We start from the raw sequence: 55,158 nt of genomic DNA, 5'->3' as shown, positions 1-55,158 counted from the left end.
GGTCAACCCCGCGACGGTCGAGTACTTCCTGGTCGTGGGGATGGCCGGCCTGCTCGCGCAGATCCTGCGGGCGCTCGACGCCGTCGCGCACGGCGGGAGCCGCGGCGTCATGGCGACCTACCTGGTCAACGCAGTCACCCACCAGTACGGCCTCTACCTCGACGTCTGCCGGCGGGCAGCGGCGTGATCGGCCGGCCGACCACCGAGCAGCTGCTGCGGGACTGCTGCCGCGTGCTGGAGACCGACGTCCTCCCGGCCGTCGCCGACGAGACCACGCAGGTCCGGCTGGTCATGCTGGCCAAGGTGCTCGGCAACGCCGCGGTGCGGGCCGCCCACGAGATCGCCTGGATGCGCGAGGAGACCGTCGCCGTCGAGGGGTACGGCGCGGCGGTGCTGGCCGCGACCGGCGACCCGGCGCTGCGCGCCGCCCTCGCCGCGCTGGCGGACGGGCCGGCGGGCAGCCTGCACCTCGCCGACGTCACCGAGGTCTACGGCCGGGCGGGCGAGGCCCTGTCGACGGCGCTGGAGGCGGCGCTGGCGAGCGGGCGGGAGGACCTGGTCCGGGACGGCGAGTCGCTGCTGGCCGCCCGGCTGGCGCACGAGGACGAGATCGTCGGCGGCTGGGACTCCGCCGGCCGCTGAGGAGGTGCGCGCGTGCCGCCGCTGACCGTCGGCCTGCCCAGCTACGACTCCTACCTCGGGGAGCACGGCTGGCGCACGCTGCTCGACCTCGCCGCCGCCGCGGAGGAGGCGGGGCTGCACGGCGTCTCGGTGGTCGACCACGTCGTCATGGGGTCGCGGGTGGAGCGCTACCCCTACGGCCGCTTCCCCGGCGGGCCCGAGGCGCCGTGGCTGGAACCGCTGACCGTGCTGGCCGCGCTGGCCGCGGTGACCGAGCGGGTCGAGCTGGCCACCGCGGTGCTGATCGCGCCGCTGCGGCCGGCGGCGCTGCTGGCCAAGACCGCCGCCACCGTCGACGTCCTCTCCGGTGGCCGGCTGGTGCTCGGCGTCGGCACCGGGTGGCAGGAGGAGGAGTACCGGGCGCTCGGCGCCGACTGGGAGCGCCGGCACCAGGTGCTCGACGACCAGCTCGCCGCCTGCGCCGCCCTGTGGGCCGGCGGACCGGTCGACCTGGACACGGGGACCGTGCGCCTCGAGGGCATCCACTGCCACCCGCGGCCGGTCGCGGGCGAGGTCCCGGTCTGGATCGGCGGGGCCATGACGGAGCGGAACCTCGCCCGCATCGTGCGGTGGGGCAGCGGCTGGATCCCGGCGCCGGTCGACGGCCCGGCCGCGGTCGCCGACGGAGTCCGGCGGCTGCGGACGGCGTTGACCGGGGCGGGGCGCGACCCCGCCGCCGTCCGGGTGCGGGTCACCCCGCCGGCCGTGCGCGACGCCGGCGGTGCCGTGGACGTCGCCGCCTCGCTGGCCGGGGCCGCGGAGCTGGTCGAGGCCGGCGGCACCGACCTGTTCGTGTCGCTGCTCGGCTGGTGCCCCGATCCCGCACGGGCCCCGGCCTTCCTCCGCGAGCTCGCCGCGGCCGCGGGCTGAGCCGGGCTCAGACACCGTCGGGCCGGGCGGCGAAGCCGGCCACCCGTCCGTCGCCGTCGAAGCGGAACCAGCTGAGGCCCCGTTCGTCCAGCGGCAGCCGCTCGGGGCCGTCGGTGCCGAGGGCCACGTGCACCTTCTGCGTGCTCCACTTCGACACGTCCAGGCACAGCTCCGCCAGCTCCTCGGAGGAGAGCAGCCCCCGGACCTCGGCGACCACCGGCGGCGTCAACGCGGCCGGAGAGGTGATCAGCGCGTCGGTGACCCGCAGGGCGGCCTTGGTGCGCTCGGGGAGGTCGCTGGTCTCGTAGCGGTCGACGGCGGCGGTCAGCGCGTCGTCGGCCCCGGCGGCACGGGCATCGGCCAGCCGCAGCGTGCGGCAGATCCGGCAGTCGTGCGTCCGGGCGCAGCGCAGCCGGACCAGCTCGGTGAGCACGGGGTCGAGCGCTCGGCCGCGGACGACGGCGGCCGCGTAGTCGTCCAGCGCCGCGCGCAGGCCACCCGACGGGGCGAGGGCTGCCCCCGCGACAGCCGGGCCGCCGAACAGCGCCACCGACACCAGCTCCAGCCGCAGCGCGTACTCGACGACGAACAGCGCCCGGACGACGTCGGTCGTCCGCTCGCCCAGGTGGCGGTGCAGCACGGCGCGCTCGCCGTCGCCGATGCCCGAGACGTCGAGGACGAACTGCTCGGCGAACTCCACGCTGTCGCGCACGCTCGCGTCGGCGGGCTCGACGCGCCGGCCGTCGGGGTGGCCGAGCAGCAGGGCCACCCGCTCGCGCAGCGCCCCGAGCAGGTCCGGGTCGACCGTCGCCCAGGCCTGCGTGACGACGCCGTCGAGCAGGTCGGTCGCCTCCGGTCGCAGCGCCCGGAGCTGCGGCGACAGGCCGACGGGCACCGGGGTTCCGGCTCCCACGGCGACTCAGCCCCCGGCCAGCGTGGTCTGCAGGTGCGGCGCGGCGCCGCGGCGGGTGAACGCCCAGCGGCCCGCGCGTCGCTCGTACGTGTCCGTGTAGGTGAAGACCATCTCGGCCCACGCCCCGTCGGGGGACTGGACGAAGGCGACGACCTGCGCGGACCCGGTGGCCGAGTCCCCGTCGAGATCGACGACGTGGTTCGAGGTCAGGTGCCGGGTCGCGGGCAGGGAGGCCCACGCGCCCTCGGTCGCCGAACGGATGCCTTCGTGGCCCTCCAGGACGGTGCCGGGCAGCATCTCCCAGGTGGCGTCGTCGTGCCACAGCTCGAGGAACCGGTCCAGCAGGCGCTCGTCGAACGCCTGGCAGTAGTCGTGGGCGAGCCGGGTGAGCGCGGCCAGGCTCTCCAGCCGATCCAGGCGGGCAGCGACGTCGTCCGGTGCAGTGGTCACGATGAGCTCCTGGGTGAAGGGGGCGGGCAGGCGATCACGGGACGGCCACGTCGAGGATCCGGTGGACGACGTCGTCGCGGGAGCGCAGCCCGCGGACGTACCCCTCGCCGAAGCCGCCCTCGCAGCTCGAGGTCGTCGCTCATCGCCGCGGGTCCACGAGCACCTTGACGTCGGCCGAGGGGCCGGCGGCCAGGGAGCGCAGCGTCGCCTCGAGGTCGTCGAGAGCGACCGTGCGGCTGTGCAGCGGCAGGGCCCGCACCCGGCCGTCGGCGAGGAAGGCCATGCTGCGGCGGAGGTCGTCGTGGGTGAAGGCGTTCGACGCCACCAGGCTGAGCTCCCCGGCCAGCCACCGGGCGCCCTGGATCGTCGCCGGCTGCGCGAGGAAGCTGAGCAGGCCGACGGTGCCGCCGGAGCGGGCCAGGTCGGCGGCGGTCTGCAGCAGGCCGGGCACGCCCGCGCACTCCAGGACGACGTCGGCGCCGAGGCCGCGGGTGCGCTCGGCGACCGCGTCGGCGGCCTCCTCCGGGCTCAGCGCCGCCGTGGCGCCGAGCTCCACCGCCAGCGCCCGGCGGGCCCCGGTCGGCTCGACGACGAGCACCTCGCCGGCGCCGGCCGCCCGGGCGAACTGGGCGGCCAGCAGCCCGATCGGCCCGGCGCCCTGCACCACCACGGTGTCCCCGGGGCGCATCCCGGAGCGGCGCACGCCGTGGAAGGCCACCGTGGCCGGCTCGACCTGCGCCGCCTCCTCGTCGGAGAGTCCGGGGTGGGCGGCCAGGACGCGGCCGGCCTCGACGGTGATGCTGCGGGCGAAGGCCCCGTGCGGCGGGGCCAGCTCGCTGCGCCCCCGCGCCACCATCGACGCCGTCCGGCAGTGCTCGGTCAGCCCGCCCCGGCACTCCGGGCAGCGGCCGCAGGGCGGCGGCACCGCGACGACGACGCGCTCGCCCTCGCCGACGCCGTCCACCCCGCGACCGACCTCGCGCACGGTGCCGACCCACTCGTGGCCGCAGACGGCGGGGCTGTGCAGGTGCCCCGTCCGGTAGGAGGCGATGTCGGTGCCGCAGATGCCGCACAGGCGGACGTCCACGGTCACGCAGCCGGGCCCGGGCGGCACCTCGGGGAAGCTCCGGAACTCGACCGACTCCGGGCCGGTGATCAGGGCCGCGGTGACCGTGCCCATCAGAGCACCCCGCCCGCCGCCGAGGCCCCGGCGACCCGGCCGAAGACCACGCAGTTGGCGTAGGAGTTGCCGCTGCCGACGTACGCCGGGCCGATCACGCCGCCGGTGCACTCGCCGGCGGCGAGCAGGCCGGGCACCGGCCGGCCGGTGGTGCCGAGCACCCGGGCGTCACGGTCGATCCGCGGCCCGCAGGCGGTGAAGCAGACCGTGGCCGGGCGCAGCCGCGCGCCGTAGAACGGCGGCGTGGCGATCGGCTCGAGGAACGCGGCGGCCTTGAGGTGGTCGGCGTCCTCACCCGCGGCGACGTGCGCGTTGTACCGCGCGACCGTGCCCTCCAGCGCCGCCGGCGGCAGCCCGAGCCCCTCGGCCAGCGCCGCCACGCTGTCGGCCCGGCACACCTTGCCGGCGGCGACCATCTGCTCCACCACGTCGGTCGTCCAGTGCGGGCTCTGCTTCTTCGTCGACCCGGGGACCTGCTGCTTGTAGCGGGCCACCCCGGCCGCGGTGGCCGCGGCCAGGGTCGCGCCGTCGAACACCGCCCACGCGACGTCGCCCTGGGCGCGCAGCAGCCCGTCGGTGATGCCGTAGGGCGCGGTCTCGTCCATGAACCGGCGACCCTCCCGGTTGACGACGACCAGCCAGCCGGGCAGGTACGCCTCGTAGATCGGCGCGAAGCCGGCGTGCAGCAGCCGCAGCCCGCGGTCGTGGCCGCTCACCTGCGCGCCCACCTGCCCCGCCAGCGCGAGGGCGTCCCCGCGTGACCCGGGGGCGCCGATGTACCAGGCCTCCCCGGTCGCCGCGGCCGAGGGGAACCGGGCGGCGAGCCGGTCGGGATCGGCGCCGAAGCCGCCGGAGGCCAGCACGACGGCGCCGGCGGTGATCTCGTCGCTCCCGACGGCCGCGCCGCGCACGACGCCGTCCTCGACCAGCAACCGGTCGACCCGCTGCCCGAGCGCGACCTCGACACCGGCCTGCCGGGCGGTGCGGTGCAGCACGTCGACCACGGCCTGCCCGCGGCCGACCGGGACGTGCACCCGCGGGACGAGCTCGTCGCCGCCGTAGACCAGCCGGTCGGCGTACTCGACGCCGAGGTCGCCGAGCCACTCGACGGTCGGCCCGGCCAGGTCGGCCAGCCGGCGCACGACGCCGGCCCCGATGTCCCAGTGGTTGAGCGTCAGGTAGTGGTGGAACAGCGCGGCGGCGTCGTCGTCGATGCCGAGCGCCCGCTGGTACCGGGTCCCGGCGCCCATGGTGAGCCCGCCCGAGAGCCGGGACGAGCCGCCGACCACGCCCTCCGCCTCGGCGACGAGCACGCTGCCGGCACCGTGCTCGCGCGCCGAGACCGCCGCGGCCAGGCCGGCCGCGCCCGAGCCCACGACGAGGACGTCGACGTCGCTCACGCCGGCACCTGCGCCACCCGGGTGCGGACCCCGGCGACCAGCGCGCGCACCCGGTCGCCGGCCAGCCGCGCGGCCTCGACCGGGGGCATCGCCTCGAGGGCGGGGGAGATGACCTCCGGGCCGACCCAGCGCAGGGCGCCGATGCGGTCCAGTGCGGCCACCGCGCGGGGCAGGTCGAAGGAACCGTCGCCGGGCAGCTGCCGGTTCACCGTCTCGTCGCGCAGGCTGCCCCGCAGGCGGGCCGAGCTGTCGCAGATCTGCACCGCCAGGATGCGCTCGCCGGGCACCCGGCCGAGCAGGTCGAAGTCGGGGTCGCCGCGGAAGAAGTGCAGCGTGTCGAAGAGGATCCCGCCGTTGCCCCGGTTCGCGCCCTGCACGACCGCCCAGGCGGCGGCGAGGTCCCCGATCGCGGTCATCGGGATGAACTCCAGGTGCACCTGCGCGCCGAGGTCGCCCGCCCGGTCGCAGAACGCGCCGAACGCCGCGGCGACCCCCTCGACCGGCAGCTCACCCGGCGCCTGCCCGATCGCGGTGATCGAGACGACCTGGAGCTCCTCGCACATGCGCAGCGCCTCGTCGGCGGTGAACCGGGCGAACCGCGACTCGGGCCGCGGGGTGCCGCCGGGGTACCAGCCGCCGACCGGGTCCATCACGATCCCCAGCCCGGCGTCGCGGACCATCCGGCCGAGCTCCGCGGCCGGCGTGCCCCGCTCGGCCGCCCGGGCGACGTCCAGCGGGCTCACCGACAGCCGGGTGAACCCGGCCGCGCGGGCCGCCTCGATGCGGTCGGGGATCCGGCTCTCCAGGCCCACGGTGCCCGACCACAGCACCCAGCCGATGCCGGCGAAGACGTCGTCGGATGGCGTCATGCCGGCAGTCTGCCCCAGTTACTGGAGGCCGTCTACAGAATCTTCGTCACGTCCCGCGGCCAGGCCCGGTCAGAACCCGACCCGCTTGGTGTAGCCGCCGTCGACGACGACGTTCTCGCCGTTGACCCAGCTGGCGACCGGGCTGGCCAGCACGGCGACGACGTCCGCCACCTCCTCGGCGGTCCCCATCCGCTTGAGCGGGTGGGCGTCGCGGTCGCGCGCGTAGATCTCCGGACGCCGCTCGCGCAGGCTTGCCCACTTCCGGCCCTCGACCAGGATCGGCCCTGGGGAGACGGTGTTGGCGCGGATGCCGAGCGGCCCCCACCGCTGGGCGAGCTGGGCCATGTAGTTGATGGTCGCCGCCTTCAACGCCCCGTAGCTGGGGTTGATCGGGACGTCGTGGTGCTCGATCGCGGTGATGGTGCCGATCTGGACGATCGCGGCGGCGTCGGATGCCTCGCGGTGGGGCCGGGCCGCCTCGCACAGGGCGACGCAGCCCAGGACGTCGACCCTGAAGTTGACCTCCCACGGCCCGGGGCCGCCGCCGTGCTGCCCGCTGGCGCTGGCGTTGCTCACGACGACGTCGATGCCACCGAGGGCCTCGGCGGCGCCCTCGACCCAGCGCCGCACGGCCTCTCCGTCGCCGGCGTCGCAGACCGAGCCCACCACCGTCCCCAGCTGCGCCAGCTCCTCCACCGCGCTGCGGACCCCCTGCTCGTCCCGCGCGCAGATCGCGACGTCGGCGCCCTCCCGGAGCAGCCGGGCCGCGACCGCGCGCCCGATACCGTGGCTGCCGCCGGTGACGACCGCGCGCCGACCCGCCAGGCCCAGGTCCATGTCGTGATCTCCCCTCAGGCCGGCGGCAGCTCGCTGGCGGACGGCGCGCGGCCCGGCCAGCGCTTGCGCTCCGGCCAGGCCAGGCCGCCGGCCGTCAGCTCCCGCAGCGGCATCGCGTACAGGGTCAGGACGTCGCGGCGGCGGAACCGCCACCGCCCGCCGTCGCGCGCGTACTCGTCCTCGTAGCGGAAGACGGTCACCACGGTGTCGTCGGCGGTGGCGAGCTCGGCGCGGGCGACGACGGTGCCGCGGGCGCGGTCCCCGGTCAGCTCGTGCAGCACCTGGAAGTGCGGCACGTGCAGCGTGGCGCCGTACCGGTCGAACCGGACGCGGAAGAAGTCGACGACGGCGTCCCGCCCGACGCTCGGGGGGCTGTTCGGCGAGGCGAACACCGCGTCGTCCGTGAAGCACTCGGCGAGCGCGTCGGCGTCGTGGTCGTCGACGGCGAGGGCGTACCGGCCGAGCAGCTCCTGCAGTTCCAGCCGCGCCTCGACCCGGGCCAGCCGCGCCCCGCCGTCGTCCTCCATGACGGGACCGTAGTCATCTAGATGTCTGTGGACAAGCGTGGGCTCGGCGGCCGCTACCCTGCCGGCATGGCACCGCCGCGCCGGGGGGAGGCCCCGCTCTACCAGCGGGTGCGCACCGTGCTGCTCGACCGGATCGGCTCGGGGGAGTACGCCCCCGGCGACCGGTTGCCCAGCGAGGGCGTGCTGGCCGAGGACCTCGGCGTGCACCGGCTGACCGTCCGCCGCGCCCTCGACGAGCTGTCCAGGGAGGGGCTCCTGCGGGCCCGGCAGGGGTCGGGGACGTTCGTCTCCCCGCGACCCGAGCCGATGGCGATCGGCATCCCGCTGACCCCGGACGAGTTCGCCGGCAGCCTGCAGGCCGCGCTGCGCGGCCAGGGCCAGTCCTACCGCGACGTGCTGCTGCACACCGCCGTGGACGACGACCCGGCGGTGCGGCGGGACCTGCAGGTGCCGCGCGCCCGGCTGCGCCGGGTGGACAGCGCGCTCGAGGTGGACGGCGAGCGGTGGGTCGTCTCGACGTCGTGGGCGCCCGACGCCCGGCTGCGGGACGTCGCCGCCCGGTGGCGGGAGACCGACGGGCTGTATGGGCTGCTGCTGCAGCCGGCGGGCCGGCCGCTGCGCTACGTCTGGCGCACCTTCTCCGCCGAGGCGGCCTCGGTGGAGGACGCCGCCCGGCTGGGCATCCGCCCCGGCGCGCCGGTCCTGGTGCGCGAGGGGCTCACCGCCGAGGACGACGGCCGGCCGGTGCTGCGGGTGCGCCGCCGGGCGCGGGCCGACCGCGTGCGCTACCGGATCGACTACCAGGCCGGCTGAGCGCGCCACCGCCGCGCCGGCACCCCGGGCACGTCGACGCGGTACCGCAGGACGGCGCCGGCCAGCTCCTCCACCTCCGCCGGGACGTCGCGGATGCTGCGGCGGGCCGTGGTGACGAACAGGTCGCGCCGGTCGGGACCGCCCAGGCAGCAGCTGGTGGTGCGCGCCACGGGAACCGGGATCTCCTGGAGGAGCCGGCCGTCGGCCGCGAACCGGCGCACGGCGCCGCCGCGCCAGAACGCCACCCACAGGCAGTCCTCGGCGTCGATCGCCAGCCCGTCCGGCAGCCCGGTGAAGCCGCTGGTGTCGAACGCCGTCCGCCGTCCGGTCACCGTGCCGGTGGCGACGTCGTAGTCGAGCCGGTCGACGCGGCGCAGGGGGGTGTCGACGTGGAACAGCGTCGTGCCCGCGGCATCCCACGCCAGGCCGTTGCTCACGGTGAGGCCGTCCAGGACGGGCACGGCCGTGGCCGGCGGGTCGTAGCGGTACAGGGCCGCCCGGCCGGGCTCGACGTCGCGGGTCGTGGTGCCGGCCAGGAACCGCCCGGCCGGGTCGCAGGCGCCGTCGTTCATCAGCCCGGTGGCCACCGGCGCGAGCAGGCCGGAGCGCCCGGTGGCCGGGTCGAGGGAGCGGAAGCCGCCTTCTGCGGCGACGAGCAGCCCGTCGCCGTCCTCCCGGAGGACCAGGCTGCCCACGTGCCGCCCGACGTCGGTGCGGGTCTGGGCGCCGGTGGCGACGTCGACCGCGAGCACCGCGCCCGCCGTCGCGTCGACGCGCCAGAGCACCCCGGCGCGCTCGTCCCAGACCGGGCACTCGCCGAGCTGGTCGCCGGCGGCGACCAGGACGTCCACGCGTCAGCGCTCGGCGGGCATGTCCATGAGGCGGCTGATCCGGTGGTGGCCGGCCGGCCGCGGCGCGGAGACCCACAGGCACAGCTCGGGGTCGGCCTCGAACAGCGGGCCCTCGAGCCACAGCCCGTCCTTGCGGAACCGGCCCCAGCGCTCGCCCATGGTCACCCGCACGGTGCCGCCCTCGTCGGGGGTGTAGAGCGCGCGCGGGTTGAGGGGGTGGCGGATCCCGCCCTGGGGCTGCATCACCCGGCCGCCTCGGCGGCGGCCTTCTCCACCCAGTCGGTGAGCATGTCGTGCCGCCAGCTGATCACGTCCTCCTGGAAGTCCGACGTGATCACGTGCGACTTCCGGGTGGTGTTCAGCCCGCGCTGGACGGCCTCCATGTTGAAGCTGTCCTGCTCCATGACCAGCGCCAGGGTCTGCAGCTCGGTGGCCAGCGTCCAGGAGTCCTCGATCTCCAGCCAGCGGATCTCCGCCGGCGGCGGCCGCTCGCCGCGGAACGGCGTCAGGAACATGACCTCGAAGATGCTCTCGTCGTGCCGGTCGCCGTTGGGGCGGAACCGGTAGACGATCCGGTTGAACGCCCCCCAGGGGTGCAGGTTCGGGAAGATCGCGTAGTTCCAGTGGTCGACGAACTCGGCGTCGGAGATCTGGTCGACGACGTCGCCGAGCACCTCCCGCCAGCGCTCGCGCGCGGCCGCGGCCATGCTGTCGCGCGCCGTCGTCCGCTGCTCGAACGGGATCGGCAGCTCCTCGCCCTCGCGGACGTCGAGCATGCGCGCGAGGATGTCGCGCTCGCTGGGGTCGACCGGGATGTCCTCGATCGGCGTGCCCGACGGGCTGATCTGCCGCGAGTAGTTGCCGTAGACGTCGACGGCGCTGTTCGCGTCCCCGACGTAGGGCGCCGACTGGGGGTGCGTCGCGCCGAGGTGCAGGCCCTCGTCGAAGGCCTCCTGGGCGACCTTCCAGTTGCAGCGCAGCTTCTTGGCCACGTGCGCCTGCACGTAGCGGTTCTCGAAGTCCCAGATGCCGAAGTGCTCGGGCAGCGTGCCCAGGAACTCCTCGAGCGGCTCGGCCTCCGGGTCGGGGTTGATGAACACGAACCCGCCCCAGGTGCCGACCTTCGCCTCGGGCAGCCGCCAGGCCTCGCGGTCGGCCTCGATCTCGGGGAACTCGCGCTCACCGGGCATGTAGCGCAGCGTGCCGTCGAGCTTCCAGGTGAACCCGTGGAAGGAGCAGCGGAACTCGCTGCACCGGCCGTCGAAGTCCTTGAGCGCGCGCCCGCGGTGCAGGCAGGCGTTCACGTAGGCCCTGATCGAGCCGTCGCGGGTGCGCACCACGAGGTAGGAGTCGCCGGCGATGTCGTAGACGACGTAGCTGCCGACCTCCGGCAGGTGCTCCTCCCGGCAGGCCATCTGCCACACCCGCCGCCACAGGTGCGTGCGCTCCAGCTCGTGCCACGCGCGGCTGGTGTAGCGCTCCACCGGGACGTGCTGGGTGCGCGCGGAGTACGGGTGGCGACGGCGCAGGTGCTCGGCCGGCGGGCGGTCGTCCTCGAGGACGAGCTCGTACCAGCTCAGACCCGGCGTCCGCTGCTTGCCCGGCACCTCGGAGATCGTCACGGACCCCGACTCCCTCCGCACGAGGTAGTAACTTGAGGCTCACTGTACAAAGTAGGCCGATCGATGTCGACAACCCCTGTCGGGACGCCCGCTCTGTCCTCATACTGTGCACCGGCAGCAGTAAGTCGCGCTGCAGGAGCGCCGTCCGGGCGCTCGCCGGAGTCGCTGCCGCCCCCTGGAGGGTCGATGCGCAAGATCCAGCACGCGCTCAGCCGCGCGGTCTACGAATGGGCCCCCGACGACCACGGGCCGGTGCTCGTCACCGAGCGCGACGGGCGCTCGGGCCGCTTCGACCGGGACGGCAACTGGGTCGCCGGCGACGTCCGGCGGGCCGATCCCGAGCTGTGCCGCTGGATCGTCAGCGGCGGCAAGCACCCGGGCGGCCCGGGCAGCCGCAGCCGCCGGTTCGAGACCGAGGAGACGTTCTCGTGACAGCGGAGCCCGACACCCGGCCGCGGACCGGCTTCCGCGGCAAGGGGCCGACGTACCAGGACCTGCTCGACCGCGACAGCAAGCCGGTCCCGCCGCTGCTGCGCCGCGACGAGCCGGGGTACTTCGGCGACGACGACATCCCGATCGACCGCTACCTCGACCGGGAGTGGCACGAGCGGGAGAAGCGGGACCTCTGGTCGCGGGTCTGGCAGTTCGCGTGCCGCGAGGAGGTCCTCGCCGAGGTCGGCGACACCTACGTCTACGACATCGTCGACAAGAGCTACCTGCTCGTCCGGGCGGCCCCCGGGCCCGACGGGATCAAGGCGTTCGTCAACGCCTGCCTGCACCGCGGCCGGGCCCTGCGCGACGGCCCCGGCCGGGTGGGTGAGTTCGAGTGCGCCTTCCACGGCTTCTGCTGGTCGCTGAACGGGAAGCTCAAGCGGGTGCCCAGCGCCTGGGACTTCCCGCAGGTGCGACCGGAGGCCTTCACGCTGCCCGAGATCCGGGTCGGCACCTGGGGCGGCTTCGTCTTCGTCAACCCCGACCCCGACTGCGCCCCGCTCGAGGACTACCTCGGCGACCTGGACTCGCTCTTCGAGCGCTGGCCGCTGGCCGAGCGCTACACCCGGGTGCACGTGTCCAAGGTGCTCCGCACGAACTGGAAGGTCGCGCAGGAGGCCTTCATGGAGTCCTACCACGTGATCACCACCCACCCGCAGCTCCTGCCGGGCTTCGGCGACGCCAACTCGCAGTACGACGTGTTCGGCAACGTCTCCCGGGCCATCTCGCCCCGCGGCGTCCCGAGCCCCTACCTGCCGTGGGACCCCACCGAGCAGGAGCGGCTCAACTCCCAGATCGACCAGCGCATCGACGACCCGCCCAACCTCGAGGTCCCCGACGGGTGGACGGCGCGCCAGACGCTGGCCGAGTCGGCCCGCCGCTCGCTGCGCCCGGTGATCGGGGAGCAGGCCGACGAGCTCTCCGACGCCGAGCTGGTCGACAGCCACTACCTGAGCGTCTTCCCGAACATGCACCCGTGGGGCGGCTTCAACCAGATCACCTACCGCTGGCGGCCCCACGGCGACGACCACGAGAGCTGCATCATGGAGGTCCTGCTGCTCTCGCCGTTCAGCGGCGAGCGGCCGCCGCCGGCGCCGGAGCGCCGGCTCGGGCCGGACGAGCCCTGGCGCAGCGCGGTCGAGGAGCTCGGCTCGCTGGCCCGGGTCTTCGACCAGGACGAGTTCAACCTCGAGGCCGTGCAGAAGGGGCTCAAGGCCACCCGCAAGCCGGGTCTGTCCTTCGCCGTCTACCAGGAGAGCAAGATCCGCCACTTCCACTCCCTCTACGACCAGTGGCTCGGGGTGGGGGGCTGACCGGCGGCTCGGTCCTCGACCGCTTCCGGCTCGACGGCCGGGTCGCGGTGGTCACCGGCTCGGGCCGGGGGATCGGCCGCGCCGTCGCCCTGGCGCTGGCCGACGCGGGCGCCGACGTCGTGGTCACCGCTCGCCGGGCGCACGAGGTGGCCGCCGTCGCCGCCGAGGTGCGCGGCCGGGGGCGGCGCGCGGTCGAGCTCCCCGCCGACCTGCGCGGCGACACCCCCGAGCGGCTGGCCGCCGCCGCGGTGGAGGAGCTCGGCCGGCTGGACGTGTGGGTGAACAACGCCGGCGGCACCGACGACCCCTCGGTCCGCCCGCTGTCGGCCACGTCGGACGAGCAGTTCCGCGCCATGCTCGAGCTCAACCTCGTCGCGGTGCTCGCCTGCGTCCGCGCCGCCGTCGCCCGCATGCCCGACGGCGGGGCGGTGGTGAACATCGCCTCCGGTGCCGGGATGCGGGCCGCGCCCGGTACCGGCGCCTACGGCGCGTCGAAGGCCGCCGTCCTCAACCTCACCGCGACCCTCGCCGCGGAGCTGGCGCCCCGCGGGATCCGCGTGAACGCGGTGTCGCCGGGCATGGTGCCGACCGAGACGTTCTTCTCCGCGCTGTCGCTGTCCGAGGACGACCTGCCCCGGCTGACCGCCACGGTCCCGCTCGGCCGGCTGGGGACGCCGGAGGACATGGCCGCGGCGGTGCTGTACCTCGCCAGCCCGGCCGCGTCGTGGGTGACCGGGCAGAACCTGCTGGTCGGCGGCGGCCGCGACGGGGGGCGCACGGTGGAGGACCGGGTCTCCCGACAGTAACTTGACTGCGCCACCAGTTACCTGCTTTCGTGGCGCGGTGGACAGCTACGACGTCGTGGTCCTGGGCACCGGCGCGGCGGGTCTGACCGCCGCCATCACCGCCCACGACGGCGGCGCCCGCGTCGCCGTCTTCGAGAAGGCCGACAAGGTGGGCGGCACCAGCGCCTGGTCGGGCGGGATGGTGTGGATCCCGCGCAACCACCACATGGCCGAGCTGGGCCTCGGTGACAGCCGCGAGGACGTGCTGACCTACCTGATGTCGATGTCGCACGGCCTCATCGACCAGCGGCTGGCCGAGGCGTTCGTCGACGCCGGCCCGGAGCTGCTGCGCTACCTGGAGGAGCGCACGCCGGTCCGCTTCCAGGTCATCGAGGACTTCCCCGACTACCACCCCGAGCACCCGGGGGCCGCCCGCGCCGGTGGCCGGTCGCTGGAGTGCCCGCTGTTCCCCTTCGCCGACCTCGGGCCGTGGCGGCACCGGGTCACCGTCGGTCCGCAGCTCTCGGGCAACATCCTGATGAGCGAGACGTCGCTCGGCCGGGGTGCGCCCGGCGGCGTGCCGGCCGAGGAGCTGGCCCGGCGGCAGGTGCGCGACGAGCGCGGCGCCGGGCAGGGCCTGGTCGGGGCGCTGCTCAAGGGCTGCCTGGACCGCGGCATCGAGCCCGAGACCGGCGCCCGCGGGGTGTCGCTGCTGCGCGAGGGCGGGCGGGTCACCGGCGTCGTCGTCGAGACGGCCGCCGGCCGGCGCGAGGTGCGCGCGGACGGCGGGGTCGTGCTCGCCACCGGCGGCTTCGAGTGGGACCGCGACCTCGTGCAGACCTTCATCCGGGGCCCGCTCGAGCGCACCGCGGCGGTGCCCACCAACACCGGCGACGGGCTGCGGATGGCCATGCGCATCGGCGCCGGCCTGGGCAACATGCGCGAGGCCTGGTGGGTGCCGATCATCGACGTCCCCATGCCCGACGGCACGGTCGCCGGCTGGCAGGTCAACGGCGAGCGCAGCCGCCCGCACAGCATCATGGTCAACAAGAAGGGACGCCGCTTCGCCGACGAGGCGGCCAACTACAACGCGCTCGGCGCCGCCTTCCACGTGCTCGACGTGACCGAGTTCGACTACGTCAACCACCCCGCCTGGCTGGTGTTCGACGACCACTACCTGCGCCGCTACGGCCTGGCCGGGTTCCGGTCCGGTCAGGGGAGGGCGACCCCCGGCTGGATGGTGGAGGCCCCCGACCTGGGGGCGCTGGCCGCCGCGATCGACGTCCCGGCCGACGCGCTGGCCGACACGGTCGCCCGGTGGAACGCGCACGCGGCGGAAGGCCGCGACCCCGACTTCCGGCGCGGGGAGAGCCTGCACGACCGCTGGTGGGGCGACAGCGCGCTGGGCGACGGGCCGGAGACGACGATCGGCCCCCTCGACACCGCCCCCTACTACGCGGTGCGGGTGTACAGCGGGTGCCTGGGCACCAAGGGCGGGCCGCGCACCGACGCCGACGCCCAGGTGCTCGACGTCGACGGGAACCCGATCGAGGGTCTCTACGCCGCGGGCAACGTCATGGCCTCGGTGCTCGGCATGACCTACGGCGGGGCGGGCGGGACGCTGGGGCCGGCGATGGTCTTCGGCCACCTCGCCGGGCGGCACGCCGCCGCCCGCGCCGCGGCCGCGCACCCGGTCGGGGCCACGCGGTGAGCCGCTTCGCCGGCCGGGTCGCCCTCGTCACCGGGGGCGCCAGCGGGATGGGCCGGGCCTCCGCGCTCGCCCTGGCGGCCGAGGGGGCGGCCGTCGTGGTCGCCGACGTCGCCGTCGAGGGCGGGGAGCAGACCGCCGCGGACATCACGGACAAGGGCGGGCGGGCCGTCTTCCGCCGCACCGACGTCTCCGACGCCGACGACGTCCGCGCGGTGGTCGACGCCGCGGTCGCCGAGTTCGGCGGGCTGGACGTCGGGGTGAACGCCGCGGCCATCGAGAACGAGACGCGGCCGCTGGCCGACTGCGACGAGGAGAGCTTCGACCGCCTGATCGCGGTCAACCTGCGCTCGGTGTTCCTCTGCACGAAGTACGAGATCCGTGCGATGCGGACCCAGGGCCGCGGCGGGGCGGTGGTGAACATCGCCTCCACCAGCTCCTTCCGGCCGCAGCCGCACCAGCCCGCCTACACCGCGAGCAAGCACGGCGTGCTGGGTCTGACCCGCGCGGCCGCGGTCGACCACGCCGCCGACGGCATCCGGGTCAACGCCGTGTGCCCGGGCGCGATCGAGACGCCGATGCTCCTGGGTGCCATCGCCGCCCGCGGCCGCGACCCGCAGGAGGTGGCGGGCCGGCTGAGCCTGTTCGGCCGCTTCGGCGCGCCGGAGGAGATCGCCCGCGCGGTGCTCTGGCTCGCCTCCGACGACGCGTCGTTCACCACCGGGCACGCCCTCGCCGTCGACGGCGGGTACCTCGCGCGGTGACGGCGCAGGAGCTCGACGCGGCCGGGCCGGGGTGAGCCGGTCGCTGTCGCTGGCGTCGCTCACCGCGCTGCACCTGCCCCCGCCGGAGCTGGTGCGGCTCGCCGCCGCGGCGGGCTTCGACCTGGTCGGCGCCCTGCGCCTGAACCGGGCGAGCGACGGCAGCGGATCCGACCTGGTGGCCGACGGCGCCCTGCGCGCGGCGACCCGGCGGGCCCTCGCCGACACCGGGCTCGGCGTGCTCGACGTCGAGGTGTTCCGCCTGCGGCCGGGCACGGCGGCCGCGGCGGCCGAGCCGCTGCTGGCGGTGGGCGCCGAGCTGGGCGCCCGCTTCCTCCTGACCGCGGTGGAGGACCCCTCACCGGAGCGGCGGGCCGAGGTGTTCGCCGAGCTGTGCGGGCTTGCCCGCGGGTACGGGCTGCGGTGCGTGGCCGAGCCCATGGCGTTCTCCGCGCTGCGCACGCCGGCCGAGGCGGTGGCCCTGCTCGACGCCGCCGGCACGGCCGACGCCGGGGTGCTCGTCGACGCCCTCCACCTCGCGCGGGCGGGTGCGACGCCGGCCGACCTCGCCGCCGTGGGTCCGGCGCGGCTGCCGTACGGGCAGCTGTGCGACGCCGCCTCGGCCGAGCCGGCCGGCACCGATCCGGACGGCCTGCGGCGGGCGGTGACCGAGGCCGTGGGGGACCGGTTGCCGCCGGGGGAGGGGGTGCTGCCGCTCGGCGAGCTGCTCGACCGGCTCCCGCCGGGGGCCCCGGTGAGCCTCGAGGTCCCGAACCCGGCGGCGCGGACCGACCCCGCCGCCTGGATCCACCGCGTCGCCGACGCCGCCCGGCGCCTGCTCGCGCGCTGACCCCGGGTCCTCTCCACCGGCGGGGGCTGGTCGGGCCCCGGGGTGGCCGACCACAATGACTCCGCGCGCCGGCGGGAGGAGCCCGCCGTCCGGCACGCCGTGGCGCCTGAGCAGGTGCTCGGGCGCACGGCTGGGAGGTCTGGGGATGACGGAGAACGGCCGGGCCGGCGATCCCGCCACGAACATCCGCGTGCTCCTCGTCGACGACCACCCGGTGGTCCGGCGGGTGATGGCCGAAGCGCTGTCCGACGAGGACGACCTCACCGTCGTCGGCGAGTGCGCGGACGGATCGCAGGTGGCGGAAGCAGCCGCACGCCTGCGCCCCGACGTCGTGTGCATGGACCTGTCCATGCCGGTCATGGACGGGCTGGCGGCCACGGAGGCGCTGCGTGCCGTCCGACCCGAGGCCCGGGTGGTCGTGGTGACCGGGGACGGCGCGGACGTGCGGGCCAGGGCCGAAGTGGCCGGTGCGCACGCCGTGGTGCCGAAGGGCACCCGCCTCGAGCCGCTGCTCCGCTGCCTGCGCACGGTCGCCGTCGGTGGGACGGGCTGCCCCTACTGCCTGTGAGGCCGCCCGGCGAGGATCTCGGTGCGGTCCACCGCGTCCCTCAGGCCGACGAGCTGCGGGAGCGCACGCGCACCGGGTCGGTGACGCCGTCCCAGTCGGCGTGCGAGTCGCGGAAGAGCGCGAACAGGTCGCGGATCTCCTGGTTCTCGCCGTGCAGCTCGACGAAGCAGCCGATCGCCTCGCGGCAGTCGACGTAGGCCACCGGGACGTAGGACCAGAGCGTGTCGGCGACGGCGAACCCGGCGGCCGCGAAGCGCGCCACCTCCGCCGCCATCTCCGCCTCGGGCACCAGCACCGCGAGGTGGTGGAAGCCCTCCTCGCCGGCACCGAACACCTCGCGGTAGATCGACGGGGTGTCGTCGTCCTGCTGCACCAGCTGCACGTGGGTGGGGCCGGTGCCGGCGAAGGCGTAGTGCAGCACGTGGTCCACCGGCCGGCCGCGGTAGCGGTGGTCGCGCCCCCGGTGGCCGCGGCTGACCCACCACGGGCCGGCGCCGGTGGTCTCGGTCCACCGGGGCATCGCCTCGTCGAGGTCGGCCACCACGAACGCGTGCTGCTGCACCGGGTACCGGATGAGCGGGGCCACCGGACCTCCTCGTCCCGAGTTTCTTGACGGACAGCCTAGTAAGTAGCAGTGCGCCGTTGACAGCCCCCAGGCGCGGTGTTTCTGTAGTCATCCTCAACTAAGACGTGGAGGGAGCCATGCGCTTCTCGGAGAAGGTCCTGTTCGCCACCGGCGGCGGTTCGGGCATCGCGGCGGCCGTGGCCCGCCGGTTCACGGCCGAGGGTGGCCGGGTCGCCGTGGCCGACCTCGACGAGGGCCGTGCCAAGGCGGTCGCCGCCGAGCTCGAGGGCGCCGTCGGCCTGGCCTGCGACGTGTCCGACGAGGAGTCGGTGACGGCGGCGCTCGCCGCCGCCGAGCAGCAGCTCGGCGGCGTGGACTCGGTCTTCAACGCCGGCGGGCACGCCGAGTTCGGGCCGATCGAGGAGTGGTCGCTCGAGCGCTGGAACCGCATGATGCTCGTCCACGCCGGCGGCACCTTCCTGGTCTGCAAGCACGCCCTGCCGCTGCTGCGCCGGCGCGGCGGCGGGTCGATCGTGAACGTCGCCTCGGTCGCCGCCCTGCTCGCGCAGAAGAACAACGCGCCCTACGGCGCGGCGAAGGCGGCCGTCGCCGGCTTCACCCGTCAGCTCGCCCTCGAGGTGGGGCCGGAGATCCGGGTCAACGTGGTCGCGCCCGGGCGGACCCGGTCGGGGATGACCGAGCCGATCATGCTGGCCCGCGGCGAGGGCGACCTGCAGAAGGGCGCGGCGGTGTTCGGCCAGGGCAACATCCAGAAGCGGGTCGCCGAGCCCGACGAGCTCGCCGCCGCCGTGTGCTTCCTGCTCTCCGACGACGCGAGCTTCGTCACCGGCACGACGCTGGTGGTCGACGGCGGCGAGACGGTCGTCTGACCGTGGCGGCCGGCCTGCGCGACCTCGCCGGCCGCGTCGCCGTGGTCACCGGCGCCGCCGGCGGGCTCGGGCTCGCGATGGCCCGGCGGTTCGCCGCCGAGGGGATGCGCGTCGTGCTCTCGGACGTCGACCGGGACGGCGTCCGCGCGGCCGCCGCCGCGCTCGCCGACGACGGGGCGGACGTCCTCGCCGTCCGCACCGACGTGGCCCGCGAGGACGACGTCCAGCGCCTCGCCGACGAGGCGTTCGACGCGTTCGGCGCCGTCCACGTGCTGTGCAACAACGCCGGGGTGGTGAAGAGCGCCCGCGCCTGGCTGCTCACCCGCGAGGACTGGGAGTGGGTGCTCGGCGTCGACCTCTGGGGCGTGGTGCACGGGATCCGTGCGTTCCTCCCACGGATGCTCGAGTCCGGCCAGCCCGGGCACGTGGTGAACACCGCGTCGATGACCGCCCTGCTGCCGATGCCGCGGCTGGCGGCCTACGGGGCGGCCAAGGCGGCCGTGGCCGCGCTGTCGGAGTCGCTGCTGCACGACCTGGCCGCCGAGGGCGCCGACGTCGGCGTCTCGGTGTTCTGCCCGGGGTTCGTCGCCACCGGGATCACCGAGAGCGCCCGCAACCGGCCGCCGGAGCTCGCGGCCACGGCGCCGTCCGCCGGGCGTCGGACGGCGCACGGGGTGACCCCCCTGTTCACCGCCGACGAGGCCGCCGCGCAGGTCCTCGACGCGGTGCGCGACGGTCGGTTCTGGGTGCTCACCCACCAGGCGTACCGCGAGGTGATCCGGGAGCGGGCGGCCGGCATCGGCACCGACGCCGTCCCCGTGGTGCCGCCCGTCTGGTGATCCGTGGTCCCGCCGCAGGGCCCCGCCCCCCGCGGCCGCGGGGGGGGGGCCGCGGCCCCCTCCCACCCCGCCCCCGGCCGCGGCGCCGCGGGGCCACGGTCAGGGGATCAGCAGCCGGCGCGCCAGATGCCGTCGAAGTGGTCCAGGTAGTCCTCGACGCCGACGTAGTAGCCCTCCTCGTCGAGCGGTGCGTCGCCGATGTTGTCAGGGGTGAGCAGCTGCGTCGGCAGCTGCGAGTAGTCCACCGTGGTGGGGTCCTCGCCGGCGAAGATCCGGGCGAGCGCGTCGATCCGGTACATGCCGTGGATCTCCGCGGCGAAGCCGGTCCACGCGTCCTCGGTGCCCTCCTGCAGCGCCGCGACGTTGGCCGTGCTCGCGCTCTCCCCGCCGATGCTCACCTGCTGGTCGAGCCCGGCGGCCCGCAGTGCCGCGTCGAGACCGGTCGTCATGTCACCCAGCGACAGCAGCACCCAGTCGATGTCCGGGTTGCGCTGGATCTCGCTCACGATGAGGTTCGGGATCTCGCCGGCCACCAGGTCGGTGATCTGCGGGTCGATGACGGTCACCGCGGTGTCCGGGGCGACCTCCTCCATCGTCGCCTGCACACCCTCGGTCCAGGCGTGCAGGATCGGGTAGAGCGACAGGTCGACGACGAGGACGTGCTGGGCGCCCTGCGCCGCGGCGTACAGGGCGTTCATCCGCCCCCACAGACCGGTCTGCTCGAAGTCGTCGAGCGAGATCGTGTACGTCGTCCCGTCGACGCCCACGGGCTCGCCGTTGTCCGAGATGAGCACCGGGATGCCCAGCTGGTTGGCCCGGTCGAGCTGCGCCCGGAACGTCGAGGACGGGTTGCCCGACACCAGGACCGCGTCGGGGTTCTGGTCCAGCGCGGCGTCGAAGGCGGTCTGCGGGTCCTCCGGCCCGGTGCCCACCGGCTGGCGGACGACCGTCCAGCCGAGCAGCTCGGCGCCGGCCTCGAGGCCGTCGTTGGTCTTGCGGGTCACCGCCTGCGGGTTCTCGGTGACGATGATCGTCTTGCCCTCCTCCGGGCAGGCGGCCAGCGGCTCCTCGAGCGGGATGCCCTCGGGCGGCGAGAGGTACTGCTCGACCTCCTCCTCGGCGGCCGAGCTGCCGCCGCCCTCGCCGCCGTTCCCCCCGCCCCCTCCGCCGCCGTCGTCGCCCGAGCTGCAGGCGGTCGCGGCGGACAGCGCGACGACGGCGAGGAACGTGCTGATCGTGGTCTTCCGGCTCCGCATGGTGCGACTCCTCGTCTAGGGGCGCAGGGGGTCTGCAGGATCTGGGCGAGCGCCGACGACCGGTGCCGGAGCACCCCGCGGGCAGCGGGGAGCGGGCCACGTCGGCCGGGTCGTGCAGGCGGCAAGTTAACAGTGACCTGCGCCATAGCCAAGAGGCTTTCTGTAGTCCGATACAAGTTCGAGACCCACCTCGCGGGAGAGCGCGGTTCCGGCCCTGACCAGTCGGAGGACGCGTGGGAAGCGGTGTCCGGAGACCCTTGGCAGCAGGTGTGACCCGGGCTACAGTTGCCCGACTTTCTGTGGTCGGTGTCCGCTAAGTAGGTCGCCCGCTCGCCCGCTCGCCCCCTCCCCGCTCTCGAGGAGTCGGATGTCGCCAACGCCAGCTCTGCAGGTCCGCGGGCTGTCCAAGACCTTTCCGGGGCAACGTGCCCTCGTCGACGTCGACCTGGAGCTGCAGCCGGGGGAGATCCGCGCCCTCGTCGGGCAGAACGGGTGCGGGAAGTCGACGCTCATCAAGGTGCTCGCCGGCTACCACGAGGCCGATCCGGGCGCCGAGGTCTTCGTCGACGGCGAGCCGCTGCCGCTCGGCACGGCCGGGGCCGGCGACCACGCCGGCCTGCGCTTCGTGCACCAGGACCTCGGCCTGGTGCCCACCCTCGACACGCGCGACAACCTGGCCATGGGGCACGGCTACGAGCGCAACCGGCTCGGCCTCATCTCGTGGCGCCGCGAGCACCGGCTGGCGCGCGAGACGCTGCGCGGGCTCGGCTACGACTTCGACGTCCGGCAGCCGACCGGGCACCTGGTCATCAGCCAGCGCACGGCCATCGCGCTGGCCCGCGCCCTCTCGCCGCGCTCGACCCCGCCGCGGGTGCTCGTCCTCGACGAGCCGACGGCGAACCTGCCGGCCACCGAGATCGACCGGCTGTTCTCGGTCATCCGGTCGGTGCGCGACCGCGGCGTCGCGGTGCTGTTCGTCTCCCACCACCTCGACGAGGTCTTCGGCCTGTGCGACACCGTCACCGTGCTGCGCGACGGCCGGCACGTGGTCACCCGGCCGGTCGAGGGCCTCGACGAGGACGCGCTGATCGCGCTGATGATCGGCCGGACCCTCGACCAGTTCCTCGTGCCCGCCGAGACCGCCGCGACCGAGGACGAGCCGGTGCTGCGCGCCCGGGACCTGCGCACCGACGTGCTCGCCGGCGTCGACCTCCAGGTGCGGCCCGGCGAGATCGTCGGCGTCGCGGGCATCACCGGCTCGGGCCGGGAGGAGATCGCCCTGGCGCTGTTCGGCGGCCTGCCGCGCACCGGCAGCGTGATCGTCGGGGGGCGCGAGCTGGAGCCGCACCGCCCCGACAAGGCGGTCGACGCCGGCATCGCGCTGGTGCCGGCCGAGCGGCACGCCAACGCCGCGTTCCTCGAGTCGACGCTGCGGGAGAACGTCTCGATCGTCAACCCGGGCGACTTCCTCCGCCGCGGCCTGCTGAACCGGCGCCGCGAGGTCGCCGAGGTGACGAGCTGGCTGCAGAAGCTCAAGGTCCGCCCGCCCCAGCCGGAGCGGTCGCTCGCCACGCTGTCGGGCGGCAACCAGCAGAAGGTGGTGCTGGCCCGCTGGCTGCGCCAGCGGCCGAGGGTGCTCGTCCTCGACGAGCCGACCCAGGGCGTCGACGTCGGCGCCAAGGCCGACATCCACGTCCTGGTCGAGGAGGCGGCGGCCGAGGGGACCGCCGTGCTCGTCGTCTCCACCGACCACGCCGAGCTCACCCGGCTGGCCGAGCGCGTCGTCGTCCTGCGCAACGGGCGGGTCGCCGACGTCCTGGTCCGCCCGCACATCGACCCCGACCGGATCACGGCCGCCACCATCGGCCAGAGCAAGGGAGCGGCGGCATGACCCGTCCAGGCACCACCGGCGGACGCCACGCCGACAGCGGACACGATGTGGCCAGCGACCCCACCGTCGTCCCGTCGCCGGCCACGGAGGCCCACGTCTCCCCGGCCGAGGCGGGCAACCCGGTGGTCGAGGCCGACCTCGCCAGCCGCACGGAGCTGCCGCCCGACGAGGCCACGTCCGGACGGCGGTTCTCGCTCGGGATGGACCGGTTCAGCGGGCTCTACGTGTGGGCGCTGCTGATCGTCGTGTTCGCGATCTGGGTGCCCGACACGTTCCTGCGCTTCCAGAACGTCCAGATCATCGCCGGCACCGAGGCGATCACGGCCATGCTGGCGCTGGGCATCATCATCCCGCTGGCCGCCGGCGTGTTCGACCTGTCCTTCGCCGGGGTCTGCGGCATGGCGGTCGCCGTCACCGCCTGGGCGCAGGTCAACGGCTACCACCCGCTGGTCAGCGCCGTCATGGCGATCGCGGCGGCCACCTTCGTCGGCGTCGTCAACGGCTTCGTCGTCGTCAAGCTCAAGGTCAGCTCGTTCATCGCGACGCTCGGCATGAGCAGCCTGCTGCTCGCCGCGACCTACTGGATCGTCGACGGCAAGCAGATCGTCTCCGGCTTCAGCGAGACGTTCCTGGAGCTGGGCAACACCCGCTTCCTCGGGATCCCGCTGCCCTTCTACGCCATGCTCGTCCTGGCGGCGGTCATCTACATCCTGGTCGAGTACCTCCCGGTGGGCCGCTACCTCTACGCCTCCGGCGGCAACCCGGTGGCCGCCCGGCTGGCCGGTGTCCGCGTCGACCGCATCGTGTACGGCTCGCTGGTCGCCTCGTCCCTCATCGCCGGCATCGCCGGCGTGGTCCTGGCCGCCCGGATCGGGACGGCGTCGCCGGACATCGGCCCGTCGTACCTGCTGCCGGCGTTCTCCGCCGTCTTCCTCGGGTCGACCCAGGTCAAGCCCGGCCGGGTCAACGTGGTCGGCACCCTGATCGCGATCTACCTGCTGGCCACCGGCGTCAAGGGCCTGCAGCTGGCCGGGGCGCCGACCTACACCGACGACCTGTTCAACGGCGCCGCGCTCATCATCGCCGTCGCCCTGGCCGCCCGCTCCGCGCGGAAGGTCTAGTAGGTCAGCAGGGACGGGTCGGCGGCGCTCACGTGGTCGCGGTCGTTGAGGCTGTGCAGCGCGCGGCGCGGGCCCAGCCGCCGGACGCGGCTGACCGAGGTGTGCGCGGGGAGGAAGAACATGTCCTCGGCGATGCCGAGCACGTGCGCGAGGTAGGCGTTGATGACGCCGCCGTGGCAGACCACGACCAGGTTCGCCTCGGGGTGCATCGCGAGCAGGCCCTCGATGGTCGAGACGACGCGGTGGCGCAGCTCCGCGCTGCTCTCGCCGAACGGGACGAGGTCCCAGCGGCGCTCGGCCGGGAAGCGCGCCTGCACCCCGCGCCAGAACGGCTCGGCCAGGGCGTCGGCCGGCGAGGCGCCGTCCTCGAGGTCGCGGTAGACCTCGACCTCGCGCAGGTCCTCGAGCACGACCGGCTCGAGGCCGTGGTGGCCGCCGATCGCCCGCGCCGTCTCCAGCGCCCGGGAGAGGTGGCTGCTCACGACGACGTCCACCCGCTGCCCGGCGAAGGCCTTCCCGACCAGCGCCGCCTGCCGCCGGCCGACCTCCGACAGCGGCGGGTCGACCCACTCGGCCGGGATGAACACCGGCGAGGTCGGGAACTGCTGCTGGCCGTGGCGGACCAGGGCGAGCTCGGTGCCGTCGGGCTGCGCGATGAGGAACGTCTCGTGCATCGAGAACGGGGGCGGGGCCGGCGCCGGCGGGCGGCGGGGCGGCGAGGGGGTCGCCGGCGACGCGGGCACCGGGTGCGCGGTGGTCACCCCGCGGACGCTAGCCGAGACGGGAGAGGGAGCGACGGGTGAGCTGGTTCGGGGCACCGCCGGCGGGGCTGGACATGTACCACGTGGGGGTCGTCGTCCCCGACGTCCGGGAGGCGATGGCGCGCTACTCCGAGGCCCTCGGCTTCACGTTCAGCAGGGTCGGGGACAGCCGGCTGGACGTGCTGGTCGACGGCCGCGTGCGGGAGGCGCGGATCGCCGCCACCTACTCGATGCAGGGGCCGCCGTACCTCGAGCTGATCGAGGAGCTGTCCGGCGGGATCTGGGCCCCCCAGGCCCTCGCGCTGCAGCACGTGGGCTTCTGGGTGGACGATCTCGCGGGGACGATCCGCCGCCTCGACGACGCCGGCCTGCCCGGGCGGGTCCGGCACGTCCCCGCCGAGGGCCAGCCGGCGATGTTCAGCTACCACGACGCCGGCGCCGGGCTGTGGTGGGAGCTCGTGGACCCCGCCTTCCGGCCCCGCCTGCAGGCGCGGCTGGCGGCGGGGGAGGACCGGCCGTGAGCGCGGCGGAGGACGAGCTCGCCGTCCGCGCCCTCGTCGCCCGGTACTGCGACGCGGTCTGCCGGCGCGACGCGGCCGCGTGGGCGGCCACGTGGGCGGAGGACGCCACCTGGGACCTCGGCGGTGGCCGGGTCACCCACGGCCGCGCGGCGGCGGTCGAGCTGTGGACGACGGCGCTGGCCAAGTACCCCTGGGTGGCCCAGCTGGCGCCCACCGGCACCGTCGAGGTGTCCGGCGACACCGGCCGGGGGGAGTGGTGGGTGCTGGAGCTCAACCACCTCGCCGACGGCTCCGGGGCGCTGCACCTGGGCCACTACGACGACGAGTACCGGCGCACCGCCGAGGGCTGGCAGTTCGCGTCCCGCCGCTTCGCCATGGTCTACCGCGGGCCCCTCGACCCCGGCACCGTCGTCCCCCTGCCCCCGCGGACCGGCTGACGGCGAGATCGGCGGTCTCGCACGCCTCGGCGCGGGAAAGCGTGCCACAGCGCCGATGTCGCCGGGGCGGCGGCGGGTCAGGGTTCGAGGAGCCCGGTGCGCAGCCGCTGCACGGCGCCCGCCGGCAGCCCGGCGCCCACCGCCCAGCGCTCGACGCCGCCGAACTCGTCGTCCAGCCAGGCGAGGAACGCGCGCATCGTTCCGGGCTCGGAGCCGAAGATCCACTCGGGCGCCGCGGCCAGGCCGTTGCCGCGGAAGAACGGCGAGGAGCGGATCCGCGCCAGGATCGCCGGCATGTTCGCGGTCGTCGCCGCGTAGTCGGCCACCACCTGCTCGCGCTCGACGCCGAGGAGCTCCAGCAGCAGCGCGACCAGCACGCCCGTGCGGTCCTTGCCGGCCGTGCAGTGCACGACGGCGGGCAGCGACCCCTCGGCGGCCAGCAGCTCGACGGCGACCAGCAGCAGCTCGCCGTTGTCGCGGAGCTGCAGCACGTAGTCGTCGACGAGGTTGGTGGCCAGTCCCGCCGCGACCTGCTCGGGGGACAGCGCCGCCTTGGGCTGCAACGGCAGGTTCACGTAGCGCACGTCCGGCACCTCGGCCAGCCCCCGCCCCTCGCGCGCGCACTCCTGCTCGGTGCGCAGGTCCACGACCAGCCGCGGCGCGAGGTCGCGGACCAGCGCCACCGCCCCCTCGTCGGTCAGCCCGCGCAGGTTGTCCGAGCGCACCACGCGGCCGCGCCGCACCCGCCGGCCGTCACCGGTGGTCAGCCCGCCGAGGTCGCGCACGTTGAGCAGCCCGTCGACCACGAGTGCCCGCGAAACGTCCATGCCGCCACTTTCCATCGATGGGCTCAAACTAGTGACAGTGACAAGTTAGTACCTCTACAGTTCCGGCAACCCGACCCGTGAGCCGGGTCACAGTCGCGGGCCTGCCCGCCCGGAACCAGGAAGGACGCCGCCGATGGCCGACCACGGCTGGTTGATCGACACCGTCCCCAGCGAGCAGTTCCCCGTCTACACGCGGCTCAACGCCAACGACGTCCTGCCCGACCCGATCACCCCGCTGGGCGCGAGCTTCTGCTGGATCCCGCACATCATCCCGGGCTGGGCCGCCGGCTACGCCGCGCTCGACGCCTTCACGCCGTCGGAGCTGGCGAAGGAGCCCATGGCCCCGGTGGCCGGGTTCTTCTACGGGTACCTCTACATCAACCAGTCCAACGTGCGGGTGGTCGGCATCCGGGCCGGCATCGGCTGGCGGGCCATCGACGCGGCCTTCTTCAGCGTCGACTCCCCGCCGCACGACGAGCGGCCGGACGACGTCAACGAGGAGCTCAGCGCCAAGATGGCGGCCCGCACGCAGTGGGCGCTGACCACCACGACCTTCCCCGAGCTGGAGGAGGAGCGGCAGATCGCCGAGCGCGTCCGGGCCAACCGGCCGGACCTCGCCACGCTCACGCCGGCCGCGCTGGTCATGTACGCCCGCTCGCTCATGCCGCTCGAGCGGCTGTGCTGGCGCAGCGAGACGATCGGCAGCAACCAGGCCGCGACCGGCCCCGCCGTCCTCGGCCAGCTGCTCGGCGAGGCCGACCCGTCGCTCGTCGTCCAGGTCATCGGCCAGGCCGGCGACGTCGACTCCGCGGCCCCGTCGTTCGCGCTGTGGGACCTCTCCCGCGTCGTCCGGGCCGACGACTCGCTCATGGCGGAGTTCGACGCCGGCGTCGACGGGCTGCTCGGCCGGCTGGAGGCCGGGCACGCCGACTTCGCCTCGCAGTTCCACCGCTTCCTGCGCGACTACGGCTACCGCGGCCCCAGCGAGTGGGACCTGGGCGCCGCCTCCTGGGAGACCCACCCGGAGCTGGCCCTCGGCCTGGTCGACCGGCTGCGCCACCTCGGCGACGAGGCGTCCCCGGGCGCCCGCCAGGGGGAGCAGGACCGGCAGCGCGCCGAGGCCACCGCCAAGGCGCTGGCGATCCTCGGGGACAACCAGGAGGCGCTGCAGACCTTCGAGCTCGCCGTCGCCTCGGCCCGGCGCTTCGGCGCCTGGCGGGAGCGGGCCAAGACCAACTGCATCAAGGTGCTGCACGAGGCCCGCATGGCGCTCAGCGAGCTCGCCCGCCGGCTGCACGCCGAGGGGCACCTGGAGAGCCCGCAGCAGCTGTTCATGGCCACCGACGACGAGCTCGACATCCTCGTCGCCGAGCCGGAGGCGCTGCGCGAGCGCCTCGCGGACCGGGAGAAGGAGTGGCACCGGCTGGCCGGCCTCGACATCCCGACCTTCCTCGACTCCCGCCAGGGCATCAAGCCGCTGTCGGAGATCCCGCGCAAGGAGGAGGTCGCGGTCGAGACCGCCCGGCCCGGCGACGTCCTCCAGGGCGGGCCGGCGTCGGCCGGCGTGGCCCGCGGCCGGGCGCGGATCGTGCACGACACGGCCAGCATCTCGGAGTTCCAGCCCGGCGAGGTGCTCGTCGCCCCGCAGACCGATCCCTCCTGGACGCCGCTGTTCATGGTGGCCAGCGCGGTGGTCGTCGACGTCGGCGCGATGGGCAGCCACGCGATGATCGTCAGCCGCGAGCTCGGCATCCCCTGCGCGGCCGGGGTCACCGCGGCCACCCGGCGCATCCCCGACGGCGCCGAGGTCGAGGTCGACGGCTCCACCGGCCGCGTGACCGTGCTCAGCACCTGAGCCGCCCGGCCGCCGGTGTCCGCGGGGACGCCGGCGGCCGGTGCTACGCGGACGCGGTCCCGGGACGCCGGACGACCTCGCGGTTGCCCTCGGTCCACATCCTGTGCAGCGTCCGGTGGGCGATCCGCCAGCCGTCCGGCGTGCGCACCAGCCGGTCGTGGTAGCGGCCGCCCAGGAAGTAGTGGTCCCCGCCCGGGGTCCCGCGGCGGACGTGCTGCGAGATGAGGTAGCAGTCGGCGGTCGCCTCGTCGCCGCGCACATCGACGATCACGTTGCCGACCAGGTGCTGGGTGGCATCGAGGTCGCCGATGGTGCCGCGGATCGCCGCGATGACCGCCGCGACGCCTCGCGGGCTGCCGAGGGTGCCGTACTCGTACACGCCGTCCGGCGCGAACACCTCGCCGAGCCGCTCCCAGTCGCGGGTGTCCAGCGCGGTGCAGTACCGGGCGAGCAGGTCGTGGATCTCCAGCCGGTCGAGCAGCTGCTGCAACGGGTCTGACACCGGCCAGAAACTAGACACGCTCTCCAGTTAGCGCAAGACTCCGAGGGATCCGGAGGAGGTGGCCATGGCCGGGGACCCGATGCGCGGGGACACCGCCCGCGACTGGGAGGACGTGCGCTCCTACACGCTGGAGCGGGAGCAGGAGGCCGAGCTGCTGCAGCGGCAGACCGAGTGCACCTTCATCTGGCTGGGCAAGGACGGCCACCCGATGGGCGTGGTCATGAACTACCTGGCCCACGACGGCCGGTTCTGGCTCACCGCCACGGCGGGTCGGCCCCGGATCGCCGCGGTGCGCCGCGACCCCCGGGTGAGCATCGCGATCACCTCGAAGGGCTCCGGGGTGGGCGTGAGCCGGTCGCTGACCTACAAGGGCACCTGCGTCGTGCACGAGGACGACGCCACCAAGGCCTGGTTCTACCCCGCGTTCGCCGCGCGGCTGCGCCCGGACGACGCGGCCAAGGCCGCCTCGTTCGCCGCCCACCTCGACTCGCCCGGCCGGGTGGTGCTGGAGGTCGTGCCCGAGGGCCGGATCGGATTCGACAGCAGCAAGATGTGGGCCGCCGCGCCGTCGGCGGCCCCTGCTCAGCCCACCCCCTGACAGGAGGACCCCCGTGCGCGCCCTTCAGCTGACCAAGTGGCAGTCCGACGCCGAGCTGCGCGACGTGCCCGAGCCCGAGGCCGGACCCGGACAGGTCGTCATCAAGGTCGGCGGCGCCGGGGCGTGCCACTCCGACCTGCACGTGATGCACGACTACCCCGAGGGCGCGGTGCCGTTCGAGATCCCGTTCACCCTCGGCCACGAGAACGCCGGGTGGGTGCACCAGGTGGGTCCGGGCGTGCGGGGGCTCGAGGTCGGGCAGCCGGTGGCCGTGTACGGGCCGTGGGGGTGCGGGCGGTGCGCCCGGTGCAGCGCCGGCGTGGAGATCTACTGCGAGGACCCGGCGAACGCGGTCCAGGTGAACGGCGGTGGCGGGCTCGGCAAGGACGGCGGCTTCGCGCCCTACATGCTGGTCCCGGACACCCGCTTCCTCACCCCGCTGCCCGACGGGCTCGAGCCCGTGCAGGCCGCGCCGCTCACCGACGCCGCGCTGACCCCGTACCACGCCGTCAAGCGCTCGCTGCCCAAGCTGCTGCCGGGCAGCCATGCCGTCGTCATCGGGGTCGGCGGCCTCGGCCACCTCGGCGTGCAGATCCTCAAGGCCCTCTCGGCCACCACGGTCATCGCGGTGGACCTCAAGGAGAACGCGCTGGAGCTGGCCCGCAGCTGCGGGGCCGACGTGACGATCCGCTCCGGCGAGGACGCCGCCGCGCAGATCAAGGAGGCGACCGGCGGCAGGGGCGCGGACCTGGTGCTCGACTTCGTCACCGCCGAGCCGACCCTGGCCCTCGCCCAGCAGGTCGTCCGCACCCTCGGCGACCTGACCATCGTCGGGGCCGGCGCGGCGACGCTGCCCGTCGGCTTCTACACCCAGCCCTACGAGGTCAGCGTCCAGGCGCCGTGCTGGGGCTCGCGGCCCGAGCTCGCCGAGGTGATGCAGATGGCCGCCCGCGGCCTCATCACGCCGGAGATCACCACGTTCGGCCTGGACGACGCGATGGACGCCTACCGCCAGATGCAGGACGGCTCGCTGCGCGGCCGCGCCGTCATCGTGCCGAACGAGCGGTGACGCCGCCGGCCGGCCTCGACCCGCTCGAGCGGCTGGCCGCGATCGAGGAGATCCGCGCCGTGGTGCTGCGCTACTGCCGCGGCGTGGACCGCCTCGACGTCGACCTGCTGCGCAGCACCTACCTGCCCGGCGCGGTCGACGACCACGGGGTGTTCGTCGGGGACGCCGCCGAGTTCTGCGCCCGGGTCGTCGAGTCGCACCGCCGGTACGACGCGACGCTGCACTGCGTCACCAACCACCTGGTCGAGCTGGACGGGCCGGACGACGCCCGGGGCGAGGCGTACGTGCAGGCCCACGTCCTGCGCCGGGACGACGCCGGCGCCCCCGTGCACGACACCTGGTGGGGCCGCTACGCCGACCGCTACGCCCGCCGCGACGAGCGGTGGGGGATCGCCCACCGGGTCGTGGTGCACGAGTGGACCCGGCGGGAACCGCGCGGCGCCCCGATGCGGGCCGACACCGGCCTGTTCCGGCAGGGCTCGGAGGACCGGGGGACCGGCGCCGTCCTCGGTCCGGACGACTTCCCGCCGCGGGTCAGCTGAGGTCGGGCCGGGCGCCGGCGACCACGCACTCGAAGTGCGCGGTGCCGCGCTCGGCCGGGTCGTCGAGGTTCTCCACCACCGCGAACGTCTGCGCCCACTGGTCGGGACGGGCGCGGAAGAGCCCTTTCGGGTCCTCGACCACACCGGGCGCCGACACGTCCCACACCTCGCCCTCGCCGTGGTCCTCCCCGCGGTAGACGCCCCGGCCCAGGCCGTCGTCGAAGCCCTGCCAGTAGCCGCCGCCCTGCAGGTACACCGGCGTCCCGACGACGGTGTAGCCGAACCGCTCGGTGCCCCCGCCCGGGGTGCGCAGCCCGATGGTGCCGTCGCGCAGCCGGCGGGAGCCGGGCACCAGCCGCACCTCGAGCTCGGCCGGCGCGGTGTAGGACCACGGCTCGCCGGCGTCGCCGCGTGGCAGCACCCGGCTCTCGAACATGGGGAAGGAGCCGTCGTCGGCCTGGTGCAGCTGCCAGAAGACGACCCGCTCGGGGAAGCGCACGACCACCCACTGCCGGACGGCGAAGCTCCTGTCGCCGACGCCCGGGGGGAGCGGCGCGGCGGCCCGGGTGGGCGGACCGCCGGTGCGGCCGAGACCCCACGAGTGGTCGCGGACGCCGACCCACGCGGCGTCCACCTCCAGCCGTCGGCCGGCGACCTCGAGCCAGCCGGACACGTCGCAGCACTGGTCGTAGTTGCAGCGCTGCGCGGTGAGCCGTCCGGCGGCCCAGCGCTCGGCGTACTCCTCCAGGTAGGGCTCGTGCAGGCCGGTCCAGCCGAGGTCGAAGGCGATGCCGTGCGGGTTGGGCGCGCAGGTGGTGCGCAGCCGCTCCAGCGGGGCGAGCACCTCCACCCGCAGCGGGCCGACGGCGAGGTCGTCGATCGCGGGGCGCAGCCGGCGCGACCAGCGCAGGTTGTGCTGACGGCCGTCGATGCCCACGCAGGCGTAGCCGTCGAGCACGTCGGTGTTGGCGTAGAGCCGGATGGCGGTGAACAGCGACGCCGTCCCCGCGTCGTCGGCCGCGGTGAAGTAGAAGCCGTCGCTCCAGTGCGGCGAGTCGCTGGCCACCGAGTCGAAGGTGCGGGCCACCTGGTGGCGCGGCCACTCGTCGGCGCGGGTGAGCCGGCCGCCGCGCGGTGTGGTCATGGCGCAGTCTTGTACACCCGCGCGAGGCTGTGCAACATTCTGTCGCACATCTCGCGGAGGGGGAGGGTGCCGTGGCGACGCTGGTCCTCGGGGGCACGAGCTTCGTCGGCGGGCGGCTGGTCGAGCACCTGCTGCGCACCGGTGCCGAGGTCACCCTGCTCAACCGCGGCCGCTCCGCGCCGCCGCCCGGCGTCGGCCAGCTGGTCGCCGACCGCACCGATCCCGCCGCGGTCCGCGCCGCGCTGGCGGGGACGGAGTGGGACGCCGTCCACGATGTGTCGGGCTTCGTCATGGCGGCCGGCGGGTCCTCCTTCGAGGACCTCGTCGGGTTGCTCGACGGCCGCACGGGGCGCTACGTGTTCGTGTCCTCGATCATGGCCTACCGGCCCAGCGGCTTCTTCCCGTGGACCGAGGACCAGCCCTGCCGCGACGAGCCGCCGACCACCTACGGCGGCTTCAAGGTGCACGCCGAGCAGGTGCTGCTCGGCGCCGCGCGGGAGCGGGGCTTCCCGGCGACGGTCGCCCGCCCCGCCGCGATCTACGGCCCGACCAACAACATCCACGACATGGAGACGGCGATGTTCACCCGCCTGCGCCGCGGGCTGCCGGTGCTGGTGCCGCACGGCGGCCTGGTCGCCACGTCCTACGGGCACGTCGACGAGCTGTGCGCCGCCCTGCTGGTGCTCGGCCGGTCGCCGGCCGCGGTGGGGGAGGTGTTCAACGTCAGCGGGCAGGGCGTCACGGCGGCGCAGTACGTGGCGACGGCGGCGGAGGTCGTGGGGGTGGAGCCCGACGTCGTCCCCGTCCCCGACGAGGCGCTGCCGGGGCTCGGCAAGCCGTTGCCCTTCAGCCACCTGTTCGCCGCCCGCCACCACGGGGTGGTGAGCACCGAGAAGGCCCGGGCGCTGCTCGGCCTCCCGGCCGAGCGGGACTTCGCCACCGGCATGGCCGAGACCTACGAGTGGTTCGTCTCCTCGCCGCTGGCCGCCGCCGGCAGCGCCCTGGCCGACCCGCTGTGGGGCGCCGGCTTCGACCTCGAGCACGAGGCCCGCGTCGTGGCGGGGCTGCGGGGGTGACCGCGCCACCGGTCGACGACGCCGTCCTGTGGCGGGCCGTCGCGGCCACGATCGCCGACGCCGTCGTCCCGGCGCTGCCGCCCGGGGCCGCGCGCGACACCGCCGTGCAGCTCACCGGCCTGGCCCGCTACGCCGCCGGCCGGCCGGCGCCCGACCCGGCCGGGCAGGCCCGCGCCCTCGACGAGGCGCTGGGCCGCCCGCCCGGCGGGGACCTGCCGGCGGCGCTGCGCCGCGCCTCGGCGGCCCTGGTGGCCGGCGGCGCGCCGGCCGCCCGCGTGCGTGCGGTGCTGCTCGACCGGCTGGAGGAGGACATCCGGGTCGCCGCTCCGCTGCTGGAGACCTTCAGCGGCCACCCGGCCACCGACGTCGAGCCGGTGCCGCGCGGTGTGCCGGCCGACGAGCTGGACCGGCTGACCCGCTGGTTCGCCGGGGTCCACGGCGGCCCGGTGGAGGTGCGGCTGGCCACCGTGCTCTCCGGCGGGCACAGCCGGCGCATGCTGCGCGTCGAGCTGGCCACGCCGCAGGGCCAGGCGGCCTACGTCGTCCGCATCGAGCAGGGCGGCACGTTCGGCACCGACGGCACCCTCGAGGCGCGGGCCATGCGCGACCTGGGGGCCGCCGGTGTCCCGGTCGCCCCGGTGCGCTGGATCGAGGGCCCCGACGTCCTGGGCCGTCCGTTCTTCGTCATGGACCTGGTCCCCGGCAGCTCGGCGGTCGACGACGCCGTCCTCGACGCCTTCGTGGCCGCGCTGCACGCCGTCCACCGCACCGACCCCGCGGTCGCGGCCGACGCGCTCGGCCCGGTGCCCGACCCGGAGGCGGCGGTCGCCGCGCAGGTCGACCGCTGGGAGGCCGTCTACCGCGGCTCGGTGCCCGAGCCGGTGCCGCTGCTCGACGAGGCCGCGGCCTGGCTGCGCGCGCACCTGCGCCCCACCGGCCCGACCGTCGTGGTGCACGGCGACCCGGGACCCGGCAACTTCCTCTCCGTCGCCGGCCGGGTCGTGGCGCTCACCGACTGGGAGTTCGTGCACCACGGCGACGCGGCCGAGGACTGGGCGTACCTGGCGGTCATCCGCGGCCGCAAGCTCGGCCCGCCCGACGCCTGGTACGAGCGCATCGCGCGGATCACCGGGATCCGCCTCACGCCCGAGCAGTGGCACGCCTGGGAGGCGTTCAACCAGTTCAAGGGCGCCTGCGCCAACCTCACCGCGCTGCGGCTGTTCCGCGACGGCGTCGCCGCCACCCCCAACCTGCTGGCCATCGGCACCGCGGTGCACTACCGGTTCCTGCGCCGGCTGGCCGACCTCGTGGCACCCGACTGAGACAGGAGAGATCCCGTGGACCCCACCCTGCAGCTGCTGCTGGACGAGCGGGACGTCACCCGGCTCTGCTACCGGTACGGCAGCGCGCTCGACGACCGCGACTGGGCGGCGCTGCGCACCTGCTTCACCGACGACGCCGTCACCGAGTACGAGGGGCTCGGCGAGTTCGCCGGCTACGCCGCCATCGAGTCGGTGTGCCGGGCGGCGCTGGACCCGCTGGACCGCAGCCACCACCTCATCGGCAACGTCGTCGTCGAGGTGGACGGCGACACCGCCACCGCGCAGTGCTACCTGCACGCCCAGCACGTCAAGGCCGGCACCCCCGGCGGCGACCTGCACGTCATCGCCGGCCGGTACACCGACCGCCTGGCGCGCACGCCCGACGGGTGGCGGTTCACCCACCGCCGGCTCGAGACCTGGTGGACCGACGGCAACCCGGCCGTCGTGGGCGGCTAGGTGGAGGAGCCGCGCGAGGACCGGCGGATCACCCAGACCCGGGCCGCGGTGCACGCGGCGACGCTGGCGATCATCGCCGAGAAGGGGGTGCGGGCGGCCACCGTCGAGCGCATCGCCGACCGTGCCGGGGTCTCCCGCAGCACGGTGTACCGGCGCTGGCCGGAGCTGCGCGTCCTCTACTACGAGGCGTTCGCCCAGCTGGCCCGGCGGTCCTCCCCCGAGCTGCGCGGGGACACCGAGCGGGAGCTGCTGCACTACCTGCAGGACTACGCCGACCGGCTCAACGACCGCACGTACGGCTCGGTGCTCGTCGCGCTGATCGAGGCCGCCTGGCGCGACCCGCAGCTGGCCGACCTGCGCCGGTCGGTGTTCGACGAGCGCTCGTCCCGCGCGGCGGCGATCCTCGAGGCCGGGGTGCGCTCCGGCCGGTTGCGGGCCGACCTCGACCGGCGCGAGGCGCTCGACGCGGTCGTCGCGCCCTTCCTGTACCGCCGGCTGGTCGAGCAGCAGCGGATCGCGCCGGCCGACGTCCGCCGGCTGCACGCCGACCTGCTGCGGCGCTTCGGTCAGCCCTCGTCGCGGTGAGGGTGCGCGACGGCGACGACCCCGGCTTCGGGCGGGACCGCGGCGCCGTCGGCGACGTCGACCTCGGGCTCGACGAGCGGTTGGACGCGCATCTCGGCCGGGAGCAGGTGGGCCCGCTCGGCGGCCGCCTCCGCCGCCGCGAGGGCCTCGGTGGGGATGGCGTCCCCGCCGCGCGACCGGGCGGCCCGCTCCTCGTGGCTCACCACGGCGCCCGCAGCCTCCGGGGGGACGTGCGCGTCCTCCGCGGGAGGAGCGCCGCGCAGTTCGGCAGGGAGCTCGTCACGATCCAGCATCTGCCCCACTCTCCTCAGGTATCGGGTCCCCGCAAGGAGCGCGCGCGCGAGCCGCCGTCGTGGTAGTCGACCTCGTGCCGCACCCGGTCGCCGTAGAACACGACGTAGCTCATGCCGGGCGCGTGCCACCGCCGGCCGGCCGTGCCGGGGCCGAAGCGGTCGTCGGTCACGGTCGCCGACATGACCCAGGTGAACGCCAGGCCGTCGGGCCGGCTCCACCACTCGCCGGAGGGCACCAGCCGCAGGTCGGGCCAGCTCGCCAGGCCGCGCGCGAAGTAGGCGCGGATCGCCGGCCAGCCGCGGTGCACCCCGCCGATGACGTCGTCGAGGACCGCGTCCTCCGTCAGGAACGGCCGCGGCGCGTCGGCGTCGCCGCTCGACCACGCCCCGAACAGCGCCTCGACCACCGCGATCCGCTCGTCCACGACTCCATCCTGCACACGCCCTACAGGAACTGGCCAGAGCGAGTTACTGTGCTCGCAGTCCAGAAACGTCAGGGGGGTGCCATGACCGCGGCCGAGCCGACGACGGCCATGGCGACGATCTACTCCGAGCACGTCGGCGAGCTCGTGGTCGCCGAGCGCACCGAGGCCGCCGACGGCGTGGTCACGCTGGTGCTCGAGCACCCCGACGGCGAGGAGCTGCCGGCCTGGACGCCGGGCGCGCACGTCGACCTGCTGCTCGGGCCGGACCTCACCCGCCAGTACTCGCTGTGCGGCTCGCCGGGGGAGCGCACCCGCTGGCGGCTGGGCGTGCTGCTCGACGAGGGCGGCCGCGGCGGGTCGCGGCACGTGCACGAGCGGCTCGCGGCGGGGGAGCGGGTGTCGGTGCGCGGGCCGCGCAACCACTTCCCGCTGGTCGCCGCCGACCGCTACGTCTTCCTCGCCGGCGGCATCGGCATCACGCCGATCCTGCCGATGATCGCCGAAGCCGACGCCTCGGGCGCCGACTGGACGCTCTTCTACGGTGGCCGGCAGCGCTCGTCGATGGCCTTCGTCGACGAGCTGGCCCGCTACGGCGACCGGGTGGTGCTCCGACCGCAGGACGAGCACGGGCTGCTCGACCTGGCCGCGATCCTCGAGCCACGGCCCGGTGCGCTGGTCTACGCCTGCGGCCCGGAGGCGATGCTCCAGGCGGTCGAGCAGGGGTGCGCCGGCTGGCCGCCGGGCAGCCTGCACGTCGAGCGGTTCTCCGCCAAGCCGGTGGCCGAGGGGGCCGCCGCGACCAGCTTCGAGGTGGTCTGCCAGCGATCGGGGATCACCGTGACCGTGCCGGAGGACCGGTCGATCCTCGACGTCGTCCTCGACGCCGGGGTCAACGCGCTCTCCTCGTGCCAGGAAGGCGTCTGCGGCACCTGCGAGACCGCCGTCGTGGAAGGCTCGCCCGATCACCGGGACTCGTTGCTCACCGACGAGGAGAAGGCGGCGGGTGACTACATGATGATCTGCGTCTCGCGGTCGCAGTCCCCGCGGCTGGTGCTGGACCTGTGACCGCCGTGCGGGACTACCCCCTCGACTGCTGGTACCTGGCCGCGCCGTCGACGGCGGTGGCCGCCCGGCTCTCCTCCGTGCGGCTGCTGGGCCGCCAGGTGGTGCTCTACCGGCGCGGCGACGGCGGCGTGGTCGCCCTCGACGACCGGTGCGCCCACCGCGCGCTGCCGCTGTCGATGGGGCGGCTCGTCGACGACACGGTCGTCTGCCGCTACCACGGCTTCACCTACGACGGCACCGGCGCCTGCGTGCGGGTGCCCTCCCAGGAGCACGTGCCGTACGGGGCGGGCGTGCCGAGCCACCCGGTCCGCGAGGAGGGCGGGCTGGTGTGGATCTGGCCGGGCGACCCCCGCCGCGCCCGCACCGCCGATCCGCCCCGGGTGCCGTGGCTGGCCGACCCCGGCTGGTCGGTGCTCGGCGGCGAGCGCAGCGTGGCCGCCGGCTACCTGCTGCTGCACGAGAACGCCCTCGACCGCACCCACTTCGCCTTCGTGCACCCCGACACCTCGCACCGCGGCTACCTCGAGGAGCCGCCGCCGCTGGAGATCGAGGTGACCGAGACGTCGGTCTCCTACGCCCGCACCTTCCCGGCAGCGCCGCTGGCCGCGTGGCAGAGCTCGGCCACCGGGCTGCCGCCGGACACCCGCGGCGTGCAGCACGAGTCGGGCGTGTTCGTCTCACCGGCGCTGCACGTCGACCACATGCGCATCGAGGCCGACGGAGCGGCCTTCCGCACCGTGTTCGTGCGCGCCTTCACCCCGGTCGAGCCGGGGGCCACCCGGGTGCACTGGTGGGTGGCGCGGGACTGGGCGGCGGGGGACCCGGTGGTCGACGAGACGCTGCGCCGGGTGCACGAGCGGACGATGGAGGAGGACGAGCCGCTGCTCGAGGCGATCCAGGCGACCCTCGACCGGGACGGCGCAACGCGGCAGGTCAACGCCGCGGCCGACGCCGCGGCGGTGCGCGCGCAGCAGATCGTCAAGCGGCTCCTCGAGGAGGAACGGCCCTCTCGACTTACTTGACAGTGTCTCCTCTTTGGGGCACTGTCGGGCTGCGGATCGTGCCCCACGTCACAGCGAATCCCCGCATCGTCCCCGTCTCTTTCGCGGAGGGTCCCGTGGTCTTCGTCCCCAGCCGAGGCGAGCTGCCCTACCGGCACGGTCCGGGCGTCCCCCTGCTGCCCGCCGACGCCGAGCCGTCGTCCCTGCCGGCCTCGGTCTACCTCGACCCGGAGCGGTACGAGCAGGAGCGGGCGAAGGTGCTCGCCCGAACCTGGCAGATCGTCTGCCGCTCCTCGGAGATCGCGAACCCGGGCGACCACGTCGTCTGGGAGGGGCAGGGCGAGACGATCGTCGTCACCCGCCGGCGCGACGGCGGCGTCGCCGGGTTCCACAACGTCTGCCAGCACCGCGGCGCGCGGATCGTGAAGGAGTCGGGCTGCGGCGCCCGCCGGTTCACCTGCCGCTGGCACAACTGGACCTACGACTTCGAGGGCAACGTGCTCGGCGTCCCCGACCGCGAGGACTTCGCCCCCGAGCAGCTCGACGGCCTCGCCGCCCCGCCGGTCGAGTGCGACGAGTGGGGCGGCTGGGTGTGGGTGGTCCTGGCCGGCCCCGGCGTGGCCCCCCCGCTGCTCGAGTGGCTGGGCGAGGACCTGGTCGGCGACCTCGGCGCCTACCGCATGGAGGACATGCTCCTGATCGACAAGCTGGTCTGGGAGCTGCCGGTCAACTGGAAGGTCGTCATCGACGGCTTCAACGAGAACTACCACGCGCCGGCGCTGCACCGCGTCCCGCCGCAGGACGCCAAGGACGGCCGCGAGAGCACCTTCTTCCACTGGGGCCCGCACGGGATGATGGTCGTGCCCTACAAGGGCGTGCTGCCCAAGCTCAAGGAGACCCGCGACCACCAGAGCCTGGCGATCTGCCACTACACGGTGTTCCCGACCGCGGTGTTCAACAACAACCCGAACCACATCCAGCTCTTCCGCGCGGTGCCCCTGGCGGTCGACCGCACCCGGTTCGAGACCTGGGAGCTGCAGTACGACCCGCAGGGCGACGAGGACTACGTCGCCGGGGTGAGCGCGCACTGGAACCGGCTGAAGGACGTCGTCGCCGAGGACGTCGAGATCTACGGCGAGGTGGCCGCGACCCGGACCTCCTCGGCCTACGCGCGCAACGTGTTCAACGACCACGAGTGCAAGATCACGCACTTCCACCAGGTCGTGCAGCAGATGCTCGACTCCTGACGGGCCGGTGCCGTGAACCCCGAGGAGGAGCCCGCCGTCATCGTCTCCGGCTGGATCGACTTCGACCCGGCCGACCGGGAGGCCGCGCTGCGCGCCTTCGCCGTCGTGGTGGCCGAGAGCCGCCGGGAGCCCGGCTGCATCGACTACGCGTTCTCGCCCGACCTGCGCCTGCCCGGCCGCGTGCGCGTCTTCGAGCACTGGACCAGCGACGCGGCGCTCACCGAGCACCTGACGCTGCCGCACGTGCAGCAGCTGCGGTCCGCGATCGCCGGGCTCACCCGCACCGGCCGCCAGATGACCCACCACACGGTCGTGGTCTCCCGCCCGATGGGGTCCTCGTCCGCACCCGCCGCGACAGCCTGAACGGAGCCCCGGCATGACCGCCGTCCCTCATTACGCCTCCGGCGTCGACTTCACCAGCCCGGCGGTCCGCAAGGACGCCTTCGACGTCATGGCCCGGCTGGTCGAGCACTACCGCCACACCACGACGGACATGGTCGAGGCGCAGTGGCGCGAGCCGGTGCGCAACTACACCGACCCCGAGCTGTGGGAGCGCGAGGTGCAGGCCGTCCACCGCACCCGGCCGCTGCCGGTCGCGCTCTCCTGCGAGCTGCCCACGCCCGGCTCGTACAAGGCGGTCGACGTCGTCGGCACCCCGGTGATCGTGACCCGCGACCGCGGCGGCGAGCTGCGCGCCCTGGTCAACTCCTGCCGGCACCGCGGGGGAGAGCTGGTGCCGGAGGGCACCGGCCACACCCGCCGGTTCACCTGCCCGTACCACGCCTGGTCCTACGACCTCGCCGGCTGCCTCACCGGCGTCTACGGCGAGAACACCTTCGGCCCGGTCGAGCGCGCCGACATGGGGCTGCGGCAGCTGCCGGTGGCGGAGCGGGCCGGGATCGTCTTCGTCTGCCTCACCCCGGGTGGCGCCCTGGACCTCGACGCCTGGATCGAGCCGGAGCTGCTCGAGCTGCTCGAGGCCCTCGGCCTGGCCGACTGCTACCACCACTCGACCCGCGTCCTCGAGGGGCCGAACTGGAAGGTCGTCGTCGACGGCTACCTGGAGGGCTACCACTTCGCCTCGCTGCACCGGACGACGGTCTTCCGCACCAACCTGTCGAACATGGCGGCCTTCGACTCGTGGGGCCCGCACCAGCGCAACTCCTTCGCGCTGCGGCCGATCGCCGAGGCGGTCGACACCCCGCCGGAGAGCTGGGACCCGCGGCGCTGCGTGGGCGCCATCTACTGGCTCTTCCCCGGCCTGGCCATCGCCGGCGGCTGGCGCGAGCAGGTCGCCGTCTCCTTCGTCTTCCCCGGTCGCACCTGGGACGCCTCGAAGACCGAGCAGCACATCCTGCTCCGGCGCGAGCCGGTCGACGACGAGGAGCGCAAGAACGCCGACCACACCCGCGACTGGTTCCACGACGTCGTCCTCGACGAGGACTACGGCGCCGGGTTCGGCGTCCAGCGGGGGCTGGCAGCCATGGCCGACCAGGACTTCGTGTTCGGGCGCAACGAGCCCGGCGTGCAGCACTTCCACCGTGCGATCAACCAAGCCATCGACGGAACGATCTGAGGAGCGGGTGTCATGAGCGCTGGCGGCACCACCGACATCGAGGAGATCGAGGACGTCGCGACGGCTCCGGCCGGCGAGCGTCCGAGGGGCAAGCTGGAGGGGCGGGTCGCGGTGCTCACCCAGAGCACGCGCAGCATCGGGCGGGGGATCGCCGAGGCGTTCCTGGCCGAGGGCGCGTCGGTGGTGGTCAGCGGCCGCTCGGAGGACAAGGGCAAGCAGGCCCTGGCCGAGATGAACGCCGGCGACCGCGCCGACTTCTTCCCGTGCGACGCGACCCTGCAGGACCAGGTCGAGGCGCTGGTCGACTTCACCGCCGAGCGCTACGGCCGGCTGGACATCCTCGTGAACAACTCCGGGGGCACGCAGGGCTGGGCGCTGGTCGGCGACCTCAGCGACGAGGCCTGGAACCAGGCGCTGGACTGGAACCTCAACGCGCACTTCTGGGGCACCCGGCGGGCGCTGCGGTACATGCTCGAGGGCGGCTGGGGCCGGATCATCAACATGAGCTCGGTCGAGAGCAAGATGGCCAACAAGCCGATGGTCAGCCACTACATCGTCAACAAGCACGCGATCAACGGGCTGACCAAGGCGACGGCGTTCGAGTACGCCACGCAGGGCATCACCTGCAACGCCATCTGCCCCGGCGCGGTGGAGACCGACCTGATGAAGGAGGTCGGCCCGCTGGTGGCCGAGCAGTCGGGGATCACGTACGAGCAGTTCCTCCAGGGCTACGCCGAGGAGTCGATGATCAAGCGGCTCAACACGGTGGAGGAGGTCGCCGCCTGCGCCGTCTGGCTGTGCAGCGAGGCCGGCGGCGGCGTCACCGGGACGACGATCAACGTCGACGGCGGCACCTCGCCGTGGTGACGCCCACGACCGAGCGCTGGATCACCGACTCCGAGCGCTGGGACCGGCTGCCCTACTACACCCGGGCCAACGCCGGCGAGGTGCTGCCCGACCCGTGCAGCCCGCTGGGCTGGACGCTGGTGTTCGAGCAGGGCCTGCTCAAGGGCTGGCTGAAGGGGTTCGTCGACTTCGGGGTGTACGCCGAGGGCGAGCTGCCCGAGGACCCGCCGCCGGTGGCCGGCCTGTTCGGCGGCTACTTCTACCTCAACCTCTCGCACATGCGGCTGATGGGCCTGCGCATGGGCCAGACGGTGGCGGAGTTCGACCGGGCGCTGCTCGGCGCGCACCCCGACGCGCCGCCCTACCGGCCGCACCCCGACGACGTGAACGAGGGCTGCAGCGCGAAGACCGCGCAGACCATCGGGGAGGTCCTCGGGCGCACCGAGTTCCCGGAGATCGACGAGGACAGCCGGCGGGTGCGGGCGCTGCGGCGCGACCGGCCCGACCTCGCCGCGCTGACCGACGCCGAGCTGGTCGCGCACGCCCGCTCCTTCCTCGGCGAGCTCGACAACGCCTTCGCCCGGCACGACTACTCGTCGCTGGCCTCCACGGTCGGGCAGGCGATGCTCGGCCAGCTGTGCGCGAAGGCGGACCGGCCGGACCTGCTGCTCGACCTCATCTCCGGGCTGGGCGACGTCGAGTCGGCGTCCCCGAGCACCGGGCTGTGGGAGCTGTCCCGGCGGGTCCGGGGCTCGGCGGAGCTGACCGCCCTGTTCGACCGCGGACCGACCGCGGTGGCCGAGGCGCTCGCCGCCGGCGAGGCACCGGAGTTCGCGGCCGCGTTCGACGCCTTCCTCGCCGAGTACGGCATGCGCGGCCCCAACGAGTGGGACATCCGCGCCCGGTCGTGGGACGCCGACCCGGTGCAGGCGCTGGCGCACGTCGAGGCGCTGCGGGACTCGCCCGACGACGGTTCTCCGCAGGCGCGCGCGGCCCGGCTGGCCGCCCGGCGCGAGGCGGCCGCCGACGAGCTGCGCGGGCTGCTCGCCGGCGACGACGAGGCGCTGGGCACGCTGGAGGTGGCGCTGCGCTCGGCCCGCGACACCATCCCGCTGCGCGAGCAGACCAAGGCCAACTCCGCCGTCGTCATCAACGAGGTCCGCCTCGCGATCCGGGAGCTCGGCCGCCGCGGGGTGGCCGCGGGCCGGCTCGCCGAGCCGGAGGACGTGATGATGCTGCTCGCCGACGAGCTCAACGCCTACGTCGCCGACCCCGACGCGTTCACCGACGTGATCCGCGAGCGGCTGACCGGGTACCGGGCGCTGTTCGAGCTCGAGCCGCCGTTCATCATCGCCGACGAGATCCCGCCGCTGTCGCAGTGGCGCCGTCGCTCCCGGCCGGCCGGGGCCACCGCGGAGCAGGGCACGGTGTTCACCGGCGTCGGCGGCAGCGCGGGCACCTACACCGGCCGGGCGCGGGTGGTGCGCGACCTGGCCGAGGCCGCGGCGCTGGAGCCCGGGGAGGTCATGGTCGCGCCGCTCACCGACGCCGCGTGGACTCCGCTGTTCCTCGTCGCCGGCGCCGTCGTCGTCGACATGGGCGCGCTCAACAGCCACGCCGTCGTCGTCTCGCGGGAGGTCGGCCTGCCCTGCGTGCTGTCGGTCCCCGACGCCACGTCGGTGCTCGCCGACGGCATGCTGCTGACCGTCGACGGCACGGCGGGCACGGTCACCGTGGACGCCGTCGACCCGGCCGTCCCGGCGCCCGTGCCGTGACCGCGGCGGCCGTGCCGACGGCGGGGCTCTCCCGTGAGGCGCTCTACGTCGGTGGGCGCTGGCGCCCGGCCTCCGGGTCCGGCGCCATCGAGGTGCACGAGGCGGCCACCGAGGAGGTGCTCGCCACCGTGCCGGCCGCCGGCGCCGAGGACGTCGGTGCCGCGGTCGACGCCGCGCGCCAGGCGTTCGAGGCGTGGTCGAGCACCCCCGTCGCCGAGCGGGCCGCGCTGCTGCGCCGCCTGGCCGACGGCCTCGACGCCCGCGGGGACGAGCTGGCGGGGGTCATGGCGCGCGAGGTCGGCACGCCGATCGCCGTCTCGCACCGGGTCCAGGTGGGCCTGGGCGTGGCGGTGTTCCGGTCGATGGCCGATCTGGTCGAGCAGCAGCCCGCCGAGGAGCGGCTCGGCAGCTCGCTGGTGCTGAGGGTCGCCGCCGGGGTGGTCGGCGCCATCACGCCGTGGAACTACCCCCTCTACCAGCTGGCCGCCAAGGTGGCGCCGGCGCTGGCCGCCGGCTGCACCTGCGTGGTCAAGCCGAGCAGCGTGGCGCCGCTGGCCGCCTACGCGCTGGCCGACGTCGCCGACGCCGTCGGCCTGCCGCCCGGGGTGCTCAACGTGGTCACCGGCCGCGGGGCCGAGGCGGGCGAGGTGCTCGTGCAGCACCCGGACGTCGACCTGGTCAGCCTCACCGGCTCCACCGCCGCCGGCGCCCGCGTCGCCGCGCTGGCCGCTCCGCAGATCAAGCGGCTCACCCTGGAGCTGGGCGGCAAGTCGGCGTTCGTGCTCTGCCCCGACGCCGACCTGGGCCCGGCGCTGGACGCGGCGGTGCGCACCGCGTTCGTGAACAACGGCCAGACCTGCGCCGCGACCACCCGGCTGCTGGTGCCGCGGACGCTGCTATCCGAGGTGGAGGACCGGCTGGCCGCCGCCGTCGGCGGGATGGTCGTCGGCGACCCGCTGGACCCGGCGACCGAGGTCGGCCCGCTGGCGTCGGCCGCCCAGCACCGCTCGGTGCGGGGGTACGTCGACGCGGCGCCGGAGCAGGGCACCGTCGTCGCCGGTGGACCGGGGCCCGTGCCGGGACGCGACCGCGGCTGGTTCGTGCGCCCCACCGTGGTCAGCCGGCTCGACCCCGCCGCCCCGCTCGCGCGCGAGGAGGTCTTCGGCCCGGTGCTCGCCGTCCTCCCCGTCGACGACGTCGACGACGCGGTGCGGGTGGCCAACGACTCCGACTACGGCCTCTCCGGCGCGGTCTGGGCCGGCGACGTCGCCGGGGCGGTCGCCGTCGCCCGCCGGCTGCGCACCGGGCAGGTGTCGGTCAACGGCGGGCGGTTCAACGTGCTGGCGCCGTTCGGCGGGTTCAAGCGGTCGGGGATCGGCCGCGAGCTCGGGCCGCACGGCCTCGCCGAGTACCAGGAGCTGGTCTCGCTGCAGCTGCCCGCCGACGCGCGCGGCACGACGACCGTGCCCGGGAAACCGTGACCGCGGTCGGCCTGTGCCTGCCGCAGCTCGGCGGGCACGTCACGCGGGAGGCGCTGCGGGCGTTCGTCGAGAGCGCCGAGGAGATCGGCTTCGGCGGGCTGTGGGTGCAGGAGCACATGTTCTACCCGCACGAGCCGGTGTCCGGGTACGCCGCCCGGCCGGGCCTCGCCGTCCCGGAGGCGTACCGGACCACGCTCTCGCCGCTGGAGACGCTGTCCATGGCCGCCGCCTGGTCGACGCGGGCCGAGATCGGCACCAGCGTCCTGGTCGCCGGGTACCACCGGCCGGTGCAGCTCGCCCAGCGGCTGGCCACCCTCGACCTGCTCTCGGGCGGCCGGCTGGTGGTCGGGTTCAGCGTCGGCTGGTCCGACGACGAGCACCGGCAGGCCGACGTCGACCCGCGCACCCGCGGCCGGCGGTTCGACGAGATGCTCGACGCCCTGGAGGCGTGCTGGGGCCCCGACCCGGTGCGTTTCGCCGGCGAGTTCTTCGACATCCCGACTGCCGACGTGCGCCCCAAGCCGCTGCAGTCACCGCGGCCGCGGCTGCTCTCGGGCATGCGCGCCGAGGCGGGGCTGCGGCGCACCGCCGAGCGGTTCGACATCTGGAACCCGGCCTCCGGCGCGCTGGAGGACATCCTGGCCACCGCCGCCCGGTTGCGCGAGCGCCGGCCCGCCGGCCGCCCGCCGCTGGAGGTCTACTGGCGGGTCTACACCGAGCCGCCGGTACCGGTGCGCGGCCTGCGCGCGCTGTCGGTGGACGAGCTCGCCGCCGACGTCGGCCGGGCCCGGGAGAACGGGATCGCGCAGGTGATCGTGGACGCCAACTTCGATCCCGCGCTCGACTCGCCCAAGGCCTGGGCCGAGCTCCCGGCGCGGCTGGCCCCCCTGGTCTCGGCGGCGCGGTGAGCCGCCCGCCGTCGCCCGAGGTGCGGGCCGCCGTGCTCGACGTCCTCGCCCGGTTCGCCCACGGCATCGACGGCCGCGACTGGGCGCTGTACCGGTCGGTGTTCTGCGACGAGGTCGACGTCGACTACACCTCCTACCGACCCGGCTCGGCCGGCCGGACGGCCGCCGACGACTGGGTCGCGCGGGCCCGGCGGCTGTTCCCCGGCCTGGACGCGACCTCGCACGTGCTGGTCAACCCGTGGTTCCGGCCGGACGTCGACGGCGTGCGGGTGCAGACCACCATGCGCGCCGACCACGTCCTCGACGGCGCCCGGTACACCCTCGGCGGGCACTACGTGCACCGGCTGGTGCTCGACGAGGACTGCTGGCGGATCCGCGCGGTGACCTTGGTGGTCACCTGGCGGGAGGGGGACGACGGCCTGCTCGCCCGGGCCGTCGAGCGGGCGGCCGGGGGATGAGCGGCTCAGCCCCGGGGCAGGACGCCGCCGTCCACCCCGAGGACCTGCCCGTTGACGTAGGCCGCCCCCGGCCCGGCGAGGAACCGCACGACCTCGGCGACCTCCTCCGGCCGCGCCGGCCGCCCGGCCGCGATGCCGGCCAGCAGCGCGGCGTGCCGCTCGGGCGGGATCCGGCCGGCGACCAGCTCCGTGCCCTCGGTGTAGCCGGGAGCGACGACGTTGGCCGTGATCCCGTCGGGTCCGAGGGTGGCCGCCAGGCTGAGCACCCAGCCCGACAACGCGGCCTTGGCGGCGACGTACGCCGGCGTGGAGCCGCCGGTCAGCGCGGCGCGCGAGCCGACGAGCACCACCCGGCCGCCCGGCCGGGCGAGCAGGGGCGTCAGGGCGGTGGTGAGCAGCGCGGCCGAGAGCACGTTGGCCCGCCACGCGGCCAGCCACGAGTCGGCGACGTCGGACAGCGGCGCGTCCGCGGGCAGCCGGCGGGCGGGTGCACCGGCGTTGGCCACCACCACGTCGACGACGGCGGCGGAGGTCCGCAGGCCACCGACCCACCGCTCGACGTCGGCGGGGTCCGCGACGTCGCACCGCGCCGCGGTGACCCGCTCGCCGAGCGCGGCGGCGGCCTCCTCGAGCACCTCGGCGCGCCGGCCGAGCAGGACGACGTCGCACCCGTCGGCGGCCAGGGCGGCGGCGCAGGCCCGGCCGATCCCGGTGCCGCCGCCGGACACGACGGCCAGCCGGCGCTCCGAAGCCACGCCGAGACCGTAGTGGAGGCCCAGGAAGTCGACCTACACGCCGGTGATGCGCTCGGCCAGCCGGCAGGTCTCGTCGAGAAACTTCTGCCGGCCCAGACCGGTCACCGACTCGTCGTCGGTCAGCCACGAGGTGGCGGCGGTCTCGAGCAGCGAGAGCAGCGCGGTGGCGATGACCGCCGCCTCGGCCGCGCCGGTCTTCGGGCGGGCGGCCTTGGCCGCGCGGCTGAACACCGTCATCAGCTCGTGCCGCAGCTCCCGGCGCAGCTGCTCGACCGCGAGGCTCACGCCGGAGGACTTGACGAACCAGACGGTGGCCTCGTCGCGGCGCTCGTCCATCCAGCCGAGCAGGCGGACGTGCAGCTCGCCGATCGAGGCCCCGTCCGCCGCCACCTCCTGCTGGTCGCGCCGGGCCTCGGTGACCATCGCGTCGCCGAACGCGCGCAGCCCCTCGAGGAGGATGTCGTCCTTCGAGGCGAAGTGGTAATACACCGCAGCGCTCGTCATCCCGGCCGCGTCGGCGATCTCGGCTACCGTGATGGCGTCCGACCGCGGCGACGCGAACAGCTCCATGGCGGAGCGCACGACCGTCGTCCGGCGGGACGGCCGGTGCGCCGGGCGCTTGTTCGCTGCGGTCACGGCACGAGAGTAGAGGGTCTCGGAGCGACGGGGCCGCAACGTGCTACCCCGTAGGAGGGGATCGGTGCTGCAGAGTTCCGAGGGTGTCGACGGCGGTGACGTCCTCCCCGCGAAGCTGCCGGCCCACCGGCCGTCGCGCCGGCAGGAGATCGTCGACGCCGCGATCAAGGTCTTCGCCCGCACCGGCTTCGCGGAGACCAGCGTGCAGGACGTCGCCGAGGAGGCGGGCGTCGTGCCGACCGCCGTCTACTACCACTTCGCCGGCAAGGACGAGCTGTTCGACGTCGCGCTGCAGTCGGTGATCACCGAGCTCGACGAGGTGGTCGAGAAGTCCCGTCCCGAGGGTGACCAGCAGGCAGCGCTGCCGCAGATCATCGACGCGGTGTGGGACTGGATCGAGACGCGACCCGACCACGCGCGGATCCTCTACAGCCACCTGCCCGGCGCGACCAAGCAGGCCCAGGTGCTGCGCGTGCAGTTCGAGGAGCAGCACATCGAGCGGGCGTACGTCTACGCCCGGCAGGCGCCCGTGGGCCAGCGGCGGCACCGCTCGGCCGCCGCCCAGCACGCCGCCACCCGGCTGGCCGTGCGCACGCTGATCAACACGCTGATCGCCATCCACCCGATGCGCCTCGACGGCGGCCCGCTGAGCCGGCGTTCGCCGCGGGCCCTGCGGGCCGCCCTCGAGGAGGCCTCGCTGCGGATGATGGACCTGGACTGATCAGTAGGCCGCCGTGCCGCCGTCGACCGACAGCATCGCGCCGGTGATGCCGGCGCCCGCGTCGGAGGCGAGCAGCACGGCCATGGCGGCGACCTCCTCGACCGTGTTCGGCCGCTTGATCGCCGACTCCTGGGCGAACAGGTCGACCATGCCCTCGAAGGTCAGGCCCATGCTCTCCGCCGTCCGCGGCCCGTTCTCGCGCACGATCTCGGTGATCACCAGGCCGGGGCAGAGGGAGTTCACGGTGATGCCCTGGGTGCCGACCTCCTTGGCGGTCACCTTGGTGAGGCCGTTGATGGCGTGCTTGGCCGTCACGTAGCCGCAGAGCATCGGCTTGCCGTGCTTGCCCTCGACCGACGACATGTTGATGATCCGGCCCCACTGCTGCGGGATCATGTACTTCAGCGCGCTGCGGGTCCCGTAGAACGTGGAGTAGAGGTTCCACTTCATGTTCAGGTCCCACTCGTCGTCGGGCATCTCCGCGACGGGGAACGTGGCCGCGGTGCCGCCGGCGTTGTTGACCATGATGTCGACCCGGCCGAAGTGCTCGGCGGCGAAGTCGACCAGCGACTCGATGTCCTCCTTCTTCATCACGTCGCCCTGCCGGAAGACCGCGCGGTCACCGACCCCGAGCTCGGCGACGACCTTCTCGCCCTTGTCCGCGCGGCGGCCGTTGAGCACCACCTTGCCGCCCTCGCGCAGGAACGCCTCGGCGATGCCGAGACCCAGCCCGGCCGTTCCGCCGGTGATGACGGCGACCTTGTCCTGCAGCAGAGCCATGTGTCCTCCTCCGGCGCCGAGCGGCGCGGTCTAGTTTCTTGGGGCGGACTACAGTGAAGCACGCCACATCGCGGTGAAACAGCCCTTCTGGGCAGGCAACCGGGTCGTTCCGGAATCGGGGGTTGTGTCGCCGGTCGGAACAGTTACTCTGCCCTGAGTAAACAAACCCACGGCCGTCCCGGGTGCTCCGGCAGGCCGTTCCCAACGCCCCTGTCGAGGACGCGGAGGCACGCGCGTGACGACGGCGCACACGACCACCACCCGGGTCGTCTCGCTGGCCCGGCGGCCGACCGGCGCGCCGCAGCCGGAGGACTTCGCCCTCGAGGAGCGCCCGGTCCCGGAGCTCGCGGCCGGGCAGCTGCTGGTGCGCAACGCCTACATGAGCGTCGACCCCTCGATGCGCGGCCGGCTCGAGGAGACCGAGAAGCACTACACGACCAACTTCCGGCTCGGGGAGCCGCTCGACGGGTCGGCCCTCGGCCGGGTGGTGGACAGCCGGGCCGAGGGCGTCCCGGTCGGGACGTGGGTGCGGCACCGCCTGGGCTGGCGCGACCTGGCCGTCGTCGACTCGGCCACCGCCACCGTGGTCGACGTCTCGCTGGCCGCCCCGGCCGACTGGCTCGGGGTGCTCGGCCAGACGGGGTTCACCGCCTACGCCGGGCTGGTGCGGGCCGGCGAGCTGCGGGAGGGCGACGTCGTCTTCGTCTCCGCCGCGGCCGGCGCCGTGGGCTCGGCGGCGGCGCAGCTCGCCCGGCTGCTCGGGGCGTCGGCCGTCGTCGGCAGTGCCGGTGGCGCCCGCAAGGCGGCCCTGCTGGTCGAGGAGCTCGGTCTCGACGGCGCCGTCGACTACCGGGCCGAGCGGGTGCGCGACGGCCTGGCCCGGGTCGCCCCCGACGGCATCGACCTGTACTTCGACAACGTCGGCGGCGACCACCTGGTCGCCGCGCTCGACGCGCTGCGGCTGTCCGGCCGCGTGGCGCTGTGCGGGATGATCTCGCAGTTCGACGCCGACGCCCCGCGGCCGAGCATCGACCACCTCATCCAGGCCGTGCTCAAGCGGATCACGCTGCGCGGCTTCATCGTCCGCGACCACGAGGACCTGCGGCCGGAGTTCGAGCACCGGGTGGCCGGGTGGCTGCGCTCGGGCGAGCTGGTCGCCAAGCAGACCGTCGTCGACGACCTCGCGCACGCGGTGGAGGCGTTCCTGGGCATGCTGCGCGGCGAGAACGTCGGCAAGATGCTCGTCCGCCTCGACCCGTCCGTGGACGCCTGACCCCACCGAAGAGAGGACCCCATGGACCTGCAGCTGACCGGCAAGCGCGCCCTGGTGACCGGCGGCAGCCGGGGCATCGGCCGGGCGATCGCCGAGACCCTCGCCGAGGAGGGCTGCGCGCTCGCGCTGTGCGCGCGGGGCCGGGAGACGCTGGACAAGGTGGCCGCCGGCCTGCGCGAGCGGGGCGCGACCGTGCACGCCGAGGCGGTGGACGTCACCGACAACGAGGCGCTGGCCGCCTTCGTCGACCGCTCGGCGCAGGAGCTCGGCGGGCTCGACGTCGTCGTCTCCAACGTCTCCGCCGGCGCCTCCAAGGCGCCCGACCAGTGGCAGAAGAGCCTCGACGGCGACCTGCTCCCGCTGGTCCGGCTCATCGAGGCCGCCGTGCCGCACCTGGAGAAGCAGGGCGGGGCGATCGTGTCGATCGGGACGACGAACGCGTTCGACACCGTCCGCCCGGCCTCGCCGAACGCCTACTCGGCGATCAAGGCGGCCGTGCTGCACCACGCCGCCGCGCAGGCGCGGGCGCTGGCGCCCAGGGGCATCCGGGTGAACACCGTCTCGCCCGGCCCGATCGAGTTCCCCGGCGGTGACTGGGAGAAGATCCGGGAGGGGCGCCGCGAGGTCTACGACGAGGTGCTGGGCAAGATCCCGGTCGGCCGCTACGGCCGCCCCGAGGACGTCGCGGCCGCCGTCGCGTTCCTCGCCAGCCCGCGGTCGGGCTTCACCAACGGCGTGAACTTCGTGGTGGACGGCGGCATCGTCACCCGCGTCCAGTTCTAGAAGGACCCCGCTGCCCCCCACCACTCGCGAGCTCGCGGCGGGATCCTGCAGCGGGGCCGCCACGACGGAAGAAGGCGATCCGATGGCAGGGCCCGCGGGGCGGCTCGACGTCGTCCTGGTCTGCGGCGGGCGCTGGCACGACTTCGACCACGCCCGGCTGCGGCTGCTCGAGGCGCTGGCCCGGCACCCGCGCGCCCGGACGCGCGTGTTCGAGGACTACGCGATGGGCAGCGCGGCCGCCGGGGACGCGCTGGCACGCGCCGACCTGCTGGTCACCTACACCTGCGACCGCCGGCCCGACCCCGACCAGCAGCGCCGGCTGGCGGACTGGGTCGCGGCCGGTGGCCGGTGGCTGGCGCTGCACGGCACCAACGCGGCCATCGACGCCCCGCCGCTCGACGGGCCGCGGCTGTTCCGCACGCCGCGGTCGCTGGGGCCGGTGGCCGAGGTGCTGGGCAGCCAGTTCCTCGGCCACCCGCCGATCGAGCCGTACCGGGTGGAGGTGACGCGGCCCGACCACCCGCTGGTTCAGGGCATCGCGCCGTTCGAGGTCACCGACGAGCTCTACGTCAGCGAGCTGCACCCGCCGCTGGAGGTGCTGCTGCACACCCGGTACTCGGGCCCCTGCCGCGGTTTCGAGGAGGGGGAGACCACCGACGACGAGCCCCGGCCGGTCCTCTACCTCAAGCGGACCGGCGCCGGCACCGTCTGCTACTTCACCCTCGGCCACGCGCGCGGCCGCTTCGACGTCCAGGACCTCGGCGTCGAGGACCTCGGCCGCGAGGACCGCGGCAGCTGGTTGGTCCCCGAGTTCACCGCCGTCCTCGACCGCTGCCTCTCCTGGGGCCTCTACGGCGGGTTCCCCGCCGTCGACGGTGCTTGATCGCGATCGAGCACGCGCGCTCGATCGCGACCAAGCACGTCCTCAGGCGGTGCGGGGGAGGGGGTGCGGAGGGCGGTGGTGCTCGGCCATCACCGCGTTGATCGCCCGGTGCAGGTGCTGCACGCCCGGCTCGTTGCGGCCGACGAGCATCGTCCGCTCCGCCATCGCGGGGATGCCGCGCTGGACGCCGTACCCGGTCAGGTAGTCCTCGCCGTAGGTGACGTCGTAGAACCAGTCGCGGGCGAACTCGGCCTCCTCGCGCGCGCGGTCGTCCGACGGCGGCGTGCGGGTGAGGATCCGCTGCTCGGTCATCGACTCGGTCGGCGTCGCGCCGGGGAGCGGGAAGGCGACCGCGATGCGGTCGCGCCAGCCGCCGGCGATGGCGAAGCCGGGGAACAGCCAGACGATCGGGCCGACCAGCGTGGCCGGGTCCCACCGCTCCTGCGGGGTGTCCCCGAGGTCGGCGATCGGCCGCAGCGCGAAGGCCAGCCGCTGGTGCCAGCCGAAGGAGTCCCACGCCGCGGTGTTGCTCAGGTTCGTCCTGAACACGGTGTCCGTGTGCAGCGAGGCGAAGTGGTAGCCCTCCAGGTAGCCCTCGACGGCGACCTTCCAGTTCGGCCCGGGCATCATCCGCGTGGAGAAGTGGTGGGTCTCGGCCAGCCGCAGCGAGGCGAGCACCGGCCCGACGTCGCCGAGCCACGCGTCGAGGTCCAGCGGCGCACCGGGGGTGAGGACGACGAACACCAGCCCGTGCCGCTCCTCCACCGGCAGCGGCACCAGCCCGCGCGCGGACTTGTCTAAGTCGCCGAAGGTGCTCGCCCCGTAGACGCCGGCCAGCGATCCGTCCATGCGGTAGGACCACGCGTGGTACGGGCAGGTCAGCGTGCGCCCGCGGCCGGTGCCCGCCGGGCAGACCTCCGCGCCGCGGTGCCGGCACACGTTGAGCATCGCGTGCACCGCGCCGTCGCCGTCCCGGGTGATGACCACCGGCGTGCCGGCGGCGTCGACCGCCTTGTACGTGTTCGGCCCGGGCAGCTCGCAGGAGAGCGCCAGGGGCAGCGGCACGCGGCGGAAGAGCAGCTCCTTCTCGGCCTCGAACAGCGCCGGGTCCAGGTAGTTGGCGACCGGCTCCTCCCAGGTGCCCCCGGCCTGGTCGGTGGTCCGGCCGGCGACGAGCGCGCGCACCCGCTCGACCAGCCGCAGCGCCTCCTCCCGGCCGGCCCGGTCCAGCTCGAGGCCGGGGACGTACTCGGGGACGACGGCGGTCATGGCAGCTCCCGGGTCTAAGTCATATAGATGACTTGCAGTCTGTCGGGAGCGGCCGGCCGCGTCAATCGCGAGTCGCGTAGAGGTGCGCGGTCTCGTTGACCGACACCACCACGACCCGGCCACCGGGCATCCGCCGCAGCCGCGCCACCGACGTGTAGCCGGGGTTGTGCCAGAACAGGGCCGGGATGCCGAGCACCCCGCCGACCATGGCGTTGATCGCGCCGCCGTGCCCGACGGCGACGAGGCGGCCGACCGGCCAGCGCTCGAACAGCTCGATCAGGCAGCCCGCGACGCGGCGGCGGAAGGCGTCGCGGTCCAGCGACGGGACGAACTCGTCGTACCGGCCCTCGGCGATGGCGACCGCTCGCGGGTCGGTCGGGCCCATCTCCTCCACGGCGGTGTAGGCGCGCGGCGGCAGATCGGTGTCCCACTCGCGCAGGTCGTCGACGACGGCGTCGACCGCGCGGCCCATCTCCCCGGCCATGGCGTCCGCGGTCTCGCGCGCCCGCCGCATCGGGCTGGTGACCAGCACGTCGACGTCCTCGCCCTTGAGCCAGCCGCCGAGCCGGCGGGCCTGCTCGACCCCCTCGGGCGCGAGCGGGGGCTGCACCTCCCCGGAGGCGGGCAGGCCGTGGCGGACGAGCAGGAGTTCGGTCATGGTCCCTCTCGGGTCGCGGGGTCGCCGTCAGCCGGCGATGGTGCGGTCGCCGTCCCAGTACGGGCGGCGCAGGGCGCGCTTGTCGAGCTTGCCCATGACGTTGCGCGGCAGGGCGTCGACGAGCTCGTAGCTCTTCGGGCACTTGTAGGCGGCCAGGTGCTTGCGGCACCAGCCGGCCAGCTCGGCCGGGTCCAGGGGGGTGCCGGCCGGGACGACGAGCGCGCGCAGCGCCTCGCCGAGGTCGGGATCGGGGACGCCGATCACCGCGACGTCGGCCACCGCCGGGTGCTGCTGCAGCACCTGCTCGCTCTCGGCCGGGTAGAGGTTCACCCCGCCGGAGACGACCATGTCGGCCACCCGGTCGGTGATGTAGACGAACCCGTCGTCGGTCACGTGGCCGACGTCGCCGAGGGTGGCCACGCCGGGGGCGAGGTAGGCCGAGCGGGTCTTCTCCGCGTCGGCGTGGTAGCTCACCTCGCGGCCGGGCGGGGTGCGGAAGCCGAGCACGCCGGTCTCGCCGGGCGGCAGCTCGCGACCCTCCTCGTCGAGCACGACCACCTCGAACGGCTCGACGACCC

62 protein-coding genes and 1 pseudogene (2 of these 63 only partly in view) are annotated in these 55,158 nt (G+C 74.8%); 39 read left to right on the top strand and 24 right to left on the bottom strand.

All coding sequences use genetic code 11. The features are described 5' to 3' along the window. The 3 genes in view from ACI797_RS05290 to ACI797_RS05280 are tightly spaced (at most 12 nt apart) and all read left to right on the top strand, a layout consistent with a single transcriptional unit that may run on beyond the window. Positions 1-187, top strand: the 3' portion of a protein-coding gene (locus tag ACI797_RS05290; RefSeq protein ID WP_456857460.1) for a phosphotransferase. It extends 818 nt beyond the left edge of the window; the window shows 187 of its 1,005 coding nt (coding positions 819-1,005); its start codon lies off the left edge, out of view; its stop codon occupies positions 185-187. Further along, positions 184-642 carry a hypothetical protein gene (locus tag ACI797_RS05285; RefSeq protein ID WP_456857458.1) on the top strand — a complete coding sequence of 153 codons (459 nt, stop codon included), beginning with the start codon at positions 184-186 and terminating at the stop codon, positions 640-642. The genes ACI797_RS05290 and ACI797_RS05285 overlap by 4 nt, the downstream gene beginning before the upstream one ends. A gap of 12 nt (positions 643-654) precedes the next feature. After that, positions 655-1,551, top strand: coding sequence for a TIGR03619 family F420-dependent LLM class oxidoreductase (locus ACI797_RS05280; protein WP_456857457.1), 897 nt, complete (start codon positions 655-657; stop codon positions 1,549-1,551). Positions 1,552-1,558: 7 nt separating this feature from the next. On the opposite strand, the gene ACI797_RS05275 is transcribed toward ACI797_RS05280, so the two are convergent. From ACI797_RS05275 to ACI797_RS05245, 7 genes are all read right to left on the bottom strand, one after another. Next, complete coding sequence (locus ACI797_RS05275) at positions 1,559-2,464, bottom strand: carboxymuconolactone decarboxylase family protein (protein WP_456857456.1); 906 nt, start codon at positions 2,462-2,464, stop codon at positions 1,559-1,561. Between the two features lie 6 nt (positions 2,465-2,470). Next, a complete protein-coding gene (locus ACI797_RS05270; RefSeq protein WP_456857455.1) occupies positions 2,471-2,914 on the bottom strand; it encodes a nuclear transport factor 2 family protein in 444 nt (147 codons plus the stop codon). Between the two features lie 139 nt (positions 2,915-3,053). Beyond that, positions 3,054-4,094, bottom strand: a complete 1,041-nt coding sequence (locus tag ACI797_RS05265) for a zinc-dependent alcohol dehydrogenase (protein WP_456857454.1) — start codon at positions 4,092-4,094, stop codon at positions 3,054-3,056. Next, positions 4,094-5,494 (bottom strand): FAD-dependent oxidoreductase, encoded by a 1,401-nt coding sequence (locus tag ACI797_RS05260; protein ID WP_456857453.1) that lies wholly within the window; start codon positions 5,492-5,494, stop codon positions 4,094-4,096. Before ACI797_RS05260 ends, ACI797_RS05265 begins: the two co-directional genes overlap by 1 nt. Next, on the bottom strand, positions 5,491-6,363 hold the full coding sequence (locus ACI797_RS05255) for a sugar phosphate isomerase/epimerase family protein (RefSeq protein WP_456857452.1): 873 nt from the start codon (positions 6,361-6,363) through the stop codon (positions 5,491-5,493). Before ACI797_RS05255 ends, ACI797_RS05260 begins: the two co-directional genes overlap by 4 nt. A gap of 69 nt (positions 6,364-6,432) precedes the next feature. Further along, a complete protein-coding gene (locus ACI797_RS05250; RefSeq protein ID WP_456857451.1) occupies positions 6,433-7,200 on the bottom strand; it encodes an SDR family NAD(P)-dependent oxidoreductase in 768 nt (255 codons plus the stop codon). Between the two features lie 14 nt (positions 7,201-7,214). Next, on the bottom strand, positions 7,215-7,727 hold the full coding sequence (locus ACI797_RS05245) for a nuclear transport factor 2 family protein (protein WP_456857450.1): 513 nt from the start codon (positions 7,725-7,727) through the stop codon (positions 7,215-7,217). A 66-nt stretch (positions 7,728-7,793) separates the two neighbouring features. On the opposite strand from ACI797_RS05245, the gene ACI797_RS05240 reads away from it, so the two are divergent. Further along, a complete protein-coding gene (locus ACI797_RS05240; protein WP_456857449.1) occupies positions 7,794-8,540 on the top strand; it encodes a GntR family transcriptional regulator in 747 nt (248 codons plus the stop codon). On the opposite strand, the gene ACI797_RS05235 is transcribed toward ACI797_RS05240, so the two are convergent. The 3 genes from ACI797_RS05235 to ACI797_RS05225 are packed head-to-tail and all read right to left on the bottom strand — an operon-like array spanning position 8,525 to position 11,013. Then, complete coding sequence (locus ACI797_RS05235) at positions 8,525-9,391, bottom strand: SMP-30/gluconolactonase/LRE family protein (protein WP_456857448.1); 867 nt, start codon at positions 9,389-9,391, stop codon at positions 8,525-8,527. The genes ACI797_RS05240 and ACI797_RS05235 overlap by 16 nt on opposite strands. A gap of 3 nt (positions 9,392-9,394) precedes the next feature. After that, entirely contained in the window at positions 9,395-9,637 is a 243-nt protein-coding gene (locus tag ACI797_RS05230) for a hypothetical protein (protein ID WP_456542665.1), read from the bottom strand. Continuing rightward, positions 9,634-11,013 carry an aromatic ring-hydroxylating oxygenase subunit alpha gene (locus ACI797_RS05225; RefSeq protein WP_456857447.1) on the bottom strand — a complete coding sequence of 460 codons (1,380 nt, stop codon included), beginning with the start codon at positions 11,011-11,013 and terminating at the stop codon, positions 9,634-9,636. The genes ACI797_RS05230 and ACI797_RS05225 overlap by 4 nt, the downstream gene beginning before the upstream one ends. Before the next feature lie 186 nt (positions 11,014-11,199). Here ACI797_RS05225 and ACI797_RS05220 point away from each other — a divergent pair, with 186 nt between their 5' ends. The 7 genes from ACI797_RS05220 (at position 11,200) to ACI797_RS05190 (ending at position 17,490) form a co-directional block, all read left to right on the top strand. Continuing rightward, a complete protein-coding gene (locus ACI797_RS05220; RefSeq protein WP_456857446.1) occupies positions 11,200-11,445 on the top strand; it encodes a hypothetical protein in 246 nt (81 codons plus the stop codon). After that, positions 11,442-12,818 carry an aromatic ring-hydroxylating oxygenase subunit alpha gene (locus tag ACI797_RS05215; protein WP_456857445.1) on the top strand — a complete coding sequence of 459 codons (1,377 nt, stop codon included), beginning with the start codon at positions 11,442-11,444 and terminating at the stop codon, positions 12,816-12,818. The genes ACI797_RS05220 and ACI797_RS05215 overlap by 4 nt, the downstream gene beginning before the upstream one ends. After that, a complete protein-coding gene (locus ACI797_RS05210) occupies positions 12,797-13,624 on the top strand; it encodes an SDR family NAD(P)-dependent oxidoreductase (RefSeq protein WP_456857444.1) in 828 nt (275 codons plus the stop codon). Before ACI797_RS05215 ends, ACI797_RS05210 begins: the two co-directional genes overlap by 22 nt. Before the next feature lie 37 nt (positions 13,625-13,661). Next, complete coding sequence (locus tag ACI797_RS05205) at positions 13,662-15,314, top strand: FAD-dependent oxidoreductase (RefSeq protein ID WP_456857443.1); 1,653 nt, start codon at positions 13,662-13,664, stop codon at positions 15,312-15,314. Continuing rightward, the gene (locus ACI797_RS05200) at positions 15,311-16,075 is read left to right on the top strand and encodes an SDR family NAD(P)-dependent oxidoreductase (protein ID WP_456857442.1); all 765 of its coding nucleotides are present in this window, start codon (positions 15,311-15,313) and stop codon (positions 16,073-16,075) included. The genes ACI797_RS05205 and ACI797_RS05200 overlap by 4 nt, the downstream gene beginning before the upstream one ends. Positions 16,076-16,106: 31 nt before the next feature. After that, positions 16,107-16,922 carry a sugar phosphate isomerase/epimerase family protein gene (locus ACI797_RS05195; RefSeq protein ID WP_456857440.1) on the top strand — a complete coding sequence of 272 codons (816 nt, stop codon included), beginning with the start codon at positions 16,107-16,109 and terminating at the stop codon, positions 16,920-16,922. Between the two features lie 145 nt (positions 16,923-17,067). Further along, positions 17,068-17,490 carry a response regulator gene (locus ACI797_RS05190; protein WP_456857439.1) on the top strand — a complete coding sequence of 141 codons (423 nt, stop codon included), beginning with the start codon at positions 17,068-17,070 and terminating at the stop codon, positions 17,488-17,490. Positions 17,491-17,530: 40 nt separating this feature from the next. Here the strand turns inward: ACI797_RS05190 and ACI797_RS05185 are convergent, their stop codons facing one another. Continuing rightward, positions 17,531-18,076, bottom strand: a complete 546-nt coding sequence (locus ACI797_RS05185) for a VOC family protein (protein WP_456857438.1) — start codon at positions 18,074-18,076, stop codon at positions 17,531-17,533. Between the two features lie 116 nt (positions 18,077-18,192). On the opposite strand from ACI797_RS05185, the gene ACI797_RS05180 reads away from it, so the two are divergent. Further along, positions 18,193-18,945 carry an SDR family NAD(P)-dependent oxidoreductase gene (locus ACI797_RS05180; RefSeq protein ID WP_456542655.1) on the top strand — a complete coding sequence of 251 codons (753 nt, stop codon included), beginning with the start codon at positions 18,193-18,195 and terminating at the stop codon, positions 18,943-18,945. Between the two features lie 2 nt (positions 18,946-18,947). Continuing rightward, entirely contained in the window at positions 18,948-19,784 is an 837-nt protein-coding gene (locus ACI797_RS05175) for an SDR family NAD(P)-dependent oxidoreductase (protein WP_456857437.1), read from the top strand. Positions 19,785-19,891: 107 nt separating this feature from the next. Here ACI797_RS05175 and ACI797_RS05170 read toward each other — a convergent pair whose 3' ends face one another. After that, positions 19,892-21,040 carry a sugar ABC transporter substrate-binding protein gene (locus tag ACI797_RS05170; RefSeq protein WP_456857436.1) on the bottom strand — a complete coding sequence of 383 codons (1,149 nt, stop codon included), beginning with the start codon at positions 21,038-21,040 and terminating at the stop codon, positions 19,892-19,894. A gap of 367 nt (positions 21,041-21,407) precedes the next feature. On the opposite strand from ACI797_RS05170, the gene ACI797_RS05165 reads away from it, so the two are divergent. After that, positions 21,408-22,931 carry a sugar ABC transporter ATP-binding protein gene (locus ACI797_RS05165; protein ID WP_456857435.1) on the top strand — a complete coding sequence of 508 codons (1,524 nt, stop codon included), beginning with the start codon at positions 21,408-21,410 and terminating at the stop codon, positions 22,929-22,931. Then, positions 22,928-24,052, top strand: a complete 1,125-nt coding sequence (locus ACI797_RS05160; protein ID WP_456857434.1) for an ABC transporter permease — start codon at positions 22,928-22,930, stop codon at positions 24,050-24,052. The genes ACI797_RS05165 and ACI797_RS05160 overlap by 4 nt, the downstream gene beginning before the upstream one ends. Here the strand turns inward: ACI797_RS05160 and ACI797_RS05155 are convergent. Beyond that, positions 24,049-24,813: a histidine phosphatase family protein gene (locus tag ACI797_RS05155; protein WP_456541367.1), complete on the bottom strand. Its 765-nt coding sequence runs from the start codon at positions 24,811-24,813 to the stop codon at positions 24,049-24,051. The genes ACI797_RS05160 and ACI797_RS05155 overlap by 4 nt on opposite strands. Before the next feature lie 38 nt (positions 24,814-24,851). On the opposite strand from ACI797_RS05155, the gene ACI797_RS05150 reads away from it, so the two are divergent. Next, positions 24,852-25,334, top strand: coding sequence for a VOC family protein (locus tag ACI797_RS05150; protein ID WP_456857433.1), 483 nt, complete (start codon positions 24,852-24,854; stop codon positions 25,332-25,334). Beyond that, entirely contained in the window at positions 25,331-25,771 is a 441-nt protein-coding gene (locus ACI797_RS05145) for a nuclear transport factor 2 family protein (protein ID WP_456857432.1), read from the top strand. The genes ACI797_RS05150 and ACI797_RS05145 overlap by 4 nt, the downstream gene beginning before the upstream one ends. Before the next feature lie 77 nt (positions 25,772-25,848). Here ACI797_RS05145 and ACI797_RS05140 read toward each other — a convergent pair whose 3' ends face one another. After that, positions 25,849-26,598: a tyrosine-protein phosphatase gene (locus tag ACI797_RS05140; RefSeq protein WP_456857431.1), complete on the bottom strand. Its 750-nt coding sequence runs from the start codon at positions 26,596-26,598 to the stop codon at positions 25,849-25,851. A 133-nt stretch (positions 26,599-26,731) separates the two neighbouring features. On the opposite strand from ACI797_RS05140, the gene ACI797_RS05135 reads away from it, so the two are divergent. Further along, entirely contained in the window at positions 26,732-28,453 is a 1,722-nt protein-coding gene (locus tag ACI797_RS05135) for a PEP-utilizing enzyme (protein WP_456857430.1), read from the top strand. A 43-nt stretch (positions 28,454-28,496) separates the two neighbouring features. On the opposite strand, the gene ACI797_RS05130 is transcribed toward ACI797_RS05135, so the two are convergent. Continuing rightward, positions 28,497-28,955 (bottom strand): nuclear transport factor 2 family protein, encoded by a 459-nt coding sequence (locus tag ACI797_RS05130; RefSeq protein WP_456857429.1) that lies wholly within the window; start codon positions 28,953-28,955, stop codon positions 28,497-28,499. 64 nt (positions 28,956-29,019) lie between these two features. On the opposite strand from ACI797_RS05130, the gene ACI797_RS05125 reads away from it, so the two are divergent. From ACI797_RS05125 to ACI797_RS05115, 3 genes are read left to right on the top strand one after another with little or no spacing between them, the layout of a single operon-like run. After that, on the top strand, positions 29,020-29,553 hold the full coding sequence (locus ACI797_RS05125; RefSeq protein WP_456857428.1) for a pyridoxamine 5'-phosphate oxidase family protein: 534 nt from the start codon (positions 29,020-29,022) through the stop codon (positions 29,551-29,553). Between the two features lie 13 nt (positions 29,554-29,566). After that, positions 29,567-30,622, top strand: a complete 1,056-nt coding sequence (locus ACI797_RS05120) for an NAD(P)-dependent alcohol dehydrogenase (protein WP_456857427.1) — start codon at positions 29,567-29,569, stop codon at positions 30,620-30,622. Next, positions 30,619-31,164 carry a nuclear transport factor 2 family protein gene (locus tag ACI797_RS05115; protein ID WP_456857426.1) on the top strand — a complete coding sequence of 182 codons (546 nt, stop codon included), beginning with the start codon at positions 30,619-30,621 and terminating at the stop codon, positions 31,162-31,164. Before ACI797_RS05120 ends, ACI797_RS05115 begins: the two co-directional genes overlap by 4 nt. On the opposite strand, the gene ACI797_RS05110 is transcribed toward ACI797_RS05115, so the two are convergent. After that, positions 31,157-32,308: a hypothetical protein gene (locus ACI797_RS05110; RefSeq protein WP_456857425.1), complete on the bottom strand. Its 1,152-nt coding sequence runs from the start codon at positions 32,306-32,308 to the stop codon at positions 31,157-31,159. The two genes, ACI797_RS05115 and ACI797_RS05110, sit on opposite strands and share 8 nt — an antisense overlap. Before the next feature lie 71 nt (positions 32,309-32,379). On the opposite strand from ACI797_RS05110, the gene ACI797_RS05105 reads away from it, so the two are divergent. Genes ACI797_RS05105 through ACI797_RS05090 form a run of 4 tightly spaced genes read left to right on the top strand, consistent with a single transcriptional unit; the run spans position 32,380 to position 35,747 of the window. Next, positions 32,380-33,384, top strand: coding sequence for an NAD-dependent epimerase/dehydratase family protein (locus ACI797_RS05105; RefSeq protein WP_456857424.1), 1,005 nt, complete (start codon positions 32,380-32,382; stop codon positions 33,382-33,384). Next, complete coding sequence (locus ACI797_RS05100; RefSeq protein WP_456857423.1) at positions 33,381-34,706, top strand: phosphotransferase family protein; 1,326 nt, start codon at positions 33,381-33,383, stop codon at positions 34,704-34,706. The genes ACI797_RS05105 and ACI797_RS05100 overlap by 4 nt, the downstream gene beginning before the upstream one ends. Positions 34,707-34,721: 15 nt before the next feature. Further along, the gene (locus ACI797_RS05095) at positions 34,722-35,162 is read left to right on the top strand and encodes a nuclear transport factor 2 family protein (RefSeq protein ID WP_456541355.1); all 441 of its coding nucleotides are present in this window, start codon (positions 34,722-34,724) and stop codon (positions 35,160-35,162) included. Continuing rightward, positions 35,163-35,747: a TetR/AcrR family transcriptional regulator gene (locus ACI797_RS05090; protein ID WP_456857422.1), complete on the top strand. Its 585-nt coding sequence runs from the start codon at positions 35,163-35,165 to the stop codon at positions 35,745-35,747. Here ACI797_RS05090 and ACI797_RS05085 read toward each other — a convergent pair. Continuing rightward, positions 35,729-36,040, bottom strand: a complete 312-nt coding sequence (locus tag ACI797_RS05085; protein ID WP_456857421.1) for a hypothetical protein — start codon at positions 36,038-36,040, stop codon at positions 35,729-35,731. The two genes, ACI797_RS05090 and ACI797_RS05085, sit on opposite strands and share 19 nt — an antisense overlap. A gap of 14 nt (positions 36,041-36,054) precedes the next feature. Next, on the bottom strand, positions 36,055-36,465 hold the full coding sequence (locus tag ACI797_RS05080; protein WP_456857420.1) for a nuclear transport factor 2 family protein: 411 nt from the start codon (positions 36,463-36,465) through the stop codon (positions 36,055-36,057). 99 nt (positions 36,466-36,564) lie between these two features. Between ACI797_RS05080 and ACI797_RS05075 the strand changes: the two are divergent. The 10 genes and pseudogenes from ACI797_RS05075 to ACI797_RS05030 form a co-directional block, all read left to right on the top strand. Next, positions 36,565-37,530 (top strand): annotated as a pseudogene (locus ACI797_RS05075) (PDR/VanB family oxidoreductase); the annotation flags it as partial. After that, a complete protein-coding gene (locus ACI797_RS05070; protein ID WP_456857419.1) occupies positions 37,527-38,552 on the top strand; it encodes a Rieske 2Fe-2S domain-containing protein in 1,026 nt (341 codons plus the stop codon). The pseudogene ACI797_RS05075 and the gene ACI797_RS05070, both read left to right, overlap by 4 nt. A gap of 95 nt (positions 38,553-38,647) precedes the next feature. Beyond that, the gene (locus tag ACI797_RS05065) at positions 38,648-39,778 is read left to right on the top strand and encodes an aromatic ring-hydroxylating oxygenase subunit alpha (protein WP_456857418.1); all 1,131 of its coding nucleotides are present in this window, start codon (positions 38,648-38,650) and stop codon (positions 39,776-39,778) included. A gap of 12 nt (positions 39,779-39,790) precedes the next feature. Next, positions 39,791-40,141 (top strand): putative quinol monooxygenase, encoded by a 351-nt coding sequence (locus tag ACI797_RS05060; protein ID WP_456541349.1) that lies wholly within the window; start codon positions 39,791-39,793, stop codon positions 40,139-40,141. A gap of 13 nt (positions 40,142-40,154) precedes the next feature. After that, a complete protein-coding gene (locus ACI797_RS05055; protein WP_456857417.1) occupies positions 40,155-41,354 on the top strand; it encodes an aromatic ring-hydroxylating oxygenase subunit alpha in 1,200 nt (399 codons plus the stop codon). Between the two features lie 12 nt (positions 41,355-41,366). Further along, on the top strand, positions 41,367-42,221 hold the full coding sequence (locus tag ACI797_RS05050) for an SDR family NAD(P)-dependent oxidoreductase (RefSeq protein WP_456857416.1): 855 nt from the start codon (positions 41,367-41,369) through the stop codon (positions 42,219-42,221). Then, positions 42,218-43,975, top strand: a complete 1,758-nt coding sequence (locus ACI797_RS05045) for a PEP-utilizing enzyme (protein ID WP_456857414.1) — start codon at positions 42,218-42,220, stop codon at positions 43,973-43,975. Before ACI797_RS05050 ends, ACI797_RS05045 begins: the two co-directional genes overlap by 4 nt. Continuing rightward, positions 43,972-45,456 (top strand): aldehyde dehydrogenase family protein, encoded by a 1,485-nt coding sequence (locus ACI797_RS05040; protein ID WP_456857413.1) that lies wholly within the window; start codon positions 43,972-43,974, stop codon positions 45,454-45,456. The genes ACI797_RS05045 and ACI797_RS05040 overlap by 4 nt, the downstream gene beginning before the upstream one ends. Further along, entirely contained in the window at positions 45,453-46,364 is a 912-nt protein-coding gene (locus ACI797_RS05035) for a TIGR03619 family F420-dependent LLM class oxidoreductase (protein ID WP_456857412.1), read from the top strand. Before ACI797_RS05040 ends, ACI797_RS05035 begins: the two co-directional genes overlap by 4 nt. Continuing rightward, entirely contained in the window at positions 46,361-46,822 is a 462-nt protein-coding gene (locus ACI797_RS05030) for a nuclear transport factor 2 family protein (protein WP_456857411.1), read from the top strand. The genes ACI797_RS05035 and ACI797_RS05030 overlap by 4 nt, the downstream gene beginning before the upstream one ends. A gap of 5 nt (positions 46,823-46,827) precedes the next feature. Here the strand turns inward: ACI797_RS05030 and ACI797_RS05025 are convergent, their stop codons facing one another. Then, a complete protein-coding gene (locus tag ACI797_RS05025; protein WP_456857410.1) occupies positions 46,828-47,577 on the bottom strand; it encodes an SDR family NAD(P)-dependent oxidoreductase in 750 nt (249 codons plus the stop codon). Positions 47,578-47,610: 33 nt separating this feature from the next. After that, the gene (locus ACI797_RS05020) at positions 47,611-48,213 is read right to left on the bottom strand and encodes a TetR/AcrR family transcriptional regulator (RefSeq protein WP_456857409.1); all 603 of its coding nucleotides are present in this window, start codon (positions 48,211-48,213) and stop codon (positions 47,611-47,613) included. Between the two features lie 64 nt (positions 48,214-48,277). Between ACI797_RS05020 and ACI797_RS05015 the strand changes: the two genes are divergently transcribed. Continuing rightward, positions 48,278-48,934, top strand: coding sequence for a TetR/AcrR family transcriptional regulator (locus ACI797_RS05015; protein ID WP_456857408.1), 657 nt, complete (start codon positions 48,278-48,280; stop codon positions 48,932-48,934). Here ACI797_RS05015 and ACI797_RS05010 read toward each other — a convergent pair whose 3' ends face one another. Further along, positions 48,935-49,714: an SDR family NAD(P)-dependent oxidoreductase gene (locus ACI797_RS05010; protein ID WP_456541339.1), complete on the bottom strand. Its 780-nt coding sequence runs from the start codon at positions 49,712-49,714 to the stop codon at positions 48,935-48,937. A 235-nt stretch (positions 49,715-49,949) separates the two neighbouring features. Here ACI797_RS05010 and ACI797_RS05005 point away from each other — a divergent pair, with 235 nt between their 5' ends. The 3 genes from ACI797_RS05005 to ACI797_RS04995 all read left to right on the top strand — a co-directional run bounded on the left by ACI797_RS05005 (position 49,950) and on the right by ACI797_RS04995 (position 52,653). Further along, positions 49,950-50,987 carry an NADP-dependent oxidoreductase gene (locus ACI797_RS05005; protein WP_456857407.1) on the top strand — a complete coding sequence of 346 codons (1,038 nt, stop codon included), beginning with the start codon at positions 49,950-49,952 and terminating at the stop codon, positions 50,985-50,987. 21 nt (positions 50,988-51,008) lie between these two features. Continuing rightward, positions 51,009-51,770 carry an SDR family NAD(P)-dependent oxidoreductase gene (locus ACI797_RS05000; protein WP_456857406.1) on the top strand — a complete coding sequence of 254 codons (762 nt, stop codon included), beginning with the start codon at positions 51,009-51,011 and terminating at the stop codon, positions 51,768-51,770. 82 nt (positions 51,771-51,852) lie between these two features. Then, positions 51,853-52,653 carry a ThuA domain-containing protein gene (locus tag ACI797_RS04995; RefSeq protein ID WP_456857405.1) on the top strand — a complete coding sequence of 267 codons (801 nt, stop codon included), beginning with the start codon at positions 51,853-51,855 and terminating at the stop codon, positions 52,651-52,653. A 42-nt stretch (positions 52,654-52,695) separates the two neighbouring features. Here ACI797_RS04995 and ACI797_RS04990 read toward each other — a convergent pair whose 3' ends face one another. From ACI797_RS04990 to ACI797_RS04980, 3 genes are all read right to left on the bottom strand, one after another. Continuing rightward, positions 52,696-53,922 (bottom strand): aromatic ring-hydroxylating oxygenase subunit alpha, encoded by a 1,227-nt coding sequence (locus ACI797_RS04990; RefSeq protein ID WP_456857404.1) that lies wholly within the window; start codon positions 53,920-53,922, stop codon positions 52,696-52,698. A 61-nt stretch (positions 53,923-53,983) separates the two neighbouring features. Then, the gene (locus ACI797_RS04985; protein WP_456857402.1) at positions 53,984-54,580 is read right to left on the bottom strand and encodes a histidine phosphatase family protein; all 597 of its coding nucleotides are present in this window, start codon (positions 54,578-54,580) and stop codon (positions 53,984-53,986) included. Between the two features lie 27 nt (positions 54,581-54,607). Continuing rightward, a protein-coding gene (locus tag ACI797_RS04980) for an AMP-binding protein (protein ID WP_456857401.1) crosses the window boundary here: on the bottom strand, positions 54,608-55,158 show its 3' portion. Its footprint extends 994 nt past the window's final position; the window shows 551 of its 1,545 coding nt (coding positions 995-1,545); its start codon lies off the right edge, out of view; it ends in the stop codon at positions 54,608-54,610.

The sequence above is a fragment of the Geodermatophilus sp. SYSU D00691 genome, from assembly GCF_054050275.1.
Note: the sequence above shows the minus strand (reverse complement) of the source record. Positions and strands in the feature narration are given on the sequence as shown.

Excerpts from the sequence above, each read along its gene's own strand:
- ACI797_RS05265 (WP_456857454.1), bottom strand. The coding sequence starts at position 4,094 with ATGGGCACGGTCACCGCGGCCCTGATCACCGGCCCGGAGTCGGTCGAG.
- ACI797_RS05255 (WP_456857452.1), bottom strand. The coding sequence starts at position 6,363 with ATGACGCCATCCGACGACGTCTTCGCCGGCATCGGCTGGGTGCTGTGG.
- ACI797_RS05250 (WP_456857451.1), bottom strand. The coding sequence starts at position 7,200 with ATGGACCTGGGCCTGGCGGGTCGGCGCGCGGTCGTCACCGGCGGCAGC.
- ACI797_RS05245 (WP_456857450.1), bottom strand. The coding sequence starts at position 7,727 with ATGGAGGACGACGGCGGGGCGCGGCTGGCCCGGGTCGAGGCGCGGCTG.
- ACI797_RS05240 (WP_456857449.1), top strand. The coding sequence starts at position 7,794 with ATGGCACCGCCGCGCCGGGGGGAGGCCCCGCTCTACCAGCGGGTGCGC.
- ACI797_RS05220 (WP_456857446.1), top strand. The coding sequence starts at position 11,200 with ATGCGCAAGATCCAGCACGCGCTCAGCCGCGCGGTCTACGAATGGGCC.
- ACI797_RS05190 (WP_456857439.1), top strand. The coding sequence starts at position 17,068 with ATGACGGAGAACGGCCGGGCCGGCGATCCCGCCACGAACATCCGCGTG.
- ACI797_RS05180 (WP_456542655.1), top strand. The coding sequence starts at position 18,193 with ATGCGCTTCTCGGAGAAGGTCCTGTTCGCCACCGGCGGCGGTTCGGGC.
- ACI797_RS05170 (WP_456857436.1), bottom strand. The coding sequence starts at position 21,040 with ATGCGGAGCCGGAAGACCACGATCAGCACGTTCCTCGCCGTCGTCGCG.
- ACI797_RS05165 (WP_456857435.1), top strand. The coding sequence starts at position 21,408 with ATGTCGCCAACGCCAGCTCTGCAGGTCCGCGGGCTGTCCAAGACCTTT.
- ACI797_RS05160 (WP_456857434.1), top strand. The coding sequence starts at position 22,928 with ATGACCCGTCCAGGCACCACCGGCGGACGCCACGCCGACAGCGGACAC.
- ACI797_RS05140 (WP_456857431.1), bottom strand. The coding sequence starts at position 26,598 with ATGGACGTTTCGCGGGCACTCGTGGTCGACGGGCTGCTCAACGTGCGC.
- ACI797_RS05135 (WP_456857430.1), top strand. The coding sequence starts at position 26,732 with ATGGCCGACCACGGCTGGTTGATCGACACCGTCCCCAGCGAGCAGTTC.
- ACI797_RS05125 (WP_456857428.1), top strand. The coding sequence starts at position 29,020 with ATGGCCGGGGACCCGATGCGCGGGGACACCGCCCGCGACTGGGAGGAC.
- ACI797_RS05110 (WP_456857425.1), bottom strand. The coding sequence starts at position 32,308 with ATGACCACACCGCGCGGCGGCCGGCTCACCCGCGCCGACGAGTGGCCG.
- ACI797_RS05085 (WP_456857421.1), bottom strand. The coding sequence starts at position 36,040 with ATGCTGGATCGTGACGAGCTCCCTGCCGAACTGCGCGGCGCTCCTCCC.
- ACI797_RS05055 (WP_456857417.1), top strand. The coding sequence starts at position 40,155 with ATGACCGCCGTCCCTCATTACGCCTCCGGCGTCGACTTCACCAGCCCG.
- ACI797_RS05050 (WP_456857416.1), top strand. The coding sequence starts at position 41,367 with ATGAGCGCTGGCGGCACCACCGACATCGAGGAGATCGAGGACGTCGCG.
- ACI797_RS05010 (WP_456541339.1), bottom strand. The coding sequence starts at position 49,714 with ATGGCTCTGCTGCAGGACAAGGTCGCCGTCATCACCGGCGGAACGGCC.
- ACI797_RS05000 (WP_456857406.1), top strand. The coding sequence starts at position 51,009 with ATGGACCTGCAGCTGACCGGCAAGCGCGCCCTGGTGACCGGCGGCAGC.
- ACI797_RS04995 (WP_456857405.1), top strand. The coding sequence starts at position 51,853 with ATGGCAGGGCCCGCGGGGCGGCTCGACGTCGTCCTGGTCTGCGGCGGG.
- ACI797_RS04990 (WP_456857404.1), bottom strand. The coding sequence starts at position 53,922 with ATGACCGCCGTCGTCCCCGAGTACGTCCCCGGCCTCGAGCTGGACCGG.
- ACI797_RS04985 (WP_456857402.1), bottom strand. The coding sequence starts at position 54,580 with ATGACCGAACTCCTGCTCGTCCGCCACGGCCTGCCCGCCTCCGGGGAG.